This is a genomic window from Psychrobacter sp. LFX-11D, from assembly GCF_904846475.1.
Taxonomy (GTDB): Bacteria; Pseudomonadota; Gammaproteobacteria; order Pseudomonadales; family Moraxellaceae; genus Psychrobacter; species Psychrobacter cryohalolentis.
Map to the genome: position 1 here is coordinate 57,672 of NZ_CAJHAV010000001.1, position 57,671 is coordinate 115,342.

The following is a 57,671-nucleotide window of genomic DNA, read 5'->3' on the forward strand; positions in this document are numbered from 1 at the left end:
GTAACGAATACCGCTCGAGTATCCTAAAAACAGTCCCTATTCATCAATCAAGCATCATCACTTAATATCGTCATAACAGCTCGATATTAGCACTGATAATGCAGGTTGACAATGCTATGTTTGCGTTAAAACCATACTGATACAATTTATTATTTTTGATGATAAAAGGCAACTATCAGTGATTCCGATGGGCGTCTTGTAGACCTGATACCACAAACTCGAGTAACTCATTGTCACCTTCGCGTGCCGCCTTACGCATGAGCTTGGAGGGCGCATGGGTCAAGTTTTGCGTTAAGCGCCGCGTTAGCTCAATCATAATATCTTCAGAGTTAGCACTATCGCCTTGCAGCTCTGCGATAGACGCCTGCAATAGTTTGTTTACCTGCTCATGAGTACGCGCGCGATATTGCTGAATATCCTTGCCTACTTGGCGCACTTGAAAGCGGCGATCCATCTCAACCACCAATTGGCTGACCAACAGCTCAGCATCTACTGCCGCTTGCCGACGTTGTTCGATATTACCGGCTATCACATGTTGTAAGTCATCGACAGAATATAGATAAACGTCGTCTATCCGGCTGACAGTCGAATCAATATCACGCGGCACCGCCAAGTCAATCATCAGCATCGGCTGATAGCGACGGCTTTTCAGTGCTCGCAGCGTCATGGTTTTATCAATCAATATGTCCATGCTACCGCTACAGCTGCTCACAATATCGGCCTCTGCCAATACTTGTGGCAGCTCTTGCAGCGTTCTGACTTCGATCCGGCGATTGGGATTGCGCAGCTCAGCCGCTAACGCTTCTGCGCGTTCAGGATTACGGTTGCAAATAATAACGCGACCGACTCCAAGACCTGCGATATGCGTCGCTACCAAGCGGTTCATCTCGCCAGCGGCTACCACCAGCAAAGTACGACTTGGCAAATCATCAAAGATTTGCGTCACCAGTTTGGCAGCAGCATAGCTAAGTGATACGGCTTGTGCGCCAACTTGGGTCTCATTACGTACTCGTTTTGCCGCTGCAAATACCTGATCAATAATCCAACCTAGCTGATTGCTAAGCGCTTTTTGATCTTGCGCCATATGCACAGCGTGCTTGATTTGCCCAAGTATCTGCGGCTCACCCAATATCATAGAGTCAAGACCTGCAGCCACTCGTAGCCAATGGGTTAAGGCATGCGTATCACGATGAACATACAAATAAGGGTCAATCTCATCCAGTGATAATTGCTTAAAACCTGCAAGCCAAGTTTTAATTTTTAGGATGTGAGCGCTGATGATAGTCGATGAAAGGTTGGCGCTATCGTTAGCCGTCATACTAGACTCTATAACTGAAGTCTCTACAACTGCTGAGGCTGAATTTGGCAGTAACGTGTGTGGTGATAATATGCTTTCTGGGACCAATGCATAAATCTCTGTCCGGTTGCAGGTGGAGACTATCACGCTACCATCGCTAAAGCCTTGTAGCTGTGCAAGTGCGATACTAACCTCGTCACCGACAAGCGCCAAGCGCTCTCGTAAAGCGACTGGTGCAGTTTTGTGATTGACCCCAATGACCACTAATCTCATTATTGACAGACCATAAATATAATATTCACTCGCCAACCAAACACCTTTAGCGGTTTTCAAAAAATTAAAATCCTATTTTTCAAAGACAGCTTTTGACAAGAAATCTTTGAAAAATAGCTTTTAATAGGCAACTTTGAAAGTAAAATAATAAAAAGCGCTTATTATATCATTATTGATAGCTTTATTTAACACTCACCTCTATAAGCCAGCACTTTGTCTGTATCTGGGCGCATGGCTTACAAATCAACTGTAATTACTGGTTTAATATTCTAACATTTGCATATAGGTTTACTTAAAGCTAACAATATTACCCTTAAATTCGGGTGCTACTATAGTTGATCCACTTTTAAAAGAATACAGAACTACTGGGGTTGATTGTTCGCAGCCTCTGTCTGCGCAAGCACAGCATAATCACAGCAAGCAAGAAAAATTAACCCCAGTAGTGATTGATAACATTTGTATTTCTTTTATTTAGGACTGTCAATAGAATAAATTTGCCCTATTGCTGATGCCTAAGTAACACGGCTGCTATTGTGTATCCCTTCATGCTACTCTTATAATGTTTGACATCATTATTCGTCACAGATATCTGTTTTTAAAACGATTATAATAAACCCAGCCTTCTATGCTGCAAATCCTTTTACTAGGCATAGAAACAAGGTCAAAATAGGTGAATACTGCACGCTATGGTCTTTTTTGGGTCTTCATTTAGACGACAATCTACGCATAATGCTCAATCTAGCTTTAGTGCTTTGTTGCATGCTCTCATTGAGCGGCTATGCCAACGTTATAAGCTAGCGTTTTCGTTGGCGGTTTGTTTGTGCCTAGGATTCCCTGCCCATGCTGACCATGCCATTGTCTCACCAAACATAGCTTTGCCCAAAGTCTCTCCCACTAACACTAGTAGTGCCACCGTTACCAGAACCATTAATGCCTCTAGTCAAGTCATTAACAGTCACACACCAGTGACTAAAAGCATGGCTAATAAAAATTCGATAACTGATGCCTCGATAACCGAAAGTAGTCCGTCATCTGACCTCAATAAAATAAGCAATGAACCAAGCTTGTATGCCTTATTAGATGCAGAATTTTCTGCAAATCGTGATGATACCGAGCGTGCGCTGATTATCTATAAGCAGCAATCTTTTAAGCAAGATGCCACAGCCGTATTTGAGCGCGCGCTGAGCTTATCATTACGTAATGACAGGGTCGAAGAATCTTTACAATTTGCCAAAGCATGGCAAGATGAAAACCCAGACCATGTGCCTGCTTGGTTTTATGTCGCTCATTTGGCACTGCGGGCGCACGATTATGATTTGGCGGGCGAAACTCTAAATCGCATCTTGAGCTATGATCCTCGCGCCGACCTTAGCGAAATTCTGATTGGCATTTACCCAAACAGCGATGATGATAAGCGTGAATTACTCGCCGCTCTGCAACCTATCGCCAGTGAACAAAACGCCTCGCTGTCAGTCTTAAAAGCTGGCTTGCTTTATCAGTTTAATGAACCTGAGATTGCCATCGTTCATATCAATCGAGCAGTTGAGCGCCAGCCTGATTATGTGCCTTTTATTACCTTAAAAGCAGATATCTTGCGCAAAATCGAAACGCCAGAAGCAGTCATTGAGTATCTCAGCCAAGCACGCTTGCGCAATGCTGACAGTAAGAATCTATACTTGTATGAGATTCGCTATTTGCTTGATTTGAAACAGAATGAGCAAGCGTGGCAGCTGTTGTTAGGCGCTCATCAGCGCTTTGCCGATGATGCTGAGATTACCTTATTAGCGGCACTGGTTAGCTTAGATATTGAAAAATATACTAGTGCCGATCAATTGCTTAATACGCTTGCCAAAAATCCCGCTTATTTAGATCAATCTTATTATTATCTGGGCATCAGTGCCGAGCGTCAGCAAAACTTTGAGCAAGCCAAATACTATCTCAATGCTGTCATGCAAGAGGACTTGGTATTGGAAGCTCGACGAAAAGTGGTCGCATTAGACTTACTCAATAATAATGTTGATGCCGCTATCGCAACGTTAGAAAAGCTGCGTAAAGACTTTAGCGTCTTCGCTCCTGATAGCTTTGTGCTACAAGCCGATATCTTATGGCAACAGAATGAACCTGCAGAAGCCTTACGACTATTAACTAAGGCTGCTCGTAAATACCCTGATAATGAGATGCTGCTTTTTGCACGCGCCCAGCTCCTTGATGATAAAGAGGACTATATCGTCAAGCGTACCTTACTTAATCATTTGCAAGCGCTTGACCCCAGCAATCCTGCTTATCAGCTGAGTTACGCCCAGTTATTGCTGGCTAATGAGCGTGGTTCTGAGCAAGGATTGGCATTGGCGACGGCGATCATACAAATACGCTACGATGACCCTCGCTATGACAATGAGCTGCATCTGCAAGCCCTCAATGTACTGGCAAGTAATGCACTAGCAAACGAGAATTATCAGCAAGTGATCGACTATCTGCAAACGCCTTACGATGTGCTCCCTACTTTACGCTCAGGGACATTGCTATTACGCGCTTATCAAGGCTTAGGCGACAATGAAAAAGTTGATGCTTTACTTGCCGACTTGCAGCAGCGCTTCTCATTTGGGCAACACAATATCAATGACCGTATACAATTGTATTAATAACAAACGATATAATTAATAAGTAATAGCGTAGTGCTTCTAAGTCCTCGAATACGACATCCTATTATTACAAGTCATGTATAAGAAGCTAACAGCCACGCATAACTGAGTAACAAATACCACTTAAGCTAACCTGCTCTCGAAACAAAAATTTTGCAAATTTGTCCATTTTTGAGGAAACATCATGTCTACCCTGCGATCTTTTTATAAACCTAATAAATTGACCCTATTTGCCGCTATGACAGCAGCAATGGTAATTACCTCTGGCTGTCAGTCTATGAAGACCGCCAACGCGACCAACCAGCCTAGCACAACCATTCAAGGTCAAAACCCTGAGCAACCAAAGAAACTTGAGAGCTTTAATATTACAGGTAAGATTGGTGTTACAACGGCTGCGAGTGATACAACAGGGGCTCAAGGCGGCAGTGCATTTTATGCATGGGGTCAACAGAATGATCGCTTTGCCATTGAACTCATTGGTGCGTTAGGCATTGGTAAAACCAATATCGAATACAATGGTCAATCTGCGACTTTGGTGAGCGAAAAAACCGGTACTTTGAATGCGGCTGACCCTGAAACCCTGCTTAAAAAAGCCACCGGTTGGCAAGCACCTATCTCTCAGATGCCTTACTGGATTTCTGGACGCCCAGCGCCTTCAGACAGCGCACCGCAGCTTGATGCTCAAAACCGTCTAATTAGCTCTGTAAATGGCGAATGGCGTGCCAGCTTCAGCTACAAAGGCAATGATAAATTACCAAATAAAATCAGTGCAGTTCAATCGCAAGGTAATAAAGTTGTTATGACAATTGATCATCAAAAGTAATAGCACCAATTAGATTTGATCGCTATTGCAAACAGCCATTTTTATAAATGGCTGTTTGCGTTTAAAAATTGCACCTGAGAATTGTGACCATCATTTATGACTAAAAACGCGACTTCTGCATCGGTTATTACTCGCCTATCACCAGCAAAGATTAATTTATTTTTGCATATTACTGGTCAGCGCGCTGATGGTTATCATAATTTGCAAACGGTGTTTCGCCTGCTCGATTGGGGCGATTATTTGCATTTTTCAATAGCAGATGAATTAATAATTATTATTGATAGCGTAGCAGACAATAATTCTGTAGATAATAGTAGCCTCTGTGGTCATCTACTCACGCTAAGTGGTGCCGACACCATAACCAGCAGCATAGAGGACAATTTGATCTTTAAGGCGGCTAATGCCTTACTTGTAGCTGCGCTAGACTCAAATTCGCTACCTAAGAATCTACAGAAAGTGTCAGTGAGGTTAGATAAGCACTTACCGATGGGCGCAGGCTTAGGTGGTGGCTCGTCCAATGCCGCAACGACATTATTAGTCTTAAATAAAATATGGCAGATTAATTTTGATCAAGATACGCTTATAAAAATTGGCACAAGCATTGGCGCTGATGTGCCAATATTTATCTTTGGACAAGATGCTATTGCGATGGGCATTGGCGAAGAGCTGACAGCGATTGATTTGCCCGAGCAACAGTATTTAGTATTGACCCCTAATGCTCACGTTAATACTGCCGAGCTTTTTGCGCACCCCAAGCTACAGCGAGATATCGCCCTGCTATCAATTAAGACCATTCAAAACCAGTCCAATGACTATGTGCAACATTTAAACACGCCTTATCAAAATGTCTTTACGCCAGTGGTGACCAGTCTTGCTCCTGCCGTCAATGAAGCATTACGCTATTTGCAAGAGTTAGAGACTCAAGCACTGAGCACAGCAAGAATGACTGGCTCAGGTAGCGCAGTATTTTTGCCTTTGGATGCAGGTGTGATATCTGATAAAGCGCGTTTGGCAAAGTGGATTGAAGAGGCGCCCTGTCCTGCCTATTTAGTTCGTAATTTATGAGTTAGATTTGAGCTATAGTGTGAAAGTAAAGGACTATACATACAGTGTAAAAAGTTTTATGGATCCAATACCCGTTTTATTTTTGACCTATTTTTTAATAAAAGCTATAAAAAGGCGCAAATGACTTGCAAAATCTGAAAATTTAATTATAATAGGTCGCCTCAATAGGGGTATAGCCAAGTTGGTAAGGCATCAGGTTTTGATCCTGACATCCGTTGGTTCGAGTCCAGCTACCCCTGCCATTTTTAAGCTCAAAGCATTAGATGTGTACTTATTATAAGCAGTTTATAGACAGCCGCTTATCTTATCGACATTGACAATGTTACCCCAGTTTCGGTATAGTTCGCAATGAACACCGTTAGGGAAAAGTTATGTTGTAGACGGTTTATCCGTTTATAAAATAACGAACAGGTCGTGACGCTATTCTAAGCGTAATTTTATTAAAAGTTGCTATTAGATATCGACGTACACAGCCTAGACATTACAGGGGTATAGCCAAGTTGGTAAGGCATCAGGTTTTGATCCTGACATCCGTTGGTTCGAGTCCAGCTACCCCTGCCATTTTTTACTGTAATAGTAGTCATCAATACTTTTCAATACTCTTTTCTTAATTTGAGCAGTTTGACACTGCTTAGCGGTCGCTGCTTGAGTCAATCAATAGGACTTCTGTCATGCCTTATTTGGCGATTTTTACGGGTAATGCTCACCCTGAATTAGCAAAAACCGTAGCCGATCATCTTCACATACCTCTTGGTAAAGCTGACATCACGCGTTTTTCTGATGGCGAAATTGCCGTGGAAATCAAAGAACACGTACGCGGTAAAGACGTGTTTATCATGCAGCCTACTTGTGCACCGACCAACGACAATTTGATGGAAATCATGATGATGGCCGACGCCTTGCGTCGTTCTAGTGCTGGCCGTATCACCGCTGTCATGCCTTACTTCGGTTATGCCCGTCAAGACCGTCGTCCGCGTTCAGCTCGTGTACCTATCTCGGCCAAAGTCGTCGCTGACATGCTAAACATCGTTAGTATCGATCGCGTCATGACCGTTGATTTGCACTCAGATCAGATTCAGGGCTTCTTTGATATCCCAGTCGATAACATCTACGGTACCCCTGTATTATTGAACGATCTTAAAAAACAAGATTATGACAACATCATGGTAGTTTCACCTGACGTTGGCGGTGTGGTGCGTGCGCGTGCCATGGCTAAGCAATTGGGCGATACAGATATGGCGATTATTGATAAACGCCGTGCCCGTGCCAATGAGTCACAAGTGATGCACATCATCGGTGATGTTCGTGACCGTGATTGCGTCATCGTTGATGATATGGTCGATACCGCAGGTACGTTATGCAAAGCCGCTGAAGCGCTTAAAGCAAATGGTGCACGCCGCGTAGTGGCTTATATCACGCATCCTGTATTATCTGGTAATGCGCTTAAGAACATCAGTGAATCAGAATTGGATGAGATTGTCGTTACTGATACGATTCCATTGTCTGATGCTGCCAAAGCTTGCAGCAAGATTCGTCAAGTGAGCATCGCGCCAATGTTGGCTGAAAGCTTACGCCGTATTAATAACGAAGAATCTATCAGCGCGATGTTTGACGCTTAAGAGTTATCGTAGATTGAAAAAAGCGCCAAGTTTCATTACTTGGCGCTTTTTTATTTAATGATTTTAATTAACAGTTTTGAGCTGTTGTTTGTATAGGTGTTTTTCATAACGATCTTGCATAAGGGTTTTGCCCAGCTATTTTACGTAGGTCTTTCTTATTATTAGCTAATCACGTATAATGCGCGCCTGTGCTGACCGTTTTTTATGATTTAAAACAGTCGGTATTATTAAAAGTGCTGATCACGTTTAAAATAATGATTTTCTTGATAATTTTTATGATGGGAATCATTAGGTTAAGCACATGGCTAGATTTGATTATCGGCGTTTATCACGCCCGACAAATACTAGCTATCATCACGTATTAGTGGATTGGTCGCAAATCCACTTTTTTATGACCAGACACTTCATCATTTTTTTATAGGATTACATCCATGACTATTAATCATTTTGCATTAAACGCAGTTGATCGTTCTGCTGAGCTTCAAGGTAAAGGTGCGAGCCGCCGCCTACGTAAGCAGAACCTAGTTCCTGCTATCATCTATGGTGGTGGTGAGCAGCCAACAGCTATCTCTATCAAAATCAATGAGCTAGTAAAATCACTAGAATTTGAAGCGTTTTTCTCACACATCTTGACTTTGAATGTAGATGGCGAAGAGCATCAAGTAGTTATTAAAGACTTGCAACGCCATCCTGCTAAAGGTTTCCCAATGCATGCTGATTTCCAGCGTGTTGTGAAAGGTCAGAAAATTAACATGAATGTTCCTGTTCATTTTTCTGGTCGTGAAGAAGCGCCTGGCACTAAGGCTGGTGGTGTTCTATCAACACTAGTAACTGACATCGAAATCGTTTGCATACCATCACAGTTACCTGAATATCTAGAAATAGATGTATCTGGTATGGAAATTGGCGATTTGTTCCGTCTGTCAGACATCACTCTTCCTGAAGGCGTGGTTATTGCTGAGCTTGAATTAGAAGATGGTCATGACCGTACGATCGTGAACATGCAGCCACCAACGGTTGAAGAAGTTGACGAAGCTGCTGAAGTGGATGCTGCTGACGTACCTGCGACTGAGCAAGGTACTGACGAAAGCAAAGACGGCGAGTAATAAACCGGTTTTATATAGCGACTTATTGTTGTCTATATAATGTAAGGTTCGTTCAGTCAAAAAATAGCAGGTGATGAATATCTCCTGCTGTTTTTGTAAGTAAGGTTTGAAAAATCAGACCTGACCACTCATTTATTATAGTCAAGCAGGGTGTTTTTATGGCCATAAAGCTTATAGTCGGTCTTGGTAATCCGGGTCAGGAATATATGTTTACGCGCCATAATGCAGGATTTTGGTTCGTCCTTCATTTGGCTCAGCAGTTTAATATCACTCTCGCCCCCGACAAAAAATTCCATGGAGTGACAGGACGCGGGCAGATTCATGGGCATGACGTGCGTCTATTGATGCCGCTGACTTTTATGAATAAATCAGGTCAGTCGGTCGTGCCCATGGTTAAATTTTATGGCATTGATAATGACGAGCTGTTAATCGCCCATGATGAGCTTGATATTCCTGCTGGTAGCATCAAACTCAAAACTGACGGTGGTCATGGTGGTCATAATGGTCTGCGTGATATAACCCCCCATATTGGTAACGACTTCCATCGTCTGCGTGTGGGTATTGGTCATCCGGGTCACAAGTCTAAAGTCAGTGGTCATGTGCTTTCAAAAGCTGCGCCAGATGAGCAAATTGCTATTGATAGTGCATTATCTGCTGCTTTTGACGCCCTGCCTTTGCTATTAGGCGGTGATGTCGAAAAAGCACGTTCGCAAATTAATGGTTTTAAATTACCTGAATGAATGGTGTTTCAATTATAATAACCTTTTATTTTAGCAAGTTAATCCCCATTAACGTTTTGATTTGACTCATTTATATCCGTTACACTAAGGAAGCAATCTATGCTACTTAATATGCTCAAGTGCAAATTACATCGTGCCCGTGTTACTCATGCCGAACTTCACTATGAAGGCTCATGCGGTATCGACGGTGATTTGTTAGACCTTGCCGGTCTGCGTGAAAACGAATCTATCGACATCTATAACGTCACCAATGGCAAACGCTTTCGCACCTATGCTATTCGCGCTGAAGCGGGCTCTGGTATTATCTCCTTAAACGGTGCAGCGGCTCATATGGCAGACCTAGGCGATATCGTTATCATCTGTGCCTATGCACATTTTGATGAAGTTGAAGCGTCAACGTATCAGCCAAGACTGGTCTATTGCAACGAAGACAACACGGTTAAAGACACCGCAAATATTATTCCAGTACAAGTGGCCTAAGAAAATCATTTAAGAGCTTGTTACATAAACCATGAGTAAATACGTGGTCACACGGTTGCCATTTCTGTCAAAATCCCATTAAAATACTTGTACTTATATCGAAGCTGAATCCAGATTGTGATTCAGCTTTTTTTTATGCCATTTTTATATGACATAAGCTTGCTCAAAATCCAATATCTGTTTTTTATCTCTAACGAAGGAGTTGTCTAAATGTGGTTGGCAGTTATTGCAATATTGATTGGTCTTGCGATTCTTGTTTGGAGTGCCGATGTCTTCATTGATGCTGCAACAGCATTGGCAAAAAAGTTTAATGCGCCCAGCTTCTTAATTGGCGTTATCATATTAGGAGTAGGCACATCTGCCCCTGAGATGGTCGTGTCTGCATTGGCAGCATTGGAAGGCAGCCCTGAACTCGCACTGGGTAATGCGTATGGCTCTAATATCATCAATATTGCTTTGGTCTTGGGTGCAACGGTACTCATTAGCCCTATTATCATTCATAAAGGTGTCATCAAGCGCGATCTGCCAATACTGGTAGTCATCACTGCATTGGCAGCGTGGCAGCTTCGTGACGGGCTATTAAGCCTAACTGATGGTCTGGTTCTATTGGCATCATTGGTTATTGTGTTGGGAATTCAGATCATTCTTAGTTTACGTGAAAGCAAATCAAATGATGAAGAAGCTACCACAGAAAATTTGAGCGGTACAGAGGACAACCATCCTAACTTGATGCGCGGTTTAGGCAGTTTAGTCATTGGCTTATCAATGCTGGTAGCAAGCTCGCAAGCCATCGTCTGGGGCGCCGTTGAGCTGGCAACGTTTTGGGGATTGAGCGAGCTGATTATCGGTCTGACTATTGTTGCTATTGGAACCTCGCTGCCTGAATTGGTCGCAAGCTTATCAGCCGCGCGTAAAGGTGAGCACGACATGGCACTGGGTAATATTATTGGCTCTAATATATTTAACACCTTGGGCGTTGTTGGTCTCGCAGCGCTTATAGCGCCAATCACAGTCAGTCCAATTATCTTATCACGTGATATATTGGCGATGGGTCTGGTCACGCTCTTACTGGTAGCTATGGCGGTTTTTGCCTTTATGAGTAAGCGTCCATTCGGTCGCGCTTCTGGCTCGACTTTGGTCTTATTCTTTGTCGGCTATACTTTATGGTTGATGCAAACAGCCAACATGTAAGGTTTAAAATATGTTGACAGACTATGGCAATGATAATGCGGTTTATTTTCCTCGCTTGCGGTTTCTAATCACTCGCCATAGTCCTTCATTCTCTGTTTTTGGCATTTTTAAGGTAATGGTATTAGATAGCATATCTTGCACTGCGAGACCACGTGAGTTGAATAGGCAAAAAGCATAATTGAAAACAAAGCCCAGAAAGACACTGGTCAATAAAATAGCACGCGAGCCACCGATGGCACTACCAATGAGGCCAAATATAAGTGGCATGATACTGGCTGCTAGAACACGCTTAAAGGATTGCCCCCACGTGAGCAGATGACCGCTGTTATTAACGGTTTTAAGCCGCCAAGTCTGCATACCTAATGTCTGCCCACCGCGACGCCAGAACAACCCATAAAACCCTACCAACGTCAGGATAAAAGAGGGTGTCATAATAACGTTTTGATACCATGTTGGCAGTGATTGAGCTTGTGACGACTCGCTACCCGTCTCCATCGTCAACAAGGTGCCAATCACCGTCAGGACCGTCCCTACCAAAAATAATAATGCTAAAATCAGCATACCATCATAAAGAATCGCTGCCATGCGGGTGCTGGGTTTAGCAATCGCTAGCTCTTCAACCTCAGAGGTATGAGGTGCAGATTTTTTGGCTTTAGCAGCGGATTTAGACGGGCGTTTAGATAAACTCTTTGACATGGTACCAGCTCATAGCAAGCAATGAATAATAGCGCTATTGTACCGTAATTCAGGCACTTATCGTACACTATACTCAGGATAGTCGCTTGGATATGAAGAAATCGCAGACGTAAAAAAACCGCCAAATTGTCATAAGACAGGCGATTGATTTAGTAAATAAGCGATGATGTAAAATGGTGCGCTTGGAGAGATTCGAACTCCCGACCCCTTAGTTCGTAGCCAAGTGCTCTATCCAACTGAGCTACAAGCGCGTACTTTACACATCATTTACTGCTTTGTTAATAACAATTACAGCAAATTAGGTTGGTCATTATATAGATAATTTCGCTTGTGTCAACATCTTTTTTTATTAAAATCAAATTAATTTTTGTTTTAACAAAACAGAAGATAATTAACGCTGTTTTTGCGTGATTACTCTAATAACAACGAATAAATGGCGGTGAAGGAGGGATTCGAACCCTCGATACGCTTACACGTATGGTTCCTTAGCAGGGAACTGGTTTCAGCCACTCACCCACTTCACCTAACGATTTAAGACACTTATCAAAGTATTTTTTATAAAAACACCTCTTTAAACATAGTATTGATGCTAACAATACGTCTTATGCCGTGGGCGAGTATTATAGCAAAGCCAAAACGAATTGCAAGCATTGTCTGTCCTTTTAATCATGCTTTTTGCATAATTATCGATTTATCGGTCTTTATGGCTTTTTTGACAGTAGATGGCTATAGTATTTACCACTTATTATAAAAGATATCAAAGGATGTGTTATGCGACCAGTCGTATTGTGCTTTTCAGGCTTAGACCCCTCAGGTGGTGCTGGATTACAAGCGGATATAGAAGCCATCGGTCAAGCAGGCGCTCATGCTGCTATCGCTTGTACGGCTATTACCATACAAAACTCGCAACAGGTATTTGGCTTTGATGCGTGCGCGGCAAATTTAGTTAAAGATCAAGCCAGCGCTGTACTTAATGACTTGTCTGTCAGTGTCATTAAGTCAGGTATGCTTGGTACGACTGATAATATCACTATGCTCACCCAGTTATTTGCTGACGAGATTATTGTTAAGGGCACTCCTTTTGTATTGGACCCAGTATTGGTTGCCAACAGTGGTGGTAGCTTAGGCGATGAGCAGACGCTAGTCAGCGCCTTTAGACAGCTGCTACCCTATGCCACCTTGATTACCCCTAACACTCATGAGCTGCGCGCCTTGAGTGCTGAACAAGACTTACATATAGGTGCTCAGAAGCTATGTGCACAAGGCACTCATGCAGTACTGGTCAAAACCTCACACGACTTCGATAGCGGTGATATTGAGCAGTATTTATACATAAAAGGCGAGATGGTACATAAAAGTCTCTTACCACGCCTAAAAGGCGAATTTCACGGCTCTGGCTGTTCACTAGCGAGCTTTATCGCTGGGCGCTTAGCGATGGGTGATGCGCTTATCGAGGCGGTAAAAACGGCGGATAGCTGGATTACCAAAACGCTGCGTGCCGCTGATGCACCGCACCCTGAGGATGCTAAAGCGCAATTGATACCCAACCGCTTTATGCGCTTTTAGCACTTAGTATTTATCGTATAATTTTATCTAAATAACGAACATAAAAAAGGCGCTCTATCTTGTATAGAGCGCCTTTTTTATTTGAAATTTTATTATCCCGAAAATCTTTTTAACTTAACTGGCTTAACCTAACATCGGCATAAAGCTTGATGCCAAACCACCGATAAAGATTTCGAGTAGGTAAAAGGCGAAAAAGGCAATCATCGGTGATAGGTCAATCATCCCTAAGTTTGGCGTAATACGACGAAACGGTGCCAAAATAGGTTCTGCTAAATTTACAATAATACCGATAAGCGGATGCTGAGACTGTGTAAAAACCACAATCCAGCTAACGATGATAGAACCTATCACCAAGTAGCGGCACATGCGTAAAAAGTCTAAAACCAAGCTGATAGTACCGGTAAAAAACAATGGGACTGGCGCAATACCCTTATGTGTTAATGCTGCTTTTCCTGCGATATCAATCAGACGAATCAAAAACATCAGGACGATGGCAGCGATACTAATACGACCTTGTGCAACGGTTGGAAAAATACGTCCAAAGACATCGACGATATGGGTCGCTTTATAGGCAGGCGCAATCATAGGATTGCTGGCATCCATCCCTGCAAACTGCAGCATAAAACGAATAAACACCAACATCATGGCGAAGGTGGTGACCAAATCAAAAATTTGCAATAACATGTTGTTCATGAAGCGCTACTCAATGTGACATTATTAACAGGTTTTAGGATGACGAATGTCATTATCAGGCATTTATTATAACCAGTCAGAGGCAGCATTTTATAAAATACTACCTCTATTATAAAGATGATTATTTGCTCATCTCTTCACTCAAGGCTTGGCTGCGATCGTAGCACGCTTGCATGGCTTCACCAATTTGACGACCAATGTCATTGGCTTGCATTGATTCAATGGCGGCTTGGGTTGTGCCGTTTGGTGAGGTCACTTTACGACGTAGCTCGCTTGGCGCATCTTCGCTACCCATTGCCATTTTTGCCGCGCCCAACATGGTTTGCATAGCGAGCGCTGAAGCCTGCTCTTTATCCAAACCTAAAGCCACTGCACCGTCAATCATGGATTCAATGAAGTAAAACATATACGCTGGAGCTGACCCTGATACAGCAGTTACCGCATGCATGTGTTCTTCATTATCGACCCACATGACCAATCCTGATGCTTCCATGACCGCCGTTGCCAATTGCTTCTGTTCAGCAGAAATATTATCAGTACCGTACAGACCCGTTGCGCCCATTTGAATCATCGCAGGTGTATTTGGCATCGCGCGGACGATATTGTCATACCCACCCAACATGTCAGATAAAAGCTCAGTCGACAAACCTGCTGCCACTGAAATCACCAGCTGTTTGTCTAAGATATCCGAAAAGCTACTGACCACCGCTTTCATCACTTGCGGTTTGACCGCCAGTACCACAATGTCAGCATCGATAACGGCAGCTTTTGCATCAGCAGTTGGATCAACCGTATTCAATCCTTTAGCAGCCAATTGCTCGCGCGCCTCGCTACTCGGATCAGCAACGGTAATCAGACTCGGTTTGACACCGCAGCTAACAAGCCCGCTAATCAAAGCCTGCGCCATATTTCCGCCACCGATAAAGCTGATTTTCTTATTATCTAATACTGACATACATGTCTCCTATTCAAAAAACCAAAGGTATTCAAACTAACATAATGATAGGTAAAATGACAGTCAGTTTACCATACTGCTACTGGCGCTGTTCGGGAAATTCAAAGGCTCAGTAATGGAGTTGCTGTTTAAGTAATCATCACTATAGAACGTCGCATATTTATTATTTAACAGGTTTAATGCACAATTAAATGACTGTCGATAAATGCGGCAAGCTGTTTTACATCTACATTAATATTCGCCTGCTCAGCATCCAACACCCAGCTATGAAAAGGTGATAATAATAAAATAGGTTGTTCTATCGGGCAATCGTTCTCTAAAAGCTCGTTTTCACTACTTTCTTTATTTATCAAAGTCACGCTAACGACTACCAAACTCTCACGCATCCATGATGGAATACCTAAGGTTTGATAGAGCTTTTTGCCCGATTGTGGACGCGACGCCAATGCGGTTTGCACACGCTGATTACGATCTAATGGCGCAAAGGTAATCCTAAGCTTATCTTTATCGCTTTCTACTTTATAGCTTTCTAATAGTCGCATTACTTCATTTGGCAGAATCTGTAATTGCCAAGTGAATTTATCATCATTGCGTAGATTAATTGGAACGGGTTGTCTTCCAGTTGTATGAACATCTGCCCCGATAAGATTAGACTCAGTATGAGTCAACAAGCTCTGCGTCTGTTCGGCAAGCGGCAACTCTAACCATTTGAGCCAGTCGCTACTTAGACGATAAAGCTGCTGACGATAACGGCGAATAGTATATGACTGTTCGCGTCCTTGCCAAAACAATTCCGTTTGATGATCATGATCATCACGCTGGCTTAAGCTCAATACGTTATCGACAAGCTGCTTAGCAGGCGGTAATGGCTCATCTTGACCAAGCCAATAATGCAATAGTTGTCGTTGGCGATAAAGTGGTAGTTTTTGCAATTTATCTATATTTAGCGCGCGCTGGGCAGGTGGCAGCTGTAATGATGCTACCTCCGTCCACTGTAAATCTTTTGCCGCTTGTGCATTAACCGTTAATTGCGCATCGCTTAGTAGCTGCGCGCTACGCGCTATGTTATCAATGACGTTAGGATTGTATTTTGCCAATACTGGCATGATGTCACGGCGCAGTCCACTACGGACGTTATCACCGCCATCATTGGTGGGATCATCAATATAAGGCAGCTTTAGGCGCTGAGCATAGGCACTAATACTGGCGCGCTGTATAGTGAGCCAAGGTCGCCATAATATGATGCGATGGGCGTCCTGCGTTTGTACACGCCACGGATGCATACCCGACAGACCATTTACTCCTGCGCCCTGAATCAATCGCATCAACACAGTTTCAGCTTGGTCATCAGCATGATGGGCTAATAGTAATACATCATCTTGATTGAGTTGCGCACGCATCACATCATAACGTGCTTGGCGTGCGGCTTGCTCATCATGTCCATTTACGTGTGCCTGCAAAATAGTGTATGGTATCTTTTGAGCCTTTGCCCAGTTAGCAACATGCGCAGCCCAAATAGCGCTATCCGCTTGCAAGCCATGGCTGACATGCAATAGTTGCGGTAAAAATGGCAGTCGACCTTGCTGATAGAGTTGCACACATAGTGCTGCCAGTGCCAATGAATCACGCCCACCACTACAGGCCAGCCAAATTCGCCGACCCTGTAGCTGCTCGCCATACTCAGCCATACTGGTCAATAATGCCTTTGCCAAATTATCGTTAATCGGCAGTTCAGCTATTGGCTCAATAGGATGTGGTAGGATTGCACTGCTGCTCATCATTGACCTTATCTCATTAGTTAGTATATGAATTAATTGACACAAAAAAACGCGCCATAACATGACACGTTTTTATTTTAACATTAAGCGTAAGCCTCTAGTGCTAAAAGCTGATTGTCAACTATTTAGACACAGGACATACTAGCAAGGCAACATGACTTCTGAGTTAAACGATTTGAATTTCTCATAACGTAGTTCACAACGCGTATGGGTATCTAAATCTTTCAGCTCATCCAATTGCTCAACCAATAGAGCTTTTAATGCCGTCATTACTGGCTGTGGCTGAATATGAGCACCTTCACCTTCGTCGATGACCGCATCAATCAAGCCCATTTGATACAGATTGATAGCATTTAACTTTAAGGCTTCACTGGCATCTTGCGCTTTTTCGGCAGTTTTCCATAGAATAGAAGCGCAGCCTTCAGGAGAGATGACTGAATAAATACTATTTTGTAGCATATTCACTTTATCACCAACGCCAATCGCCAATGCGCCACCTGAGCCGCCTTCACCAATAATGGTGACGATGATAGGCACTTTTAAACTAGAAAACACAGCAATGCTTTCAGCAATGGCTTGTGCTTGTCCCCGCTCTTCCGCACCAATACCCGGATAAGCTCCTTGGGTATCGACAAAGGTCATAACCGGAATATTAAAGCGCTCAGCCATTTTGACCAAACGAATGATTTTTCGATAGCCCTCAGGGTTTGCCATACCAAAGTTATGCTCAATACGCTCACGTGTGCTGCGACCACGATGTTGACCAACAACCATCACCGGCATACCGTTTAGGCGTGCAAGTCCACCAAGGATTGCCTTGTCATCAGCAAAAGCGCGGTCGCCGTGCAACTCATCAAATTCGGTAAACAGCTGATTTACATAGTCCATAAACAATGGACGTTTGGCATGCCGTGCAAGCTGAACGCTATCCCAGACGGTACTCATAGACGCTTCCCTTTCTTAGTTATACTCAATAGAGCTATGTTCAATATGGTTAGATTAATACTGGCATCGTTATCGGTTTTAGGATAATGAAAGTACAGTTGTAAACTCAATAAAAACTATAATAGCACATCTTATATGCCATAACATTACCGACAACACCGCTTTTGTTATGTTATTTCTAACCGCATTAATCAAGTAATCTATTAACAGTTTCAGCTGATAAAAAATTAAACCTCAATGACGCTTAGTTTGACGCCCCATTTGGCAAATTGTTCTATTTCAGTCTGCAAATCAGACAATAAGAAAGCATAGTGTTCGCTACTATCACCAACCATGATTTGCCAATGATTGTCATCATCTACTTTTAATTCTAATGTTGGTAATTCATAATCACTGCGACTGTGATGTGCCAGTACTGCCAAACGTAGCAGCAAGCACAGATAAACGAGCTGATCACCGCCGATAGTACACGTCTGCTCTAACATATCTGCTTTGAGCTTACGGCGATGATTTAACATCAGCTGTGCCATACGTTTTTGGTCGACTTGTGAAAACCCTGGAATATCAGAATGTTCCATCAAATACGCACTGTGTTTGTGATAGCTACTATGAGCAATCGCCAGTCCTATCTCATGTAAAAATGCAGCTCGCCTGAGTAGATCGCCATCTTCCGTACTGAGTCCAAGTTTAGTTTGCACTTGCCCAAAAAGGTGGCGACTGGTTTTGACTACTTGCTTAGCCTGCTTTTTATCGCCTGAATAGCGCTTAATCAGTGCCAATACACTGCGGTCACGTACGTCTTCACTGGCAAATCGTCCAAGCATATCGTACATGACACCTTCGCGTAGCGCGCCATCTGAGTAAGTAATAGCATCTACGCCCAACACCTTCATGACTGCTCGTAATACCGCAACGCCCGCTGGAAATACGGCTTTACGGTGCTCTTTGACGCCTTCTAAATCAATGTCATCAACGTTGCCAATTTTAAGCAATAATCTTTCTAATTTTTTAACACCTTTATAAGTGATGCGCTCTTGCTCGTCTGCCCAGCCTTTTGAAACAAGGACGTTACGTACCGCTTTAATAGTACCACTCGATCCGATGGCGCTGCTCCAGCCTACTTTTTGGTAGCGCCCATTGATCGCCAGCACTTCTTTGCGCGCAGCCGATATGGCGTTGTTAAAGGCCTCTTTGGTAATTTGCCCATCAGCAAAATACTTCTGCGTAAAGGCAACACAGCCCATCTGTAAGCTCTCGGTCAATAATGGATCAAACTCTTGACCAATAATAAACTCTGTTGAGCCGCCACCAATATCGATAACCAGACGCTTGTCACTACTGGCATTGGTATGCGAGACACCTAGATAAATCAAACGCGCTTCTTCTCGTCCCGCGATAATCTCAATAGGCTTGGGTAAGATTTTATTGGCACGGCTGATAAAATCATTGGCATTTTTGGCTTGGCGTAAGGCGTTGGTCGCAACAATACGAATACGCTCAGGAGGCACCGAATCTAGACGCGCCACAAAGCGGCTGAGACAGTCTAAACCGCGCTGCTCCGCTGCTGCACCCAAAATATTATGCTCATCCAGTCCTGCAGCTAACTGAACTTTTTCAGACATAGACACCACTTTTCGCACTTCACCATGATCGAGGCGAGCAATGGCTAAATGAAAACTATTGGAGCCAATATCAATGGCTGCCATCAGTTCATCTTCTGCGAGTGGTGGATTTTTTAGGTTGTCTTTGGGCATAAGTAAGGTCGTTACCGTGTCAGATCAAAAGATAATTAAAAGGGTTTAGGCTTTTAAAATAGAAAGTAAGTTGGATTAAAGTAAGGACTACCATATATAAAAAAGATAATAATCACATAAATGATGGCAAGTTTTGCCATTAAAACATTTATGCCAAACGCTGGCAAGTAAGCGAAGACAACCGCTAAACAGCGGCTAAAAATAAGATAGATACTTTGTGAAGCAAAAAACATCTTCTACCCTTAGCCATTATTTGTTCAATATTGGCTTGCTACCACCACTATTGTCTATATTATAATAGAGAACAAGTACTTACCTATGAGCTTTATGGTATCAAGCTATTTCATTCTACTGAAAAGCCTCATTACGGATAGATGAGACATAACCTATAAGGAAGCCAAATCAATGAATAACACCCCTACGCAAACGTCACAAACTAAAGAAATTACTGCTGAAAAAGACAGCCATAACAATCTGATAAAAATGGATAGCTCAGACAAACCGTCATTTTATAACTTTTATCTTGATGAGCATCAAAATATGGCTTGCCGTAGATTGCATTTTGCAGGCAGTAGCTTTGGATTAATTGGACTGGCAAAATCTGTTAAGAATCGCTCAGCAAAACCCTTAATTAAAGGTATTGCCGCAGGATACGCTTGCGCTTGGGTCGGACATTTTTTCTTTGAAAAGAATAAACCCGCCTCTTTTAAATTTCCTTTGAAAAGCTTTGCTAGTGATTTTCGTATGTATGCGGATGTGCTGCGCGGTAATTTGAGTCTGAGAGACCGTAAGTTTGATAAAGTGCGGTAAATACAACTGCCTTTATTATTTATAAAAAACCAGCACAGTAATCTTGTCACTATGCTGGTTTTTTTAAACGCCTAAAACTGCTGTGTTACGCTTTTGCCATTTCTGCAAATATTTCATCAGCGGCTTTAATAGTCGCCTCAATATCTTCGTTACTATGCTTGATAGACATAAAGCCTGCTTCATAAGCAGACGGTGCCAGATAAATACCACGATCAAGCATACCGTGGAAGAAGGTATTAAATAACTCCATATCACACTCAGTCACTTCATCAAAGTTTTGAGGTACAGTCGTCGCACTGTCTTTGACAAAGAACATACCAAACATACCGCCCAATTTATTGGTGCGCATATTGATGCCATGCTTGTCAGCAGCCGCTTGGAAGCCATCAACCAAATGATCTACTTTCGCTGATAGCTCATCATAGAAGCCGTCAGCAGTTAAATCCTCAAACATGGCGATACCGGCGCGCATCGCCAGCGGATTACCGGATAACGTACCCGCTTGATAGACACCGCCAAGTGGCGCGATGCAAGACATGACTTCTTTTTTGCCACCAAAAGCACCAACTGGCAATCCGGCACCGATGATTTTACCAAAGCAGGTTAAATCAGGGTCGATACCGAAGTGCGCTTGCGCACCGCCAAGTCCAACACGAAAGCCCGTCATGACTTCATCAAAAATCAATACTGCGCCATTGGCAGTACATTCTGCACGCAAGGTATCATGGAATTCTTGGCTTGGAATGACCATATTCATGTTACCAGCGATAGGCTCTAAGATAACGCAGGCAATTTCCTCACTCCATTTCTCAAAACAGTCTTTAATCGCTTGCGGATTGTTATATGGAATCGTAATAGTATGCTTGGCAAAATCTGCTGGTACACCTTTTGAGGTTGGCTCACCAATATCAAGCATGCCTGAGCCTGCTTTTACTAGTAGGCTGTCTGAATGACCATGGTAGCAGCCTTCAAATTTGACGATTTTGTCACGCTGAGTATAACCACGTGCCAAACGAATCGCACTCATCGTCGCTTCCGTGCCTGAGCTGGTCATACGAATCATCTCAACACTCGGGACGATTTCGCAAATTTTATCGGCAACGGTGGTCTCAAATGGCGTTGGCGTACCAAAGCTCAAACCATCATCAGCCGCTTTTTTGACCGCATCAATAACTTTTGGATGGGCATGACCCAAAATCATCGGACCCCAAGAGCCGACATAATCAATATAAGCATTGTCTTCGGTATCGTAGATTTTGCTACCATTGGCACGGTGCATAAATATTGGTGTGCCACCGACACCAGCAAAAGCTCGGACAGGTGAATTTACACCGCCAGGGATATGCTTACGTGCTTGCGCGAATAGTTGTTCGTTTTTAGTGCTCATAGTTATTCTCTACTTAATCGTTTTTTATTTAGTGATTTTATACTTAGGGATTATCTATTCAGTAATTTGTATTATTTTTTTCACAATAAACGTGTTGCTTAAGCTTTTTTAACTACCGATGATTTAAGTTTCATCGGACCATATCCATCAAGCTTACAATCAATATCATGACCATCGGTCGCATCTGGCAATAGACGAATACTTTTTGCTTTTGTTCCTACTTTGATGACGGTTGAAGAGCCTTTGACTTTCAAATCTTTAATCACGGTCACGGCATCGCCGTCTTGCAGCTCATTACCAACGGCATCGCGAATGACCGCGTCTTGATCTTCAGATTGTGCTACATCGGTTTCTGCCACTGTCCATTCATGAGCGCACATCGGGCATACCAGCAGCGCGCCATCTTCATACGTATATTCAGCATCACATTTCGGACAATTTGGTAAGCTCATAATTCCCTCGGCAGCCATCATATATTAGGTTTATTCCAGAGCTCACATTGTACCGTAACTCGCGCTCTTTAACCAATTTGTACGCTTGAAAACCGCTGGCTGTGCCCAATCTAACGCTTGATAGCTATCTTAACGATGACGTTTTTTATGAGGGTGTTTTTTGTGGTACTCTTCTTAGCCTCATCTGATTTTATAATTATTTATCTTGGCATAAAAATCTGAGCTATCATTTTTTGATACTTATTCTTAACATTTAGTGCTTTATAAAAAACCTCTTTTTAGAAGGATAATAACAATGACTCAATCTATCAATGCGGCGACGTTACCACAGTTTTCCCAATTATCTATCCAAGGTGAGGATGCCGAAAAATTTTTGCAAGGACAATTAACTTGTGATGTCACTAAGCTTGGACTTAGCTATCAAGCCGCAGCCATTGGGAATTTAAAAGGTCGCATAGAATTCGGTATTTGGATTAAAAAACAAGCGGAAAAGCATTTTGACATGGTCATCAGTGCAGATTGCGCTGAGGCTTTCCAAGGACATTTAAAAAAATTCGGTGCCTTTTCAAAGTTTGATACTAGTGCCCCGACACCTATTTATCCTTGTGTTATTGATGAAGTGCCGACTTTTAGCCATCAGGACGACCACAATACATCTAAGAATATTCAAGCTTGGATGCAGTCTAGTATCGCAACTGGTAACTATTGGATAGTAGCGGCAACGCAAGGCGAATTCCAACCACAAGAGTTGCGTCTGCATCAGCGCGGCGGCATGGATTACGATAAAGGCTGTTATTTGGGTCAAGAAGTCATCGCCCGTATTTACTTTAAATCAGCGCCGAAAGCGTTTTTGCACTATGTAAAAGGAACAAATTTAAAAGGCTCAGGTACAACTCCTGCCGCTGGTGAAAAACTGGATAAAGTACAAGTCGTCAATGCGATTACTACTAGTGAAGGCTTTGAGGCATTGGTCGTGGCTCGTCCAGAACAGTTGGCTGAAAGTAGTCTGACCATATTGGACTTACCATTGGCGCTACAAGCGGATGTTGCTCGCCCTAAGTAATACCAGATAACAACGCTCTCATTTAATTTCATCAATCGCAGCAGAGTAATCTATGACCCATATTGCGGTACTCGGAGCAGGCGTGGTGGGCGTGACCACCGCATGGTATCTCCGCCAAGCAGGCTATGATGTGACCGTGATTGAGCGTGAGTCAGCGGCAGGTATGCAAACCTCATTTGCCAATGGCGGACAGATATCAGTCTCGCATGCGACCCCTTGGGCAAATCCTACTGCACCGATAAAAGCATTCAAATGGTTGTTTCGCGAGGATGCACCGTTGCTTTATCGATTGCGTGCGGATAAGACGCAAATTAAATGGGCGATGCAGTTTTTGCAAGAGTGCCGCGCAGATCGTACTGATGCAAATTTAGTACAAATGGTACGTTTGGGATTGTACTCACGCGATGCTTTACAACAATTACGCACGGATATTGGGATTAATTACGAGCAGCAAACGCGCGGTATTATGCATTTTTATACCAATCAAGCGGAGTTTGATGCTGCAATAGCGCCTACAGAGCGTATGCAGGCGCTCGGCTGCGAGCGTTATGTGATTGACATCAATAATGCCGTTAGTCTCGAGCCAGCACTCTACCCCATTGCGCATAAGCTCAAAGGCGCGACATATACTAGCCGTGACGAATCAGGCAATGCCCATCTATTTACTCAGCGTTTAGCTAAGCACTGTATAAAGGCTGGCGTTAAGTTTTTATACGATACTGAGATCTTGGCGATTAATATGGATGCTGACTCTGCGCGTCCGCACGTACATAGCATTACCATTCGACCTAATGGCGAAAATGCACAAACCTTTAGTGCAGATAGCCATGTACTGGCGCTTGGTAGCCATAGCGTCACTTTGATGAAACCTCTTAGTATGCATCTGCCTATTTTCCCTGCCAAAGGCTACTCGGCCACTTATCAAATCAACCCCCGCGCCCCACATCTAGCACCCTTTGTCAGTCTCATTGATGATGAGTTTAAGCTGGTCACTTCACGTCTTGGTGATAAATTGCGAGTGGCAGGGACAGCAGAATTTAATGGCTACAACTTAGATTTGAATACCGTACGCTGTGAAGCCATTACTCGCCGCGTGCAGCAGTTATTTCCTAAAGGCATCATTGCCAACTCTGTACAATATTGGACAGGGTTACGACCAATGACGCCCTCAAATGTCCCATTAATAGGGCGCGCGCATATGGGTAAAGTCCGACATGGTAGTCGAAATATTGACGCCACTTTTGATAATTTATGGCTCAATACTGGTCATGGCACGCTTGGCTGGACGCATGCATGTGGTTCGGCTAAAGCAATTAGCTTATTGATACAGGGTGAGATACCTGAGGTTGATTTTGATTTTATCGGTATCTAGATTTAGTCTAAGACAAATTAATAAGGTAAATAAAAAGCGCTTATCATTATAAATAAGCGCTTTCGAGTCCAACTTTAACTATACTACTGATTGCATTTATGCAGCGCTACCCGACTCAGCTTTTGAATGTGACGAAGAGTTCGAACTGTCTGACTCAGCAGCTTCTGCATGTATAGCTTGCAATTGCACAGGGACGCCATTTACAGCCGCATTACCGCTTAACTCATCAATCAACGTATCATCTGTCAGATCATTCACACTGACGCCTGCATGCGCTTGAGCGATTTTTTGCTTAACGCCTTTGCGACCATGTCCAAAACCATGCGGAATACTCACTACATTTGGCATCAACTCATCAGTAACTTCTGCTGCAACAATCACGCTACCGACGCGCGAGGTGACTTTCACGTCTTGACCATCCTCAATACCATATTGCGCAGCAGTATCTGGATGCAGCATGAGCGTACAGCGCGGCTTACCTTTTACCAAGCGATAGCTGTTATGCAGCCACGAATTATTACTGCGGACATGGCGACGACCTATCAATAAGATCTCGCTGTCATCATAATTTTGCATCATTGCTTGCACGCGGGCAAGATCTGCTTGATAAAAATCGACATTCAGATGAATCTGCTTATCTTTATGCTTTAACGCTTGCGGCAGCATGGTTTTAAGCGGTCCTAAATCAAGACCATGAGCATTTTTCTTGAGCTTGTTCAGTGTCATGCCAGCATAAGGTCCACGCCGCAATCCTTGATCGAGTATGAATTTTGGTCCTAATCTCTCTATTAACAACCGTTCGGCTTTGGTTACTAAAGACGCTTTTTTATCCAAGCGCTTTGCCAGCTCTAGATAGATTTGCCAATCATGCTTGGCGTGCTTATTTTTACGAAACAACGCTTTTGAATATTTAGCGACGTTATGTACGGCAAAATTATTAAAGGTAACATCGTAATGGTCGCGCTCTAAAGGTGAGACTGGTGGCAAAATAATATTAGCATGGCGACTGGTTTCATTAACAAAATAATCAATGGCGACCATAAAATCTAACTGTTCAAAGGCTTGATCTAATTTTTCGCCATTGGGTGTACTCAAGACAGGATTACCTGCTACCGTCATAAAGCCTTTTAATTGACCTTTACCTGTAACCAACATCTCATCACTCATGGCAACCACCGGATATTCGCCATTAAAGTCAGGTAGCTTGCTGACGCGACTATGACGCTTACCCAAATACCCCGGACCAGAATTATTCACCACATCGACTGCAGCATTCGGGAACATCAAACCACCCACTTCGTCCAAGCGCCCCGTCACGATATTAATAACCATAGACAAATACTGGCTTAATAAACCGAATTCCTGCACTGATATACCCATCCGACCATAGCAAACCGAGCTTTTTGCTTCACAAAATTCTGTGACCAGTCGCTTGATGTCAACCGCAGCTATGCCCGTAATAGCGGCAACTGACTCTGCACTATAGTCTTTGGCAAAATCTGCCAGTTGCCCGATTTCTGGCGCGAGTGCTGCCGCTCTATTATTGGTGCTAGCTTTATCAGCATAGCCTTGCAAATAAATCTCATTGAGCATCGCTAATAATAGCAACACGTCAGTCGCTGGACGAATAAAGTGATGCTCGCTTGCGATATCAGCGGTTTCAGTACGTCTTGGATCGATGACGACGACTTTGCCACCACGTGCTTTAACGTCTTTTAATTTTTGACGCATATTTGGTGCCGTCATGATACTACCGTTAGACGCTAGCGGATTGCCACCGATGATGAGCATATAATTAGTACGGTTGACATCAGGCACAGGAATACGCAGCATATGCCCGAATAAATGCATGCTAACGATATGGTGCGGTAATTGGTCGACTGAAGTGGCAGAGAAGCGACTGCGCGTTTTGAGGCTGTTTAGCAGATACTTAATCGTTAGCATGCCACCCAGATTGTGTACGTTGGGATTGCCCAAATAAACACCAAAAGCATTTTTGCCATGTTGTTTTTGCACTGCACCAATACCAGCTGCGACTTTATCTAACGCTTCAGTCCAGCTAATTTCTTTCCAGCCTTTAGCCGTTCTTTCAACAGGATGACGCAGGCGGTCAGGATCCTCATGCAAATCTTGCAAGGCAGTCGCTTTTGGGCAAATATACCCTTTAGAAAATGGATCGCTCTTATCCCCTTTAATCGATAAAACCTTTTTTCCATCGTGCTTTATCTCGATACCACACATTGCCTCACACAGAGTACAGGTTCTAAAATGCGTCTGCTCTTTGGATTTGGTTTGTTCAGTCGCCACGGTCGCGCTCCCTGTTTTATATTATCATTCTCAATAAATCGATACTGAATTCCTTTTTAAGACTGTGATTACTGACAGTCTATTCTCTACTATATCTCGCTAATGCTGTAACTCATAGTCAAATGTGTGCACTGTAGTTATGCACCTTAGTTACGTACCTCACTGACAAAACATCCTAATGATTACATAACTAGACTGCTCATAACATAGTCATGATTTTTTTTATAATTGAGCAACAGTATCAACATTGTCCATACAGACAAAGCATTTTGAAATTCATATATTAGTAGCACAAGTTAGCCATTGGCTATTTGTAACGTAGTTAAATGATTTAAAATGCGCTATATAAGAAATAAGCTATTTAACAGCCATGTACTAGCAATAAGAATCATAAATAATAAGTCGGATACTAAAGCGTGATGCAACCTGTTGATTTAACTTTTAAATAACAGCTACTGTAAAAGACGCAATAACTAAAACAAGGAAAATAGCAATGAATGAACATACTCTAAAAGGTGAGTGGAACCAAGTAAAAGGCTCAGCAAAGCAGAAATGGGCTGACCTTACTGATGACGATTTATTACATGTTGAAGGTAGCCGTGATAAGCTCGTTGGTAAAGTACAAGAGCGTTATGGTCATAGTAAAGATGATGCTGAGCGTGAAGTAGATGCATGGCGTACTGAAAATAAATACTAGTAAATAGTGATGCTTGTAAGAAGGATTAAGATAAAATTTTTGTAGGCAGATTATTTAAACGAAAACCGCATTAGAAACTAATGCGGTTTTTTTATGCTCAGTGTATCAGCAGATACTTATCAGGAACAAACCTCAAACCTCAAACCTCAAACCTCAAACCTCAAACCTCAGACACGATAAAACCGCATAGCAATTAATTGTTATGCGGTTTTATTGTTAACTATCCTTGTTACCCACCACGGCTCTAATCGCTGCATCCTTGCAAGATATTGAGCATATTGTGACAGTTGGGCATCCTGCCCTTTTTACTACTAGTGGCATTATCTGCCTGCAACACGGGTTATGTGTCCTTAATCCAATTGCTATTATCATCCTGATGCTAGCCGTTGAAATATTATCCTTAATACGGTCAACTCAATCCTTGAGTCACATTCCCTTATGCCGTGTGTGTATAGTGTCAAATTATTGAGCTACTGTTAAGTCGCGTAAACGTCATTGCGTGTAAGCATATGCTTACGTCAGTTTAAATTCAGAAAGTTAATAGGATTAACTATATGATATTAATAGCTTTTAATATAAATATCTATTTTTAAGCTAGAAAAAATTAATATAGACCACTTAAGTGTTAGCGATATTCGCTGTTCTAAGCAACACCTTAGTCACTCAAAGTATCGAACGCTTACGCAATTATTTGCAAAATTTACAACTTCTTAACACCAACGACACGTATTAATGAGCTTTAAGTCTTACTATGTGTATGTAAGAAAATATTTCAAGAATAACGATAATTAAGAACAAACATCCATAGTTTATAAGCATATTTTGCGTATTATTCATGATTGTTAGCGTTATTCTGCATTATATATTGACAAAATTTTGCAACTGTATATAAGCACTTTTTAAGTCAACTTATATCTTAGGAGATTCCATCATGAAAACGTTAAAACCTTTCTCGTTTAAAACTGTCCTTTCTGCCTCACTTGCATTTTCACTCGTCGGCGTTACTGCTGGCTGCGCTGTCGCCGGTTCAGGTTATGACAATTATCCGATATACAATGACAACAGCGGTTATAACCACGCTGAAAACAACCGTGCCATTCAGCAGCTGCGTCAGGATTTACGCCGTAAAGGTTATAACGTGATGGACGTCAGAACAGAGAGCTACCGCGGTAACCGTGTGCTGACGGTTCTTGCTAAGAAAAATAATCAAGCGTATGAACTAAAATATAGCTCACCAGATCTCAGGCTGATCAGCTCGATCAAAAAACCTTGGTCTAATGTCTGGGATGATAAAAACGACTATAAAGATAATGGCAAATACAAAGATAAACATTATAAAAATGAAGATAGCATCAAAAACGAATCACGTTATCCAGCGATTAAACGCCGTGCTATCAATAAAGTTGAGGGTATGGGTTATCGAGTCAAAGATATAGAGTTTGAACAGAAAAATAAGCGTGGCGTGTTTGAGATTGAAGCCAAACGCGGCTCACAAGAGTATGAGATTACACTTGGCTATCCAAACTTGAATGTAATCAAGATTAAAAAAGATTAATATTAAAGCCATAGCATCCGAATAACATTTATTGGTTCTATTATTTATCAAATTTTGGCATCATTTAGTATTTGATGTCCGCGGTCAAATAAGCCAGCCCTTGGTTTATTTGACCATTTTTTATCGCTTTTTCTTGTTTATCGTATACTATCTATTTATCGTCGTTTCATACGCAATTTTCATATCATCACTGAGATCATCTTATGAACATTAATTCTTTATTAAAAACCACAGCAGCGGGCAGTATGGCAGCAGTGCTATTAACGATAACCACAGGTTGTGTTACGACACCTGGATATAACCCTTATGGCGACCTTTATGAAGATATTTATAAAGACAGTAGCGCCTATAAGAAACATAAGGAAACTATCAATAACGTTGATAAAGATATTTACCGTCCTGCTATCGAGCAAAGAGCAGCAAATAAAGTCCGTAGCATGGGTTACCGTGTTGAAGACGTTAAATACAAAAAAGGCGACAACAAAATAAAAGTAAAAGCATACCGCGGTGGTGAAGATTATAAAATCGAGCTTGGCTATCCCGGCTATAATGTCTTAAAAATAAAAGAAGACTAATAGTCTGTTTTAAGAAGCATTGAAAACTATGATCAAAAATCTAAGACTTCAATCACATCATAAGCAGGTGTTTCATAAGGATGCGCCTGCTTTAATGCGATAATGACATCACCAATATTAACCTTCGCAACCACCATCTCTACCCGCCATTCATCGACTTTCTCTAAACTGTCCTGTGTACCAATATGTGGCGTGCTACCTACGAGTGGCATGAATTGCCCTATCCCCTGCACTTGCCAACAACACTGCTCATAATCGCCAATTTTGCCAGCACCTGCTGCAAATAGCGCTGACTTTACCTGCTCTAATACTGAGTCTGGTACAAAAAAGGTGAGTTTATACATGTCTTAACCTCATTAAATATTAGCCTCATTAAATAGTAACCTTATTAAATTAATCGCCTCATCAAATACTTGAAAATTAAGTTAAAACTATAAAAAATTTTCTACTTTTTTGATAAAGAAGGGTGATCAGTCCATATATAACGCAGCAACCACTCTTTTGCGTCGCCAGCATAATCAATGCCGATACGGGGGCGTAATGATACTAGTGGCTGACAACCGTCATCCTCTACCCAAACTTTTGAAGCAGGCGTGATTGGCTTACCGTATAACGTTCTATCTATCTGTAAGCCCTTGGTCAGCTTGCCAGGACCTGCCAGCTGTTTGATATGATTAAGTTGTTTGTTAACGTCTAATAATTGCTCATTCATTAAGCGAGCGCTATCCTCTATTAAAAATCCAGCACGTATTAAAACAGCTTCTGGCGACTCTGTTGGTCCACTGACCAAATTGAGCATATGATGAATACCATAAGTCAGGTATACATAAAAAACACCGCCTATATGGTACATAATCTCTGTACGCGGCGTACGTGTGCCTGCATGCGCATGACACGCAGCATCCCCTTCGCCAATATAAGCTTCTGTCTCTGAGATACGCATACGCAAGATTTTTTGTTGACCATCGCTGTCTGTCAGCTCTCGACACAACACCTTGCCAATTAAGTCGGCAGCCACCACGCAAGTGGGACGGGCAAACCAAGATGGCTCCACAATACTCGATACAACTTGAGTCGCTAACATCAGTTATAACCTTTTTATAAGGGTTTGTATTTACACTCTATTATCACAGCAGCATAAATTTAACATAAAAAGCCATCAAAGGCTGTCTGATAGCGACCACCATTACTTATTGCAACTGATGTTATACAGACAGTTAACTCAATATAATAGTAATCTTGATCCCAGATATACCACACTAAAAAACATAATTAAATTAAAAGGATACAACAATGAGTAACTCTAATAGCCAAGGCAATAAGCAGCAAAATGGTAGTGATAAAGCAGAAGACAAAAAAAATGATGTGAAAGACAACAACACTGCCAATGACACTAAAGATCAGAATACTGATAAAGGTTCTGACAGTAAGAATTCAAATAATAGCTCAGACAACAAAGACAACAAAGACAACAAAGACAACAAAGACAACAAAGACAACAAAGACAACAAAGACAACAAAGACAACAAAGACAACAAAGACAACAAAGACAACAAAGACAACAAAGACAACAAAGATAACAAAGCATCAGATAAAGACGATAGTAAAGATAGTAAGTCTTCAGATAAAAATGCTAAAAGTAAGGGCGATAAAGACTCTTCTTTAGCTGATACTGCTACTACAAAGGCAAAAGAAGTGGTCGGTACATTAGCAGATAAAGCGGCAGATGCCATGGAGTTTGCTGCTAAGAAAATCAAAGACGCTCGCAAAGACAGCTAATAAATTTAAGTGCAAAAAAAACTGAGCCATGGCTCAGTTTTTTTATGTTTTAACGGTTTTAATTTTTCTACATTTAGCTCAGTGGTACACCGATACGGCTTGCCACTTCTTCATAAGCTTCGATGACATCACCTAATGACTGACGGAAGCGGTCTTTATCGAGCTTCTTCTTAGTGGCTTTATCCCAAATGCGGCAACCATCTGGTGAGAACTCATCACCTAAGACGATACGGTCATGAAATACACCAAACTCTAGTTTGAAATCTACTAGTATCAAATCACCAGCATCAAACAGCGCTGTCAAAACTTCATTTACTTGATGACTCAGCTCTTTCATTTTAACAAGCTGTGCTTCATTTGCCCAGCCAAGAGAAATTGAGATTGACTCATTAACCATCGGATCGCCAAGCGCATCATCTTTATAGAACAGCTCGTAAGTCGGTGGCGTCAAAGCCTGACCTTCTTCCAACCCTAAACGACGTACCAAACTGCCCGCAGCAAAGTTACGTACAACGCATTCAACCGGAATCATATCTAAACGCTTGACCAACACTTCATCATCAGACAATTGCTTTTCAAAATGCGTCTCGATACCAGCGTCAGCAAGCTTTTGCATAATAAACGCGTTAAAGCGATTATTAACCACGCCTTTGCGTGCAAGCTGTTCAATACGCTTACCATCAAGCGCTGAGGTGTCATCACGGAAATGTAAAATCAGCAGGTCGTTGTCTTCTGTTTCATACACAGATTTGGCTTTGCCTTTATAGAGCAGTTCTTGCTTTTGCATTAGGAGGTTTCCTGTTCGTTCAAGCTTATGTGGTAAAAACGCGCAGCGACCGCTGATAACTTATAAAACCAATGAGATACATTGGTATTGATAAAAGCATCAGCGGCATAGATAAGGTTAAAAAAGACTTTATTCAGTACGACTCGCAACAGCGCGTTGCGGTTTTGGTAGCTGGTACTGTTTACCAGACTCGTTCTGTAATGTGAGCGTATTGGCGCCTGCATTAGGGGTTGGGTAAAGCGGTACAAAGGGTGCAGTCTCTTGAGCAGCTGGCAGCTGTAGCGGCGCCAACTTTTTACTTTGCTGATACTCTAGGCTACCATTGTCACGCTTACCAATAAATTCTTTTGTCGCTTGGCAGCCGCTTAATACTAACGTACTACCCAACACGACCGTCATTACAGCAGGGAATATTTTTGCAGTCATTGATGATACTTTCATCATATTATCTCTCTGAGTTAGCATTTACACGCATCATTTTATAATAAGTTTGCACGAACCAAAGCACTATCAATCGTCGCGTGATGTTGCTCGGCTAGCCATACCAGCGGCAGGCGAATGCCTTGATCTATCATACCCATTTTGTGCAAAGCGTACTTGGCTGGAATAGGGCTTGATTCGATAAACAAGTCACGATGTAAATGTTTAACGATATCATGTACTTGATTGGCGGTATCGAAATCACCGCGCAAGGCTGCTGTAAAGGTTTCACTCATCGCTTTTGGTGCGACGTTGGCAGTCACAGAGATATTCCCTTTACCACCAAATTTCATCAGCTCAAGGGCACTACCATCATCACCAGACAAGACAACAAGACGATCGCCAACTGCTTTTATTAATTGTTCACCGCGAGCAACAGAACCTGTCGCGTCTTTGATAGAAACGATATTATCGATATCCGCTAAACGCTCGACTGTTTCTTGCGCGATATCAACGACGGTGCGTCCAGGGACGTTATACAGCATTTGCGGGATATTAACAGCTTCAGCAATGGCTTTGTAATGTTGATATAAGCCTTCTTGTGGCGGCTTGTTATAATAAGGGGCGACCAATAATGCACAATCTGCACCGGCATCTGCGGCATCTTGGGTCAGCTTAATAGCTTCCACCGTATTGTTCGCACCAGTACCTGCAATCACCGGCACACGACCTTTAACATGCTGTACAAAATAGCGAATGACATCACTGTGCTCTTGCATTGACAAGGTTGCAGATTCGCCAGTGGTACCAACAGCGACAAGGCAATGTGTGCCTTGTTCAATCTGCCAATCTATGAGGTCTGCCAGACGTTTATAATCGACCGTGCCGTCACGAAGCATGGGCGTTATCAAAGCTACCATTGAGCCTTGTAGTCGGGTTTTAATATCGTCGTATGCTGTGCTCATAACTGTGCCTTACTCTCGTATCCTAGCTTTGATTAAAGCTATCACATGATAGGTCGTTTGCAAGTACCAATGCATATTTTGAAGTATTCATTGTCAAATAGCTGCATGGATACTATAAATAATATGCATGCTCATAAACATCATTGGTAAGATCTTGCTCGAGGTTAATACTGAATGTTTGTATGTCTTATACCGTCCTTGACGCCATTTTATCTGACATTAATAGGATGATTATCTCGCTATGAAAACGCCTGCTAGTGTAGCATATTTTGGATTGACCGCTATCAATCAATTAATGCCAAAGCAAGCCATTCTGAAAATAATTGCCCAGCTGCTTCAATCTCATTGCGCCATTAATATACAGTAAAATGGATAAAATCTAACTTTTAAACCAAACCGTCAGTTTAGCGTAATTGCCAAGGGTCGATAAAACCTTTTTAAGCCTTTTAACCAATCGTCAACACATCGTTGGCTAGCCGATACAAGCAAACAAACGCTTATGTCCTTTTGTGCCACAAGTAATAGCAATATCTTTAACTACTCTATCCGTAATCCAATAATACCGGGGATACCTTGACGCATAACTTCGATCGTCACCACTCCCTTTTTAGGCAATACCGACACCGCACTCGAAACATCATTAACGGTTTTAATCGGTTTTTGATGTAGGTTGGTAATGATATCGCCTGCTAATATGCCTGAGCGTGCTGCCAATCCAGTTGGTTCAATCGCTGTGACCAAGACACCAGTTTTATTATCAGAAGCCAGCTCTGCTTGTTCCTCTGGGGTCAAATTACGTAAGGCTAAGCCCAGACTTATCTCGTTATTTTGCTGACCACGGCTTTGTGATTGCATGTCATTTGAGGCATCACTCAGCTTGCCAGTGACAAGCGATTGCTTACCATTACGCTGGATTTGCATGCGAAAGCCATCATTGGGACGCGCGCGATTAATCAGGTTCAATAAATCAGAGGCTTCCATAATTTGGACATCATTGTAGCGTAAAATAATATCCCCTGATTTTAGTCCTGCTTTTTGGGCAGGTGAATCAGGCGACACGCGTGTCAGTAACGCCCCTTGCGGACGCGCTAGGTTATAGGCTTCGGCGAGATTGCGATCGATATCTTGCGGATAAATACCTAAATAAGCACGCTCAACCTTCCCATTGGTTTTGAGCTGCTCATAAACATCCATTGCCGCATCAATCGGGATGGAGAACGACAATCCCATATAACCACCGGTGCCACTAAAAATACGTGAGTTAATGCCAATCACTTCACCGCGCTGGTTAAATAAAGGTCCGCCTGAGTTACCAGGATTCAATGCCACATCGGTTTGAATAAATGGCACACTGGTTTCACGCGAAAAGTTACGTGATTTGGCACTGACAATACCTGCTGATGCTGAATAATCGAAACCAAATGGCGAGCCAATGGCCAGTACTGGTTCACCGACTTTTAGGCTACTAGAATCACCAATCGGTAGCGCTGGGAATTTTTTGCCTGTGACCTTTAATACTGCCACATCCGAGCGCTCATCGCTGCCAACTAAGGTCGCATCCAGCTCAGTTCTGTCATTGAGAGTCACTGTAATTTTGTCTGCGCCCGCCACTACATGGTGATTGGTCAGCATATAACCATCATCGGTCACAAAAAAACCCGTGCCATATGCATGCTCAATCGCTGGCGTCGCGGCTTGATCAGGGATACGTAGGCGATCACCAAAGAATTTCCGTAACAGCTCAGCCGTTTGGGCTTTTGCAAGCTCAGCCTCACTCACAGTTTTGGTCACATTGACGCGTGCCACCGCTGGCGTGACTTGCTGTACCAATCCTGAAAAATCCGCTGTGGTGACAGCAGCTTGCGCACTTGGCATAGTGTTGAGATTAATACCAACAACCATGGTAGTAGCGACAGCGATTGCCAAGGTGCTGCGTTGAAGCAAGCGCTGCATGGTAGCTATGGTGATTTTCGATTTAGATATGTCGATTGGCATCTTATCCCTCATCCAAGTGATTTTTATAATTTTTGTGAGTGGCTATGCTATTAACTTATAGCACGGCTTGGCATTTTAATTCATGATTAATAAAGAGTACTTTTATCTTAGTTTATAGAGTATTTTTACTGACTGCAGCTTAGTTTGTCACCTATTGAGCATCTATCTCAATACGGTAAGTTAACTTGAATACGCTAATTACACTATACGCTAAACCACACACTGCAAACTCAGAATCATCTGAATACGATTATGACTTGCGACGTCACTTAAGGACTTCATCGAGCTATCATGCTAGCTATTAAAACCACTGATCAACCATAGCCAGTGAACAACATCGTTGCAGCACTCAGTCGCTAGTTCATCGCCAAAATGACTTATGCTGTCTGTCTTTTTAAGAGTCTTCTAACACTTTGGGTGACAGTGAGCACTCAGTTATATAAAATAAAATCATGTTATGATAACCAGTAAAACACATTTAAAACAAACAAAAGTTAGCGCTGAAACTTATTAATGTTTCATTGTTTAAATTGGCTATTATTTTACCGTATCTTCTCTCTTTTGCGCTTCTGGCTATTAGATCTTATATTCTAAAGCTCCGCGACTTTATCTAGAAGCGTATTCATCTTTGCTATTATTCTGTGTTTGCTACTATATAGTATACATGACTCATGCTGTGACTCTTGCGGTAACTGTCGATAGCGATTTTTGATAATGATATGAATGAATCATGAACTAAAAAACCGTCTATGCTAAATGCTATAGCCTCGAATCGCTCTACAGCATGACTATATTATTATAAAAGGATTAATTTATGGATACCGCCCTATTGTTATCCGGCGTGGTTGGGATTGGCATTGCCGCCCAATGGTTGGCTTGGTATTTAAAGCAACCGTCCATTTTGTTTTTATTACTGATTGGTATTATAGTTGGTCCAGTATTAGGGGTTTTCGATCCTGACTTAGTACTCGGCGAACTGATGTTTCCCTTTATCTCACTAGGCGTAGCGATTATCTTATTTGAAGGATCGCTGACCTTAGAGTTTGAAGAGATTAAACAACACGGCTCTGTAGTACAGATGCTGGTTTCCGTCGGTGTGCTAATCACTATCGCTATCGTGTCGCTGTCGACGTACTTGCTCTTTGATATCGACCCTATTATTGCCTTATTGTTTGGGGCATTGGTCTGCGTGACTGGTCCAACGGTCATTATGCCGTTACTGCGCAGTGTACGACCCAATAAAACCATCTCTAATATCTTAAAATGGGAAGGTATCATTATCGACCCTATCGGCGCGATTGCGGTGGTATTGGTCTATGAATATATTATCTCAGGTGGTGAAGCCAGTAGTATTTTGCTGTTTGCTAAGATTGTGGTATTGGCAGTGGCAATGGGGCTAGCTGGCGCGTGGGCATTAGCATTTTTGATGCGTCGCCATATGATTCCTGAATTTTTACGCAATGTTTTTACCCTTGCTTTTGTACTGGTGTTGTTTTCAATCTCCAACCATCTGGAACATGAATCCGGTTTATTGACGGTGACTGTACTTGGGGTTGCGCTGGCTAATTGGCCAAAATTCCCGCGTGATACGATTTTAGAGTTTAATGAATCGCTTACCATCTTATTGGTGTCGGTCTTATTTATTATTCTTGCAGCGCGTGTTGAGCTGGAAAGCTTATTGAGCGTCGGCTTTGCAGGTCTCGTGCTACTAGCGATTGTAATGTTTGTCGCCCGCCCCTTATCGGTTTGGGTATCATCTATCGGCTCTAACCTAAAGACCAAAGAAAAACTGATGATCAGCTGGATTGGTCCGCGCGGTATCGTTGCTGCTGCCATCTCATCACTCTTTGCCATTCGTTTACAAGAGTATGATATTCAAGGGGTTGAGCTACTAGTGCCTTTGGTATTTTTGGTCATTATTGGTACGGTGATGATTCAGGGTTTGGGCGCAAAAATGGTAGGGAACTTTTTGGGTGTTCGTGAGCCTGAAACCAACGGTATCTTGGTCGTTGGCTCAAACCCTGTCGCCTTGTTAGTCGCTACCTCGCTAAAGGATCAGGGCTTTGATGTCATCGTTGCTCATAATAACTATACCAACATCGCTAGCGCGCGCATGAGTGGCTTGCGTACTTACTTTGGCAATCCTGTCTCTGACCACGCTGACCATCATTTGGATCTCATCGGTATCGGACGTTTATTTGCCATGAGTATGGATAAAGAGCTGAATACTTTATCCGAGATTCACTATCGTCATGAGTTCGGTGAGCGCAAACTGTACCGCTTAAAGTTTAGCGATGAAAAAGTCAAAAGTGAGCGCGATGACAAGCAAGGAAACTTCCATTCGCAGTGGCTATTTGGCAAAGATGTGACCTATACCAAGCTTGCCAGTATGCTGTCCAAGAAAGCCCGTATTAAAATCACCAATATCACCGACAGCTATAGCTTTGAGCAATATAAAGCCGATAATAAGCAATTTGTGCCGCTTTATACGGTCGATAAAGAAGGCAAGCTACATGTAATTACTGACAAATTCGATGGTACGGTGCCGCGTGATCGCAAGCTTGTTTCATTGGTCGTCGATGATGACGTACAGCCAAAACCGGTCGATGTGACGCCGCAACAAGAGCAAGCGCGCGCTGCAGCTGACGCAAGCTTTGAGTCCGACTCTAAAGCGCCTGAAAAACGCCAAGAAATAGAGCTGGCGGACGATGATAGTGATGTAGAAGAAGCGTCTTTGATATATAACGACAAAGACGCTGAACAAAATCTACCTAATGATGTGTCAGCTGATGCTAGCTTAGCGTCTAATCCATCTTCAACCATGCCAACAGCATTAAATCATGAAGGAGCTAACGAAAAAATAGCAACCGCTGAATCTGCCAGTACTAGTCAGGTCAATCCCGAAGTATTGCCTGCGAATCCCAATACGCCAATAATACCGAAAACAGCCAGCAGTAATAAAAACAGTGGTAACGGTAATGGCAGTGCGCCTAAAAATAAAAACGGCTCTCTAGACCCCAACCGTCTACCGGACTCAGGCCAAGATAAGGCGGCCAAGAGTAATACTGCTGAAGTTATATTAAATAAAGATATAGGTAAAAATGATTGAGATACTGGTCATATAGATAAAACCTAAATAAACAACGCTTAAATAGTGTTTATTAAATGCCTATCAATGAACAAAGCCCCAACTAGTTAGTTGGGGCTTTCTATTGGAGCAAGCTTATTTCTTTATGAAAATGTCTATTAAATATCCAACTTCTCTTCGATCGTCAGCCATATTCGTGCGCCGACCTCATTAGCGCTGCCTGAGGCATCAATACGCTGGATACGTTCAGGCTGCTCGCTAGCAAGGACACTAAAACCTTGATGTACTCTGGTAAAAAATTCCGTCGCTTGCTGCTCAAAGCGGTCAGCGGCACTGCGTTTATTAGCACGTGCCATGCCTTCTAATACTGGTAGATCTAGCCACAGTGTAAGCTCGGGTAATTGCACCACAAACTGCTCGATAAGCATGTCAATTTTGGCACGGACAATCGCATCGCCATCTGCACGTCCAAAGCCTTGATAAGCAACCGTCGAGTCGGTAAAGCGGTCACATATTACCCATGTACCACGTTGCAGCGCTGGCAAAATGACTTGCTGCATATGATCACAGCGCGCAGCAAACATGAGTAGCAACTCTGTATCATCATTGATAGCGGTATTCGGGTCTAACAATATCTCGCGCAAGCGTTCAGCAAACGGACTACCACCCGGCTCGCGGGTGCGCAGATAATCAATGCCGCGCGCTTGCAGACGTGCACATAGTTGCTCAATCGCCGTGGTTTTACCAACGCCTTCAGTGCCCTCAAAACTAATAAAACGCCCTTGAGTGGGCGTAGTGGTGGTTTGAGAAAACGGCGCTTGTATGGATGCTGACATGATATGACCTTATGTCATTATTGAGCGTTATCATTACTTTTATTTTATAACGATAATGCTCAATAAATGATGGTTTTTTAAAGCAATATAAATAGCAACATAAAATAGTGTTACTGCGGCGGCGTTTGAGCTTTCTTCTCACGCATGACACCGAGATACTCTTTAACTGCTTGATTGTGCTCAGCTAGGCTATTGGTAAATTTATGCCCACCGTTGCCTGTCGCCACAAAATATAGCGCTGCGCTATCGGCAGGATGTAAGGTTGCTTCGATAGAAGCCGCTGACGGCAGTGCAATGGGTGTCGGCGGCAAACCATCGATTTGATAGGTGTTATAGCCTGTTTTTTCATCGATGTCTTTACGGCGAATATTGCCTTCATAGCGGCTGCCCATACCATAGATAATGGTGGGATCCGTCTGCATACGCATGCTTTTGTTCAAGCGATTATTAAAGACGGCTGAGACCAAAGGACGCTCTGCTGCCACACTGGTTTCTTTTTCGATAATAGATGCCATTACCAGTGCCTCATAAGGGGTCTGATAAGGGAGATTTGGCGCACGGTTTTCCCATGCCTTGGTCAGCGCTTGCTGTTGGCGTTTGTACAAGTCGGTCAATACCTTCTTGTCGGTAGTGCCTTCCCCATAATAATAAGTATCAGGGGCAAACCAGCCCTCAAGATTGTGATTGACGATAGGATCATTACTATTGGCAACTGCATCCGGCAATATGCCAACCAAATCTAACGCTTCTGCGATGCTAGCATTCGTACTGTCAGCGGTTAGCACTTCTTTTTTGATGCCTTTGTTATCACGTAGCGCCTGATACAAATCTTTTGAGGTTTTGCCCTCGATAATTTGTACTTTAACCATCGCCGCTTTTACCCCTTGCCCAAGCACGTGTAGCGCTTCAGCAATGGTAGGGTTTTCCGGTAATTGGTAAATACCTGCGTGCAATGGACCATCGACTTGCGTTTTCATATAAAGCTTGGCAATCGTGGCAGAAAATAGCGGAATTTCCTGTTGCCACTGCGGTAGCAACCCGTAATAGGTCTGACCCTTTTCAATCGTCACCATTTGCTGCGGCTGTTCAATCCGACCAAATAAGGTCTGATAAACCATGACTAAGAAAAATGCCGCAATTAACCCGAGTACCAACAACACTTGATAACCACGCTGCATAAAGAATGAAGGATTGTCGGCTTTATAATGACGTGGTTTATTATTACCACTTATGAGCGAGACATCTGTAGGCGGAACTTCCTCTACACCTGTCTCATCGACTGGTTTTGAATTCAAAGGTGCCCCGTCGACACGTTCATCAACAGTGCCTTTTTGGTCATTCGATAGCGTATCATTAGGACGTTCAGGAGGCGTTTCAGGTGTGGGCGTGCTCATGGCAACTCGCGAGGCAGAAGTTTGCTAGAATTTAGCATTGAAACGCCTATTTTTCAATGGCATTTGCTTAGCTTATCCATTAACTTAGTATTGATACGTATTTATATGGCTGAATATTCCTGCGCTTTTATTGATATTTCTAGTTTATCTACTACAACGAAAAATTGCTATGAACCTAAATTTTAATCAAAATCTCGCTGCAGACTATAAATCTCCCAGTCAAATCATTAGGATATTAAGTGAAGATTGGGTCGCCAACCAAAGTTATTGTCCTAATTGTAATGCCGAACCATTGGCTGCATTTACGAACGGCAAACCTGTCGCTGACTTTTATTGTGCAAACTGTAAAGAAGAATACGAACTAAAAAGTAAGAAGGCAAAATTAAGTAACATTATTAATGATGGCGCTTATGACACCATGATTGAACGTATCAATAGCGATAATAATCCCAGCTTTTTCTTTTTGACCTATTCTCAAGCATTGAGCGTCAACAACTTCTTAATCATTCCCAAGCATTTTTTTAAACCCGATATGATCATAAAACGTAACCCATTATCAGTCACTGCCAAACGCGCCGGCTGGGTTGGCTGTAATATTGACTTGCGTAAAGTGCCCGAATCAGGAAAAGTATTTTTAGTCAAAAATCAGCAAGTTATACCACGCGATAATGTCACTGAACAATTTCAAAAAACCTTGTTTCTACGCACGCAATCTATCGCTTCGCGTGGCTGGACGCTAGATGTTTGGCAATGTATTGATAGACTAGAAGATAGCTTTTCTCTCAATCAAGTTTATGCGTTTGCCGACTTATTAAAACTCAAACATCCTGAAAACAACCACATTAAAGATAAAATCCGTCAGCAATTACAAGTATTACGCGATAGAGGCATTATTGAGTTTTTGGGTCGTGGTCATTATCGAAAATTATACTAAGTTTGATTATCATCCCAAAGTGGCAAATAGGCGCTTGCCACCAATCGTTCATAGAACTTGTGCGGAGGATAGTCCATTTCCAACTCATCATTTACTTTAAAAAAAGTGTCCATATTGTCTTTAATACATTTAGAGGATTTGTTTTTTACCTGTTTATTCCAGCCTATTAATAGTCCTAATGGCGTACGAGAAGCCTTGGTAAAAGCTTGCCTTTTTACGGTAAGCGCACACATCACAGGTTCATCATGAGGTAGCTTGTCTACGCCTTGCTCTATGACTTCTTGGCGTATATGTGCATACTTAAATACCCCACCAAATGCTGTATATTTTTTATCTTTCTTAGAGTAAACAATATTGAATGCTATCTTTGAATAACCAGCTAAGTGAACGACTTCATCAGGATATTTTTTTGCTTTACGACATATTTCACTAAATAGCATTAATCGGCGGATTTGTAGTGGGATACGTTTTTCTTCATAGGCAGTGCGCATTTGTTATCTCCTGTTCAATAATATTTAATAAGGTACGATCAATTTCTACGTATTTTAAATTATATTAAGCGTTTCTCATTGAAGCGTTCAGGTCTCGGTTGCCCTTTATTATCACGATATACGTCTGCAATTAACTCCTCTCTATCGTCCCATAAAGGTAAACGTGCCGTTGCAACGAGACGGTCATGAAACTTATGCGGTGGATAGTCTGAGTCAATTTCATCATTAATCCGAAAAAACACTTCTTCACGATAATCGACGTAAGCGTGCATTCTATTTTTAACATAGTTATTCCAATACCAAACCAGCTGGATAGCTGTGCGCGCGGGCTGAGTAAACTGCTTTAAATTGACTGTTAGTGCACGCGTGACTGGTTCGTCGTTAGGAAAAACTCTAATACGTTGCTCGATAACTTCTTCTCTTGTTTCTGCATACTCAAACACACCGCCAAACGCAATAAACTTTTTAAAGTCTTTCAAATACATAACACCGAGCGATAATTCAGTGAATCTTGATAAGTGAATAATTTCATCAGGTTGTTTTTTTGCTAATTTGCAAATCTCATCAAAAATTAATAGTCGACGGATTTGTAAAGGTATTCGTTCATCTTCGTAGACGTAGTCCATGGATTTCTCTCCTTATCAAATCACTATCATTGATCGATTTTCCTTATCGCACAAGTCTACGTAACAAAAGACGATCACTTCTTTTTAAGCGCCTTTGCTAACCTATAGTCAGTGAAAAGTAATATCGACACATTATGTACTGCGGGTATCAATTTTTCTTGCTTGCTGTGCCTACGCAGACAGAGGCTACAAAAAATTTATACCCGCAGCACCGTAGCCTTTTTAGAGTATTTTGACTATAGCGGATATAAATACTAAAGAAATTTTGATAAGCGTATATCGGGAATAGTAATGATGAAAATAGATAAGAAATTAAAGAGAGTCTTTCAGATAGAGGTTGTTGAAACGCTAAGTAACATCGTGGAAGTTAATGCAGAGAACGAGCAAGAAGCACTGTTAAAAGCGCAAGATATGTATCGAAACGAGGAAGTTGTTTTGTATCCTGACGACTTTATTGATACTAAATTTAATATTTTTGAATAGGATGAAACAGATTAAAAACCCACCACCTCACCCGACAATAACGTCAAACTGCTCATTGGCATGATGCCGCGCAGCGCATTGCAAAAGAAAAGCTGCTGAAGCTGTGGCAAATCCTTATCTTGTAATGACCGCACAACAACTGGATATTTCGTCGTAGATAACTCATCAATGATTACTTGCCGCATCACGCCAGCGACGCCCGATTGTGCCATTGATGACGTATACCATTGACCTTGGGTTAAATAATTTGCTTTGCCTTTAACAGCCTTGTTTTTATCAGCACTATCTTTATCATCATTAGCCGTATTTATCATCTCTGAAGATGGCGACTCTACCAGTCGGTAATCAGATAATTGATAAAACATATTGCTCATCGTGCCCTCAACCCAGCACCCAGTCATATCACGTAACAAGCCCTCACCAATATCTTGCGAGCCATTAGAGTTTAATGAACGAGCTTTGATAGCCTGCAACTCCGCACTCGCTAACACATTATCAAGACGATTTAGACTTTTTAGTCCAGCAAGAGACGGCGGCAGACAAGCGATTTGCGAAGATAAACAAACAGCAGTGCTCATAGGCTGCATCGGAACAAAAATACCATCAGCTAACGGCAATGGCTCAGTAGTGCTAATCTTCATCGCTAAGGATTTTAGCCAAATCTCACATGCGCTACCGCACTCACTTGGCACATAGCCATAACCACGGATATCTTGCGCGGCGCGTGTGATAATAAGCTTTAGCATACCTTGTTGTAGCTGCGTAGCATACGTTTTTAGTATCGTTAGTATCGCATGACTATCTAAATCAAGCTGCAAGGCAGTCGCATGAGAGATGAGACGCTGATGATGATACTCCGCCCACAGTATCTGCCCATTGATAACGCCCATGGTGGTAAAAAAACCATCGGCGTATGCCAATCCGCGATTGTCTAATGAGGCGGTACTGGCTGTGGTCTGCTTGTCTAATGCAGATAAACAGACCCAGCTATTTGATGGCTGCATGGCTTACTGATTTTTTTGGCTAGCAGACTTATTGATGACCAGCATACAGCTATAGAACTCACATTTTGCCAGCTCTACTTTTTGCCCACCGATGACTTTATTTTTGATAATTTGACCGTTTAGCATATCAGCCACCAGCTTACCGCCCTCATCACCCATTAATTGACGGGCAAGTTGATAGGATTTTTTGGCATGACCTTGACTCAGCTCTTTTTCTTTATCCGAGTCGGTAGGATTGGCAAAATACCAGCCAAGCTCGAGATATTTTTCAGAATCGATAAGATCTAAATAAGGTGCTTCGGTATTCATAAAGCGGTATTTGGACGCAGGATTACTGGCATAATCCAAGCTATTTTCATCGGTGCTGACCACTTTACCAAGTGTTGATTTGATATCGTCTAGTTGATCGACACGAAGCGGCTCGACTTTCTTAGGACCCCATGACGCGACATCATATTTGACTGGGGTGCCCTCTTGAGCAGTAGCACCATCTAAATCAGCATTTGGCGCAGGGTCTTTTGGTTTTGGTGTATCGGAGACGGTCTGCTTATCAGCACTTACCTCCTCTGTTGATACTTTGCTGCTTTTATTGTTATCACAGGCGCTTAACGACACGCCAACTGCCATTATCGTACTGACCATAAGGGTCTGTAGGGTGTTATTCCACATGGGCAACTTACTCACACTTTAAGATAGTTCTGAAAATGGTATTAACAAGCAGCTAGGTATGCCGCTGATAATGAATAGTGTCTGTTATTGAAATCTTGCTATCACTGAATTCTATACATACGCTTTTTCTATTTAAATATTCTATAAATCACATTAAAAAGCACAGGGAAAAATAATATGGTTACTTTTTCATGCTCTCTAGTTTACCCAACTGCTTAGCGCTTGACCACCCTTTACCTTACGGATAACACTCGCAGAGAGTACAGATTTGTTAAAGAGCTAACCTCATAAAAACTTACCTATTTATATCCATAGCTTCAGGTTTGTCAAACGGCGCGTTATCCCTTATGATAAGTACGCTTTGATACCCTTACTCTATCACCCTTACTTATGCACTGTACCGCCAGTGGAGCCTTTATGACCCAGCACTTTATTGTTATTGGTAATCCGATTGCCCACAGCAAATCTCCTGAAATCCATACGTTATTTGGCGCGCAAGCAGGACTTGATATCTGTTATCAGCGACAATATTGTCCAGATGATGCGGCAAGTTTTACGGCAGTGGTAGAAGCGTTTTTTCACGGTGGCGGCGTGGGCGCTAATGTAACTGTGCCTTTTAAACAGATCGCATATGAATGCTGTGCAGCACGAGGCGGCTTATCTGAACATGCCAAAGTGGCTGGCGCGGTCAATACTTTATTGTTAGATAAAGCACTATTGGCAAAAGGTGTATCACCCGTAGAGGCGTTATTTGGTGACAATACTGATGGTCAAGGATTGGTCAATCATATGCAGCGTTTAGGCTGGCCATTGAATGGTGCACGCGTGGCAATCATTGGCGCAGGCGGTGCAGCGCGCGGCGTGGTATTGCCACTGATAGAGGCTGGTATTGAAACGCTGACCATCGCCAATCGTACAGTGAGTAAGGCAGAAATTTTAGTCGATGAACTTAGCACCGCAAGCGAAAAGATAAATCAACATAGTATTCAGACCTATGCGACGGCTGACTTAAGTGGCGACTTTGATATCATTGTCAATGCCACATCCATCGGACTATCAGGTGAAGCCTTGCCATTAGCCGATACGCTAAACTGCCAATATGCTTACGATATGATGTATGGACGTGAGCTGCCATTTTTACAACATTTTTCTATCCGTGGTGCTCAGACATCAGATGGTTACGGCATGCTGATCGGGCAAGCGGCGTTAAGTTTTGAGCGTTGGACAGGATGCGCTATTGATGTTGCGCAAGCGACTACCGCATTGGAAAACGTATCAACATAATAAACGGTGCACGAGTGCAGCTACCATCTATCTAAATGACAAAAACGATCTACGTTTTTATACTAGGGCGTGTCCTCAATTCAATTGATCATATCTAAACGGGCTAAAAATGGCTAAATTTTGCCAAACATCGTTAAATAGCTGGTTAATATCCCGATATTATCTGCGCTATTTTCCTTGTTTGACTGCAATTTATCTCATTTTTATCACCATTTTTGAAATGAGGACACGCCCTAGCCAAATCGTGTCAGCAGCCATTTTTCTATACGGCGCAGCGGTACACGCAAATTCGTTGAATGCATGACAACCCCGCCACCAAGACCAACCATACAGCCAAGTAGTGTATCCAACAAGCGTGTGTGCGTGACCTCTTGATAAACCGCTGACGTAAGCGGCAACCCACTGCCATATTCTGCAATGAATATCGTCAGTGGTGTGATAAATACAACGGCTAGTCCATAATGACGATCTACCAAGGATTCAATACAAAGCATCATAACCAATATTGAAATAGCGATACCCCATATCGACAGCCCCCAAGATAGCATCCAACTCGCCAGACCCGCGCCTACCAATGTCCCTAGTAAACGATGTAGTTGCTTAATCCACATCGTCCGTAAGTGGATACCCTGAATGATCAGAAAACAGCTAACCGCTGCCCAGTACGGATTAGACATATTTAGCATTAAGGGAATCAAGAGCGCTAAACTGACAAAACCCGCGACAATAATGCTTTCACTAATAGTATCAGGCTCATAGCTATAAGTTGGTGTCGGCGTATCAGGATGCGTCGCTAATAAAAATAGTGAATACAGCAGCCCCATGATTAAGGCAAAGCCACTGCCCAGCATCACAAGCCCAGTGGCTGACATGATTTTCTCTAATGGCAGTGGTATAAATAATGCTAGCGCCCCAGCCATCATTACAAACAAGCCAGCTGGCGGCGGCTGGCGATAATAACGTCCAAACATAACCACACCAAAGGCTATCAGCATAAACACTGGCAGCCTAAGAATAGGCACTTGCTGTGCTACTAAGCCGAATGCAAAGCATAACGACATGGCAAAGCCCCATGCCATCAAAGTCACTAAACGATAAGGCAGCTTACCTATTAAAGGTAAATTCAAAATGACCATTGCCCCCAAAGACGCTTTGATACCTGATGGCAAAGCGTCAAAGTAAGCGCCCACAAATACTGGGAAACTAATGGTAATGGCAGCGATAATAGGCATATGCCACGGTCTCTTGCTTTGATTGACTGTCAGCAAATGAGCAAGCTCACCATCTATCAAAAACTTCAGGCGAGTCAATAATATTGTCAGCCAAGACACCCGCTTTGCCTTGGACTTCGATGCGCTCATACAATACCTTCCTTATATAGTTAATCCACTTTTAAAAGGGCACAGAACTACTGGGCTTATCCATCGTTCTGCTCATACGGTTATTTTTATAATAGATAATTGCTTAGCAGGAAATGACAGTAAAAAATCAATTGATAAAATAATAACTTAATGTTTCGATTATACTAATAAACCATGAATATTAGTTATTGGTTGTATATTTGTCGCTATAGAAGATTTATACTGCATCAATGCGTAACGACTGTTTTTTATCAAGGATAACTTAACAGTTTTCAACACAGTCAAGCTAGCCTTAACAGATCTACCCATTGACTCAAGATATTCTCTATTTTTATGCCAAATAATTAAAATCGTTTCCGTAAACCCTGGCTTAAAAACCAAGTCCACCGTCTATGATAGCGAACAACTAAAGAGAGCGACTATGTTAACTTACAAAGCACCTTTACGTGATATCAAGTTTTTAATTAATGATGTATTTGACTACCAAACACATTATAAAGATTTGGATAATGGCGAAAATGCAGATCCTGAAACCGTTGATATGATTCTTCAAGGAATGGCAGATTTTGCCGAAAATGTTTTAGCACCTTTATACCAGCCAGCGGATGCTGAAGGCTGTCATTTTGAGAATGGTGTGGTCACAACGCCTAAAGGCTTTAAAGAAGCATATCAGCAGTTTGTCGATGGTGGCTGGCAAGGTATTTCGTACCCTGAAGAGTACGGTGGTATGAACTTACCGACTTCATTGAACCTTATCAAAGCTGAGATGATCGGTACAGCTAACTGGCCATGGGCAATGTATCCTGGTCTATCAACCGGCTGTATCAATACCATTATGCAGTACGGTACGGATGAGCAAAAAGAGACGTATCTACATAAATTGGTCGAAGGCTCTTGGGCAGGCACCATGTGTCTGACTGAGCCACAGTGCGGTACAGACTTGGGTCAAGTAAAATCAAAAGCTATTCCGCAAGAGGACGGCAGCTATAAGCTTAGCGGTACTAAGATTTTCATCTCAAGTGGTGAGCATGACTTAACTGAAAACATTATCCATATCGTTTTAGCACGCCTACCGGATGCGCCAGAAGGCACGCGCGGTATTTCATTGTTTATCGTACCGAAATTTTTGCCAAATACTGAAGGCGAAATTGGCGAGCGTAATGGCGTGACTTGTGGTTCTATTGAACATAAAATGGGCATCAGCTCATCAGCCACTTGTGTCCTAAACTTTGATGATGCGGTTGGTTACTTGATTGGTGAGCCGAACAAAGGTCTAAAAGCCATGTTCACCTTTATGAACACTGCCCGTATCGGTACTGGTATCCAAGGTCTGGCGCACACTGAATTGTCATTCCAAAACGCCCTACCATATGCCAAAGATCGTCGCTCAATGCGCACTTTATCAGGTATAAAAGATCCTGAAAAAGTTGCTGATGCAATCATTCATCATGCTGACGTACGTCGTATGTTACTTACCCAAAAAGCCTTTGCTGAAGGCGGTCGCTCGATGATTTATCATTCAGCACGCTATGCAGATAAAATGGTTCAAGGCATCATCAATGGCGATGATGAAGAGTTTGAAAAATGGGATGATAAACTTGGCTTCTATACGCCAATCCTAAAAGGCTTCTTAACTGAGCTTGGTATTGAAGCAGCCAAACACGGTCAGCAAGTATATGGCGGTCACGGCTATATCAAAGAATGGGGCATGGAGCTGATCGCTCGTGATGCTCGTATCGCAACCATGTACGAAGGTACGACCGGTATCCAAGCATTGGATCTATTAGGTCGTAAAGTTATCTTGCAGTCTAAAGGTAAAATCATCCGCGACTATACCTCAAGCATCATGAAGTGGTGTGGCGAGTATGCCTTAGATAAAGACATGCGTAAGTTTGTTTGGGCATTGACCAAGCTGTGTGCTGAGTGGAATACCCTGACTGTACGCTTGATGCTGATGGCACGTAAAGACCGTGAAATCATCTCAGCAGCATCTGATGATTTCTTAATGTACTCAGGTTATGTGATGATGGGCTACCACTGGGCACGTATGGCAGCGGTTGCTTATGACAAGCTTGAAAATGGCGGTACAGAATCACCAGAGTTCTACAAAGCCAAAATCCAAACGGCAGAATTCTATTTTGATAAGCTGTTACCACGTACTTCAGGTCACGCCGAAGGCATGGTTGCACCAAGCAGCAGCATGACAGCAATGGACATTGATAACTTTGCTTTCTTAGACTAGGATTGATTAAAAGCTAGCCTAAGACTGTTATAAATAAAAAAGCGCTTAGTTGAATAACTAGGCGCTTTTTTTATACTGTATTAGCAAGTAACTAATAAATTCAGTTACGCATTTAACATTTTCTTATGATACACCGCGCTAATCTCTTCAACCTCTACGCATACTTGTAACGATGCGCGTCCTGATTGCTCAGCGCTCAGAGTTTGCTCTATAGTAGTCATCAATTGCTCAGCAAGCTGATTACGGATACTTATATCACGACCGCTCATGATTTTTAGATGTGCATAAATAAAGCCATTAACTTGCTCATCATCTTCAACGCCCACTAAAAACGTTTCGACAGGAATGATGCGTGCTTTAATATCTGTTGCTTTACCAAAGTGTCCACTGTCCCACAAGATTTTATTCAACGCTTTGAGGAATGATTCTTCGTGAGCAATACTGACATTGGGTGTCACTTGAATGGTTAAATGCGGCATGATTATATCCTTATACAATACGGGTAAAAAACGAAAAGTGAATAGCTTCGCAAAGCTAATGTATCTGACAATCAGCCGTTTTCAATCATCGGTAATAGAGGCAAAGCGAGCCGTAAGTGTCGTCGCTAATTGTGCTGGCGGCAGTTCAATCTCTAGACCACGGCGACCACCACTGATGTAGATAGTCGAATGTGTTTGCGCTGACTCATCTATAACAGTTGGCAATCGTTTTTTTTGTCCCAATGGACTGACACCGCCTAATACGTAGCCGGTACTACGCTCGACCTGTTTGGGATCTGCCATTTGGACTTTTTTGCAGGCCAGCATTTTATTAACAGATAGCGCCTTAGCCATTTTTTTAAAGTTTAAGGTTTTATCCACTGGCAAGATAGCAACAGCGAGCACATCTGTATCGGTCAATACGACCAAGGTTTTAAAAACCTGTGTCACGTCAACATTCAGCTTTTCGGCCGCTTCTAACCCGAAAGAGGCAGCGTTACTGTCATGAGTATATTCATATAATCGATAATCAAGACCACGTTGTTTGGCGAGATTGATAGCTGGCGTCATAATATTCTCACTGAATTAAGTGACGTTAATGAGTAAGCAGAAATACAAGATAGTATATCTTGTTCAAAACTATTTTTACCCTAAATACTTTACTTTTCAAATCATTGAATAGCTTATGCGGCGCGTATCTTATTGCACAGTAACCGGAGCTTATTAATATTGGTAGTATCTACAGACACTATATATCGCTTTGATGGCTTTTATGGCATTATAAGGGCAATATATTTGACTAATTTTGATACCGATTATGATACCGAAGTTCTTAAAAAAACGGATTTTTAAAGCACCAGTGGTCAGCGGCAATACGCCAGCCACTGAACCGTCAGACACGCCAAAAATTGATGGCAGCCCTATTGTACCCACGCCTTATACTAATGCACCCATTAATCAATTGTACCGTAAAATCTCGGGACAGATGCTAGATGTGGCGGTAAAACCAAAGCTTTTAGGTGAGTTACCTGAGTTTGATCAGGATGATCAGACGTTAAGATTTTATGTGTTGCAAGATTATTCGCGCTCCAACAGTATTTTGATTGACTTACAAACGCAAGAACATAAATTACCGCCAGCATTGGTTGGGGTAAATGACAGTGCTCATAATATCAAAGAAAATGCTGCCATTATATTTTTACATCACCCCCATGCTAAAGAAAACCAACTATCACCGCGCCTATCACGTCTGGTCTCTGCTGTTTTGCAGTATCCAGAATTAAAAGTACGCTTGGTCCCAGTATCTATCCTCTGGGGACGCGCGCCTGAAAAAGAGGATTCTTTATTTAAACTGCTGACGGCTGATAACTGGCAAGATCCTAGCATTACCAAGCAGTTATTTAATATCGGTGTGATGGGACGCGATACTTTTATACAGTTCCATCCTCCGCAAGATTTGCGTACCCTTATTAATGATAGCCTTAAAGACGATGATGATGAGCCTACTGACTTAAATTCCGCTATCTTTGAATCTGCTACTCTTGATACGAATGCCAGTGATGCTACAGATAGCGCCACTGAAAATACAATCAGTGTAGCGCCAAATTATACTGTGGTAGCTGCGGCTGATGGCAATCGTGAGCTTGTACGTTCATTGCAGCAGCAGCTTAATATTTATTTAGACAAACAACGCGCCAGTATGCTCGGTCCTGACTTATCAGACAGACGTAACTTAGTAGATAAGCTGGTTTACTCGCCTGCCATCAAACATGCAATAGAGGCAGAAGCGGCGGCAACAGGTACTAGCCCTCGAGAAGCGCGACTACTCGCAAAGAGCTACGCTAATGAGATGGTTAATGATTACTCACATGCCATCATCCGCGGTTTTTATAAATTTTTAACGTGGTTATGGACGCAACTGTATGATGGTGTAGAAGTCCATCACTTCGAGCGCGTACGTGAACTTGCAGCAGATTATGAGCTGGTCTATGTACCTTGCCATCGTAGCCATGTTGACTACCTACTACTGTCTTATGTCATTTATAAACGCGGCTTGAGTATTCCTTATGTCGCGGCGGGTGATAACTTAGATGTGCCAGTTTTAGGTCCAATATTACGCGGTGCAGTGGCTTTTTATATACGTCGTAGTTTCCGTGGTAATGCGCTTTATACTGCAGTTTTACGCGAGTACATGCACACGCTTATTACTCGTAATACGCCGATTGAATACTTTATCGAAGGCGGGCGCTCACGCTCAGGACGTTTGCTACCACCGAAAATGGGTATGCTGGCAATGACAGTGCACAGCCAATTGCGTCAGAGTAACAAGCCAGTGGTCTTTATTCCGACTTATATCGGTTATGAGCGCATCATGGAAGGTGGCACCTATATCGGTGAGCTAAAAGGCAAGCCAAAAGAGTCTGAATCATTACTTGGACTCCTCAAAGTCGGTCGCAAGATTGAACGTATTTTTGGCAATGTGCACTTAAGTTTTGGTACACCGCTACATCTAACCGATTTTATGGCCAAATTTGATGTACCAGAAAACAGCTTACCTGCTGATCGCACCGATACGCCGCTCGATGATAAAGCCAGCGCCATGGTTGATAATATCGGTGTCAAAGTCATGCAGCATATCAATAAAGCAGCAGTGGTTACTCCGGTATCCTTGCTGTCACTGGTGTTACTATCTGCACCAAAATCAGCGCTCGATGAAGATATTTGCCGCGAGCAAATTGCCCTTTATCAAGGTTTGGCTCAACAGCTGCCGTATTCAAGTGATACGGTCGTTACCGACATGTCGCCGCAGCAAATTATTAATTATGGTATTAAGTTAAAACTTATTGAACGTATCCCTCATATCTTGGGCGATATTATCCAGATTGCAGGTAAACAAGCAGCACTGCTGAGTTATTTCCGTAATAATATCTTGCATGTCTTTATTCTCCTGTCTTTCTTAGCGGCTTTAATTGCCCGTAATGGTCGTATCGAACGTAGTCGTCTAGACAATATCGCCATGCAGCTCTATCCATTTCTGCAAAGCGAGCTATTCTTATATTATCCTGCACATGGTTTGGCGGATACCCTGAACAAAAAAGTTGACAGTCTGATTGCTCATGGTTTGATTGTAGAATTGGGCGATGGCATGCTCAGCGTCCCTGAAGCTAATAGCAGATGCTACCAGCAGCTGCAAGTGCTTGCTACACCTGTTGAGCAAAGTCTTGAACGCTACTTTATGACCTTGGCTCTACTCGCTCAACAAGGCTCAGGCAACTTAACCGAAAACGAAGTAGTTGATTTATGTCATCTGCTTGGTCAACGTTTATCAGTGCTATATGCCGATGATATTCCCGACTTCTTTGATCGCGCATTATTCACCAGTTTCCTCGGTGCATTGACTCGTTTAGATTATCTGCAAAAAGATGCAGAAACTGGCATCTTAACCTTTGATCAACGTATCAATGATATTGCTCATCATGCAAAATATGTGCTGAGACCCGAAATGATGCAAATCTTGCATCAAGTTGCCAGTCTCAATGAAGAAGAGATTGCTCATGCTATTACTGAGATCAGCAATAAAAAGCAACGTAAATTTGGGCGTAAGCGTTAACTTTTAAATCACTTAATAACACAAAAAAATGATGATGCATAAAAAAGACCTCTAATAATTAGAGGTCTTTTTTTATTACTTTACATTTGAAATTTCTAAGCAACTATCTTAAGTTGAAATCTTTTTATACTTCATACGCTTAGGATTGGCATCATCACCCATCGTCTTTTTACGATACGTTTCAAACTCAGAATAGTTACCATCGAACCAAACTGGACCTTCATCTTCAAACGCCAAGATATGAGTCGCGATACGGTCAAGGAACCATCGATCATGCGACACGACCATGACAGTACCTGGGAAGACCTGAATCGCATCTTCTAGCGCACGTAATGTTTCAATGTCCAAATCGTTTGATGGTTCATCAAGGAGCAATACGTTTGCGCCTTGCTTCAAGGTCTTAGCTAACTGCAAGCGGTTACGCTCACCACCAGACAATTGACCGACGTGCTTTTGCTGGTCTGAACCTTTAAAGTTAAAGCGACCAATATAAGCGCGGCTTGGCGTCGTATAGTCGCCAACGGTAATAATATCAAGCCCGTCAGAGATTTCTTCCCAAACTGTTTTGCTATCATCTAAATTGTCGCGTACCTGACCAACATAAGCAACTTTGACACTTTCGCCCAAATCGACTGAGCCTGTATCTGGCGTATCGCGTTCGGTAATCATGTTAAATAGGGTGGTTTTACCCGCACCATTTGGACCAATAATACCAACAATGGCACCAGCTGGGACGTTAAAGCTAAGGTTTTCATAGAGTAAACGGTCACCAAATGACTTGGAGATATCGTTGACTTCGATAACTTTATTACCCAAACGAGGACCTGGTGGAATATAAATCTCAGAGGTCTCATTACGCTTCTGGAATTCTTGTGAGTTCAATTCTTCAAAACGCTGCACACGAGATTTAGACTTAGCTTGCTGGCCTTTTTGGTTTTTACGAATCCAATCCAGCTCTTTTTTCAACGCTTTAGCAAACGATTCTTCTTGCTTATTCTGCTGCTCTAGACGAGTGTTCTTTTGCTCTAGCCACTCAGTATAGTTGCCTTCATACGGATAGCCATGACCGCGGTCAAGCTCCAAAATCCACTGAGCGACATTATCCAAGAAATAACGGTCATGGGTAATGGCAACGATTGTACCACTATAGTTCTGCAGGAACTGCTCTAACCATGCCACGGACTCAGCGTCCAAATGGTTGGTTGGTTCATCTAGTAACAGCATATCCGGACGTGATAAGAGCAAACGACATAGTGCCACACGGCGTTTTTCACCACCAGACAGCCTACTGACATCCGCATCCCAAGGTGGCAGACGAAGTGCATCAGCCGCTTTTTCAAGCTGGGTATTTAAGTTATGCGCATCCCATGCTTGGATGATGTCTTCCATCTTACCTTGCTCTTCAGCAAGCTTGTCAAAGTCAGCATCAGGTTCAGCATATTCCGCATAAATGGCATCAAGACGAGCAAGCGCATCTAATGCCTCACGCATACCGTCTTCGACGTTACCACGGACATCTTTGCTGTCATCGAGCTGCGGTTCCTGCGGCAAATAACCAATTTTGGTACCCGTTTGCGCACGAGCTTCACCACTAAATTCAGTATCCACGCCCGCCATGATGCGTAGCAAGGTTGATTTACCTGAACCATTGATACCCAAAACACCAATTTTGGCGCCAGGGAAAAAAGATAGATTGATGTTCTTTAAGATTTCACGCTTAGGTGGAACAAGTTTTGACACGTTGTTCATCGTGTAAATATATTGAGCCATTAACACTCCGATAGACTGCATAAAAGAGGCAAACAAACAGACTTAGCAATACTACCAAGTAAGCTGCACCTCAAAATCAGGGGTATTCATTGACTGTCATTATCGCATTGTGATGAAGCCCCTGCAAGCTAACTGGCTGTTTTACCGCTTGTTTCATACCTTTTGACACAAAGCTGAGCGCATTTTATATAAAAGCTTCTATTAAAATTATCATTCAGCTTACTGGTGTATCTTTCTGATTCATGGCAGTTTTATAAAAACCACAAAAAACAGCATTAAACATTTCGCAAAATTAATCAATAGACGATATTATATTAGCTAATCTTAATAAAATAGCTTTGTAAAAACGGCTTGATAGAAAAGGTACTCCATGACGACTGGCTATCGCCCTGAACTGATCCAACGTGTGTTTATTGATTTCATCAGTACGCGGCTGCACCCCTTTTGGTCATTAACTGTGCCTAAATTGCGTCTTATAGCACGCCGTACACTCAGTGATGACTTGATAGCGCTACAATTTGAGCCTAACCGCGCCTTTAAGCAGCAAGCTTTTAGTTCAGGTAATAGCTCACACGATGGCTGGCATGGCGGTCAGCATATTAATTTAAGTATACTGATTGATGGTATTTATTATCAACGCCACTATTCATTGGTTGGTCTAGCGCAGCAGCCATTATGGTGGCATGAGGACAGCGATAAAAATTCTAATCGAAATCAAAATAACCTTAATAACAGCCTTGATAAAAACGGCTTTGATGGAGATCGCCTTGATGAAAAGTCGCAACCGCAAACTATTGTCTCTACGATAACTATTGCTGTTAAGCCGCAAGGTCTAGTATCAGATTATCTAAGTAAACGTGCAGCACTGGGTACTATATTTAATAGCGGTTTACCCAGTGGCGAATTTACTCTAGCTCATACAGTGTTAGCACAGCAAGCAAGTCAAATAAGCGAACCCTTATCCCTTACCCCTATACCACTGCCACTATTGTTTATCGCTAGCGGCAGTGGTATTACGCCAATGCTAGGTTTGATTACGCAGGCGCTGCAAAATGGGCATCCAGTAACGTTACTACATTACAATCGTACAATCTTCTATAAATCCCCATTGCAAGATCAATGGCAGCAGTTAGCTACTAAATATCCAACGTTCATTTATCATCTTGTTAATACGGAAGACCCCAATACTTATCTTGCCGGCTCGCGACATTTGAGCGTGGAAACTTTAATAGCATTAAAATTACCGCTGATAGATACACAGATATTTGCCTGTGGCTCGCCGGCGTTGTTAGCGGGTTTGTACCGCGCTTGCGATGAGACTAATTTGCCAGATAACAAGCAGCTGCGTGACAACATTACGATAGAGAGTTTTAGTGCGATAGAAAGCTTAGATTATATGTTTTCTACTATAGATAAAGCAGACGAAGAAGTGATTACTAGCGACGTAAAAACCATTTATTTACGTGGACGGCAACGACAATATAACAGTAGTACGACATTATTATTAGGTGCTGAGAGCGCTGGTATTCGAATGAGCCACGGCTGCAGACAAGGTATCTGTCAGCTGTGTCGCTGTAATAAGATCAGCGGAAGGGTCAAAAACATTCAAACTG

At 42.4% G+C, this 57,671-nt stretch carries 49 protein-coding genes and 4 tRNA genes (1 of these 53 only partly in view); 25 read left to right on the forward strand and 28 right to left on the reverse strand.

Features of this window, described 5'->3' with window-relative positions; all coding sequences use genetic code 11:
* Positions 1-175 precede the first annotated feature (175 nt).
* Positions 176-1,570 (reverse strand): glutamyl-tRNA reductase, encoded by a 1,395-nt coding sequence (hemA, locus tag JMX75_RS00255; RefSeq protein WP_201530666.1) that lies wholly within the window; start codon positions 1,568-1,570, stop codon positions 176-178.
* A 686-nt stretch (positions 1,571-2,256) separates the two neighbouring features.
* Here hemA and JMX75_RS00260 point away from each other — a divergent pair.
* The 10 genes from JMX75_RS00260 (at position 2,257) to JMX75_RS00305 (ending at position 11,236) form a co-directional block, all read left to right on the forward strand.
* The gene (locus JMX75_RS00260; RefSeq protein WP_201530517.1) at positions 2,257-4,212 is read left to right on the forward strand and encodes a tetratricopeptide repeat protein; all 1,956 of its coding nucleotides are present in this window, start codon (positions 2,257-2,259) and stop codon (positions 4,210-4,212) included.
* 184 nt (positions 4,213-4,396) lie between these two features.
* A complete protein-coding gene (gene lolB, locus JMX75_RS00265) occupies positions 4,397-5,035 on the forward strand; it encodes a lipoprotein insertase outer membrane protein LolB (protein ID WP_201530518.1) in 639 nt (212 codons plus the stop codon).
* A 96-nt stretch (positions 5,036-5,131) separates the two neighbouring features.
* A complete protein-coding gene (gene ispE, locus JMX75_RS00270) occupies positions 5,132-6,100 on the forward strand; it encodes a 4-(cytidine 5'-diphospho)-2-C-methyl-D-erythritol kinase (RefSeq protein ID WP_201530519.1) in 969 nt (322 codons plus the stop codon).
* Between the two features lie 166 nt (positions 6,101-6,266).
* Positions 6,267-6,342, forward strand: a tRNA-Gln gene (locus JMX75_RS00275).
* 243 nt (positions 6,343-6,585) lie between these two features.
* Positions 6,586-6,661: transfer RNA gene (locus JMX75_RS00280), tRNA-Gln, on the forward strand.
* 110 nt (positions 6,662-6,771) lie between these two features.
* On the forward strand, positions 6,772-7,719 hold the full coding sequence (locus tag JMX75_RS00285; protein ID WP_201530520.1) for a ribose-phosphate pyrophosphokinase: 948 nt from the start codon (positions 6,772-6,774) through the stop codon (positions 7,717-7,719).
* 431 nt (positions 7,720-8,150) lie between these two features.
* Positions 8,151-8,825 (forward strand): 50S ribosomal protein L25/general stress protein Ctc, encoded by a 675-nt coding sequence (locus JMX75_RS00290; protein WP_011512557.1) that lies wholly within the window; start codon positions 8,151-8,153, stop codon positions 8,823-8,825.
* A 158-nt stretch (positions 8,826-8,983) separates the two neighbouring features.
* A complete protein-coding gene (gene pth / locus JMX75_RS00295) occupies positions 8,984-9,565 on the forward strand; it encodes an aminoacyl-tRNA hydrolase (protein WP_011512556.1) in 582 nt (193 codons plus the stop codon).
* A gap of 99 nt (positions 9,566-9,664) precedes the next feature.
* Entirely contained in the window at positions 9,665-10,045 is a 381-nt protein-coding gene (panD, locus tag JMX75_RS00300; RefSeq protein ID WP_011279481.1) for an aspartate 1-decarboxylase, read from the forward strand.
* A gap of 210 nt (positions 10,046-10,255) precedes the next feature.
* Positions 10,256-11,236: a calcium/sodium antiporter gene (locus JMX75_RS00305; protein ID WP_201530521.1), complete on the forward strand. Its 981-nt coding sequence runs from the start codon at positions 10,256-10,258 to the stop codon at positions 11,234-11,236.
* Between the two features lie 42 nt (positions 11,237-11,278).
* Here JMX75_RS00305 and JMX75_RS00310 read toward each other — a convergent pair whose 3' ends face one another.
* From JMX75_RS00310 to JMX75_RS00320, 3 genes are all read right to left on the reverse strand, one after another.
* Positions 11,279-11,932 carry an RDD family protein gene (locus JMX75_RS00310; RefSeq protein WP_201530522.1) on the reverse strand — a complete coding sequence of 218 codons (654 nt, stop codon included), beginning with the start codon at positions 11,930-11,932 and terminating at the stop codon, positions 11,279-11,281.
* Positions 11,933-12,106: 174 nt separating this feature from the next.
* Positions 12,107-12,183: transfer RNA gene (locus JMX75_RS00315), tRNA-Arg, on the reverse strand.
* A gap of 183 nt (positions 12,184-12,366) precedes the next feature.
* A tRNA-Ser gene (locus JMX75_RS00320) sits at positions 12,367-12,456 on the reverse strand.
* 247 nt (positions 12,457-12,703) lie between these two features.
* Between JMX75_RS00320 and JMX75_RS00325 the strand changes: the two genes are divergently transcribed.
* Positions 12,704-13,498 (forward strand): hydroxymethylpyrimidine/phosphomethylpyrimidine kinase, encoded by a 795-nt coding sequence (locus JMX75_RS00325; RefSeq protein WP_201530523.1) that lies wholly within the window; start codon positions 12,704-12,706, stop codon positions 13,496-13,498.
* Positions 13,499-13,621: 123 nt separating this feature from the next.
* Here the strand turns inward: JMX75_RS00325 and JMX75_RS00330 are convergent, their stop codons facing one another.
* The 5 genes from JMX75_RS00330 to ppx all read right to left on the reverse strand — a co-directional run bounded on the left by JMX75_RS00330 (position 13,622) and on the right by ppx (position 19,623).
* A complete protein-coding gene (locus tag JMX75_RS00330; RefSeq protein WP_011512552.1) occupies positions 13,622-14,191 on the reverse strand; it encodes a YggT family protein in 570 nt (189 codons plus the stop codon).
* Between the two features lie 121 nt (positions 14,192-14,312).
* On the reverse strand, positions 14,313-15,146 hold the full coding sequence (proC, locus tag JMX75_RS00335; protein WP_201530524.1) for a pyrroline-5-carboxylate reductase: 834 nt from the start codon (positions 15,144-15,146) through the stop codon (positions 14,313-14,315).
* A gap of 176 nt (positions 15,147-15,322) precedes the next feature.
* Complete coding sequence (gene tilS, locus JMX75_RS00340; protein WP_201530525.1) at positions 15,323-16,924, reverse strand: tRNA lysidine(34) synthetase TilS; 1,602 nt, start codon at positions 16,922-16,924, stop codon at positions 15,323-15,325.
* A 141-nt stretch (positions 16,925-17,065) separates the two neighbouring features.
* The gene (locus JMX75_RS00345; RefSeq protein WP_011512548.1) at positions 17,066-17,869 is read right to left on the reverse strand and encodes an acetyl-CoA carboxylase carboxyltransferase subunit alpha; all 804 of its coding nucleotides are present in this window, start codon (positions 17,867-17,869) and stop codon (positions 17,066-17,068) included.
* A 227-nt stretch (positions 17,870-18,096) separates the two neighbouring features.
* A complete protein-coding gene (gene ppx, locus JMX75_RS00350) occupies positions 18,097-19,623 on the reverse strand; it encodes an exopolyphosphatase (RefSeq protein WP_133103900.1) in 1,527 nt (508 codons plus the stop codon).
* A gap of 405 nt (positions 19,624-20,028) precedes the next feature.
* On the opposite strand from ppx, the gene JMX75_RS00355 reads away from it, so the two are divergent.
* The gene (locus JMX75_RS00355; RefSeq protein ID WP_201530526.1) at positions 20,029-20,433 is read left to right on the forward strand and encodes a DUF962 domain-containing protein; all 405 of its coding nucleotides are present in this window, start codon (positions 20,029-20,031) and stop codon (positions 20,431-20,433) included.
* An 85-nt stretch (positions 20,434-20,518) separates the two neighbouring features.
* On the opposite strand, the gene hemL is transcribed toward JMX75_RS00355, so the two are convergent.
* Together hemL and JMX75_RS00365 are read right to left on the reverse strand one after the other, a co-directional pair.
* Positions 20,519-21,820 (reverse strand): glutamate-1-semialdehyde 2,1-aminomutase, encoded by a 1,302-nt coding sequence (hemL, locus tag JMX75_RS00360; protein ID WP_201530527.1) that lies wholly within the window; start codon positions 21,818-21,820, stop codon positions 20,519-20,521.
* Positions 21,821-21,918: 98 nt separating this feature from the next.
* The gene (locus JMX75_RS00365) at positions 21,919-22,272 is read right to left on the reverse strand and encodes a zinc ribbon domain-containing protein YjdM (protein WP_011512544.1); all 354 of its coding nucleotides are present in this window, start codon (positions 22,270-22,272) and stop codon (positions 21,919-21,921) included.
* 295 nt (positions 22,273-22,567) lie between these two features.
* On the opposite strand from JMX75_RS00365, the gene JMX75_RS00370 reads away from it, so the two are divergent.
* Together JMX75_RS00370 and JMX75_RS00375 are read left to right on the forward strand one after the other, a co-directional pair.
* Positions 22,568-23,335 carry a YgfZ/GcvT domain-containing protein gene (locus JMX75_RS00370; RefSeq protein ID WP_201530528.1) on the forward strand — a complete coding sequence of 256 codons (768 nt, stop codon included), beginning with the start codon at positions 22,568-22,570 and terminating at the stop codon, positions 23,333-23,335.
* A 52-nt stretch (positions 23,336-23,387) separates the two neighbouring features.
* Positions 23,388-24,707, forward strand: a complete 1,320-nt coding sequence (locus JMX75_RS00375) for a D-amino acid dehydrogenase (protein WP_201530529.1) — start codon at positions 23,388-23,390, stop codon at positions 24,705-24,707.
* Between the two features lie 96 nt (positions 24,708-24,803).
* On the opposite strand, the gene JMX75_RS00380 is transcribed toward JMX75_RS00375, so the two are convergent.
* Positions 24,804-27,014: a molybdopterin oxidoreductase family protein gene (locus tag JMX75_RS00380; RefSeq protein ID WP_201530530.1), complete on the reverse strand. Its 2,211-nt coding sequence runs from the start codon at positions 27,012-27,014 to the stop codon at positions 24,804-24,806.
* 493 nt (positions 27,015-27,507) lie between these two features.
* Here JMX75_RS00380 and JMX75_RS00385 point away from each other — a divergent pair, with 493 nt between their 5' ends.
* The 3 genes from JMX75_RS00385 to JMX75_RS00395 all read left to right on the forward strand — a co-directional run bounded on the left by JMX75_RS00385 (position 27,508) and on the right by JMX75_RS00395 (position 29,841).
* Entirely contained in the window at positions 27,508-27,711 is a 204-nt protein-coding gene (locus JMX75_RS00385; RefSeq protein WP_011512540.1) for a CsbD family protein, read from the forward strand.
* Positions 27,712-28,642: 931 nt separating this feature from the next.
* Positions 28,643-29,266: a hypothetical protein gene (locus JMX75_RS00390; RefSeq protein ID WP_201530531.1), complete on the forward strand. Its 624-nt coding sequence runs from the start codon at positions 28,643-28,645 to the stop codon at positions 29,264-29,266.
* A 203-nt stretch (positions 29,267-29,469) separates the two neighbouring features.
* Complete coding sequence (locus JMX75_RS00395; protein ID WP_201530532.1) at positions 29,470-29,841, forward strand: hypothetical protein; 372 nt, start codon at positions 29,470-29,472, stop codon at positions 29,839-29,841.
* A gap of 32 nt (positions 29,842-29,873) precedes the next feature.
* Here JMX75_RS00395 and JMX75_RS00400 read toward each other — a convergent pair whose 3' ends face one another.
* Both JMX75_RS00400 and JMX75_RS00405 read right to left on the reverse strand, forming a co-directional pair.
* Entirely contained in the window at positions 29,874-30,185 is a 312-nt protein-coding gene (locus JMX75_RS00400; RefSeq protein ID WP_201530533.1) for an NGG1p interacting factor NIF3, read from the reverse strand.
* 101 nt (positions 30,186-30,286) lie between these two features.
* Positions 30,287-30,925 (reverse strand): DNA-3-methyladenine glycosylase, encoded by a 639-nt coding sequence (locus JMX75_RS00405; RefSeq protein WP_201530534.1) that lies wholly within the window; start codon positions 30,923-30,925, stop codon positions 30,287-30,289.
* Positions 30,926-31,134: 209 nt separating this feature from the next.
* Here JMX75_RS00405 and JMX75_RS00410 point away from each other — a divergent pair, with 209 nt between their 5' ends.
* On the forward strand, positions 31,135-31,620 hold the full coding sequence (locus JMX75_RS00410) for a hypothetical protein (protein ID WP_201530535.1): 486 nt from the start codon (positions 31,135-31,137) through the stop codon (positions 31,618-31,620).
* A 73-nt stretch (positions 31,621-31,693) separates the two neighbouring features.
* On the opposite strand, the gene purC is transcribed toward JMX75_RS00410, so the two are convergent.
* The 4 genes from purC to JMX75_RS00430 form a co-directional block, all read right to left on the reverse strand.
* Positions 31,694-32,407, reverse strand: coding sequence for a phosphoribosylaminoimidazolesuccinocarboxamide synthase (gene purC, locus JMX75_RS00415; RefSeq protein ID WP_133103911.1), 714 nt, complete (start codon positions 32,405-32,407; stop codon positions 31,694-31,696).
* A gap of 129 nt (positions 32,408-32,536) precedes the next feature.
* Positions 32,537-32,872 (reverse strand): hypothetical protein, encoded by a 336-nt coding sequence (locus tag JMX75_RS00420; protein WP_020442535.1) that lies wholly within the window; start codon positions 32,870-32,872, stop codon positions 32,537-32,539.
* A 14-nt stretch (positions 32,873-32,886) separates the two neighbouring features.
* Complete coding sequence (gene dapA, locus JMX75_RS00425) at positions 32,887-33,792, reverse strand: 4-hydroxy-tetrahydrodipicolinate synthase (protein WP_133103913.1); 906 nt, start codon at positions 33,790-33,792, stop codon at positions 32,887-32,889.
* Positions 33,793-34,329: 537 nt separating this feature from the next.
* Positions 34,330-35,787 carry a Do family serine endopeptidase gene (locus JMX75_RS00430; protein ID WP_133103914.1) on the reverse strand — a complete coding sequence of 486 codons (1,458 nt, stop codon included), beginning with the start codon at positions 35,785-35,787 and terminating at the stop codon, positions 34,330-34,332.
* Positions 35,788-36,601: 814 nt separating this feature from the next.
* Between JMX75_RS00430 and JMX75_RS00435 the strand changes: the two genes are divergently transcribed.
* On the forward strand, positions 36,602-38,896 hold the full coding sequence (locus JMX75_RS00435; RefSeq protein ID WP_201530536.1) for a cation:proton antiporter: 2,295 nt from the start codon (positions 36,602-36,604) through the stop codon (positions 38,894-38,896).
* 137 nt (positions 38,897-39,033) lie between these two features.
* On the opposite strand, the gene tmk is transcribed toward JMX75_RS00435, so the two are convergent.
* Together tmk and mltG are read right to left on the reverse strand one after the other, a co-directional pair.
* On the reverse strand, positions 39,034-39,711 hold the full coding sequence (tmk, locus tag JMX75_RS00440) for a dTMP kinase (protein WP_201530537.1): 678 nt from the start codon (positions 39,709-39,711) through the stop codon (positions 39,034-39,036).
* 110 nt (positions 39,712-39,821) lie between these two features.
* Complete coding sequence (mltG, locus tag JMX75_RS00445) at positions 39,822-41,105, reverse strand: endolytic transglycosylase MltG (protein WP_133103917.1); 1,284 nt, start codon at positions 41,103-41,105, stop codon at positions 39,822-39,824.
* Between the two features lie 169 nt (positions 41,106-41,274).
* Here mltG and JMX75_RS00450 point away from each other — a divergent pair, with 169 nt between their 5' ends.
* Positions 41,275-42,039, forward strand: a complete 765-nt coding sequence (locus JMX75_RS00450; protein WP_201530538.1) for a DpnI domain-containing protein — start codon at positions 41,275-41,277, stop codon at positions 42,037-42,039.
* On the opposite strand, the gene JMX75_RS00455 is transcribed toward JMX75_RS00450, so the two are convergent.
* Complete coding sequence (locus JMX75_RS00455) at positions 42,036-42,530, reverse strand: hypothetical protein (protein WP_149408995.1); 495 nt, start codon at positions 42,528-42,530, stop codon at positions 42,036-42,038. The genes JMX75_RS00450 and JMX75_RS00455 overlap by 4 nt on opposite strands.
* A gap of 59 nt (positions 42,531-42,589) precedes the next feature.
* On the reverse strand, positions 42,590-43,156 hold the full coding sequence (locus tag JMX75_RS00460; RefSeq protein ID WP_149408996.1) for a hypothetical protein: 567 nt from the start codon (positions 43,154-43,156) through the stop codon (positions 42,590-42,592).
* A 291-nt stretch (positions 43,157-43,447) separates the two neighbouring features.
* On the opposite strand from JMX75_RS00460, the gene JMX75_RS00465 reads away from it, so the two are divergent.
* On the forward strand, positions 43,448-43,639 hold the full coding sequence (locus JMX75_RS00465; RefSeq protein WP_227673125.1) for a DpnD/PcfM family protein: 192 nt from the start codon (positions 43,448-43,450) through the stop codon (positions 43,637-43,639).
* Between the two features lie 11 nt (positions 43,640-43,650).
* Here the strand turns inward: JMX75_RS00465 and JMX75_RS00470 are convergent, their stop codons facing one another.
* Both JMX75_RS00470 and JMX75_RS00475 read right to left on the reverse strand, forming a co-directional pair.
* Positions 43,651-44,643, reverse strand: coding sequence for an aminotransferase class IV (locus JMX75_RS00470; RefSeq protein ID WP_201530539.1), 993 nt, complete (start codon positions 44,641-44,643; stop codon positions 43,651-43,653).
* A gap of 3 nt (positions 44,644-44,646) precedes the next feature.
* On the reverse strand, positions 44,647-45,312 hold the full coding sequence (locus tag JMX75_RS00475; RefSeq protein ID WP_201530540.1) for a hypothetical protein: 666 nt from the start codon (positions 45,310-45,312) through the stop codon (positions 44,647-44,649).
* A 417-nt stretch (positions 45,313-45,729) separates the two neighbouring features.
* Between JMX75_RS00475 and aroE the strand changes: the two genes are divergently transcribed.
* Positions 45,730-46,596 carry a shikimate dehydrogenase gene (aroE, locus tag JMX75_RS00480; protein WP_201530541.1) on the forward strand — a complete coding sequence of 289 codons (867 nt, stop codon included), beginning with the start codon at positions 45,730-45,732 and terminating at the stop codon, positions 46,594-46,596.
* 233 nt (positions 46,597-46,829) lie between these two features.
* Here the strand turns inward: aroE and JMX75_RS00485 are convergent, their stop codons facing one another.
* Entirely contained in the window at positions 46,830-47,957 is a 1,128-nt protein-coding gene (locus tag JMX75_RS00485; RefSeq protein ID WP_201530542.1) for an FUSC family protein, read from the reverse strand.
* 421 nt (positions 47,958-48,378) lie between these two features.
* On the opposite strand from JMX75_RS00485, the gene JMX75_RS00490 reads away from it, so the two are divergent.
* The gene (locus JMX75_RS00490) at positions 48,379-50,199 is read left to right on the forward strand and encodes an acyl-CoA dehydrogenase C-terminal domain-containing protein (protein WP_201530543.1); all 1,821 of its coding nucleotides are present in this window, start codon (positions 48,379-48,381) and stop codon (positions 50,197-50,199) included.
* 104 nt (positions 50,200-50,303) lie between these two features.
* On the opposite strand, the gene JMX75_RS00495 is transcribed toward JMX75_RS00490, so the two are convergent.
* Together JMX75_RS00495 and ybaK are read right to left on the reverse strand one after the other, a co-directional pair.
* A complete protein-coding gene (locus JMX75_RS00495; protein WP_020442523.1) occupies positions 50,304-50,678 on the reverse strand; it encodes a 5-carboxymethyl-2-hydroxymuconate Delta-isomerase in 375 nt (124 codons plus the stop codon).
* An 81-nt stretch (positions 50,679-50,759) separates the two neighbouring features.
* Positions 50,760-51,248, reverse strand: a complete 489-nt coding sequence (gene ybaK / locus JMX75_RS00500) for a Cys-tRNA(Pro) deacylase (RefSeq protein ID WP_133103923.1) — start codon at positions 51,246-51,248, stop codon at positions 50,760-50,762.
* A 247-nt stretch (positions 51,249-51,495) separates the two neighbouring features.
* Here ybaK and plsB point away from each other — a divergent pair, with 247 nt between their 5' ends.
* Positions 51,496-54,288: a glycerol-3-phosphate 1-O-acyltransferase PlsB gene (gene plsB / locus JMX75_RS00505; protein ID WP_201530544.1), complete on the forward strand. Its 2,793-nt coding sequence runs from the start codon at positions 51,496-51,498 to the stop codon at positions 54,286-54,288.
* Positions 54,289-54,396: 108 nt separating this feature from the next.
* Here plsB and ettA read toward each other — a convergent pair whose 3' ends face one another.
* Positions 54,397-56,058, reverse strand: coding sequence for an energy-dependent translational throttle protein EttA (gene ettA, locus JMX75_RS00510; RefSeq protein WP_133103925.1), 1,662 nt, complete (start codon positions 56,056-56,058; stop codon positions 54,397-54,399).
* A 370-nt stretch (positions 56,059-56,428) separates the two neighbouring features.
* Between ettA and JMX75_RS00515 the strand changes: the two genes are divergently transcribed.
* Positions 56,429-57,671: the 5' portion of a flavin reductase family protein gene (locus JMX75_RS00515; protein ID WP_133103926.1), read on the forward strand. Its footprint extends 80 nt past the window's final position; only the first 1,243 of its 1,323 coding nucleotides appear in the window; it begins with the start codon at positions 56,429-56,431; its stop codon lies off the right edge, out of view.

Bases quoted from the DNA above. Each gene is read 5' to 3' on its own strand.
- hemA (WP_201530666.1), bottom strand. From the start codon at position 1,570: ATGAGATTAGTGGTCATTGGGGTCAATCACAAAACTGCACCAGTCGCT.
- JMX75_RS00260 (WP_201530517.1), top strand. From the start codon at position 2,257: ATGGTCTTTTTTGGGTCTTCATTTAGACGACAATCTACGCATAATGCT.
- lolB (WP_201530518.1), top strand. From the start codon at position 4,397: ATGTCTACCCTGCGATCTTTTTATAAACCTAATAAATTGACCCTATTT.
- ispE (WP_201530519.1), top strand. From the start codon at position 5,132: ATGACTAAAAACGCGACTTCTGCATCGGTTATTACTCGCCTATCACCA.
- JMX75_RS00285 (WP_201530520.1), top strand. From the start codon at position 6,772: ATGCCTTATTTGGCGATTTTTACGGGTAATGCTCACCCTGAATTAGCA.
- JMX75_RS00290 (WP_011512557.1), top strand. From the start codon at position 8,151: ATGACTATTAATCATTTTGCATTAAACGCAGTTGATCGTTCTGCTGAG.
- pth (WP_011512556.1), top strand. From the start codon at position 8,984: ATGGCCATAAAGCTTATAGTCGGTCTTGGTAATCCGGGTCAGGAATAT.
- panD (WP_011279481.1), top strand. From the start codon at position 9,665: ATGCTACTTAATATGCTCAAGTGCAAATTACATCGTGCCCGTGTTACT.
- JMX75_RS00305 (WP_201530521.1), top strand. From the start codon at position 10,256: ATGTGGTTGGCAGTTATTGCAATATTGATTGGTCTTGCGATTCTTGTT.
- JMX75_RS00310 (WP_201530522.1), bottom strand. From the start codon at position 11,932: ATGTCAAAGAGTTTATCTAAACGCCCGTCTAAATCCGCTGCTAAAGCC.
- JMX75_RS00325 (WP_201530523.1), top strand. From the start codon at position 12,704: ATGCGACCAGTCGTATTGTGCTTTTCAGGCTTAGACCCCTCAGGTGGT.
- JMX75_RS00330 (WP_011512552.1), bottom strand. From the start codon at position 14,191: ATGAACAACATGTTATTGCAAATTTTTGATTTGGTCACCACCTTCGCC.
- proC (WP_201530524.1), bottom strand. From the start codon at position 15,146: ATGTCAGTATTAGATAATAAGAAAATCAGCTTTATCGGTGGCGGAAAT.
- tilS (WP_201530525.1), bottom strand. From the start codon at position 16,924: ATGAGCAGCAGTGCAATCCTACCACATCCTATTGAGCCAATAGCTGAA.
- JMX75_RS00345 (WP_011512548.1), bottom strand. From the start codon at position 17,869: ATGAGTACCGTCTGGGATAGCGTTCAGCTTGCACGGCATGCCAAACGT.
- ppx (WP_133103900.1), bottom strand. From the start codon at position 19,623: ATGCCCAAAGACAACCTAAAAAATCCACCACTCGCAGAAGATGAACTG.
- JMX75_RS00355 (WP_201530526.1), top strand. From the start codon at position 20,029: ATGAATAACACCCCTACGCAAACGTCACAAACTAAAGAAATTACTGCT.
- hemL (WP_201530527.1), bottom strand. From the start codon at position 21,820: ATGAGCACTAAAAACGAACAACTATTCGCGCAAGCACGTAAGCATATC.
- JMX75_RS00365 (WP_011512544.1), bottom strand. From the start codon at position 22,272: ATGAGCTTACCAAATTGTCCGAAATGTGATGCTGAATATACGTATGAA.
- JMX75_RS00370 (WP_201530528.1), top strand. From the start codon at position 22,568: ATGACTCAATCTATCAATGCGGCGACGTTACCACAGTTTTCCCAATTA.
- JMX75_RS00375 (WP_201530529.1), top strand. From the start codon at position 23,388: ATGACCCATATTGCGGTACTCGGAGCAGGCGTGGTGGGCGTGACCACC.
- JMX75_RS00385 (WP_011512540.1), top strand. From the start codon at position 27,508: ATGAATGAACATACTCTAAAAGGTGAGTGGAACCAAGTAAAAGGCTCA.
- JMX75_RS00390 (WP_201530531.1), top strand. From the start codon at position 28,643: ATGAAAACGTTAAAACCTTTCTCGTTTAAAACTGTCCTTTCTGCCTCA.
- JMX75_RS00395 (WP_201530532.1), top strand. From the start codon at position 29,470: ATGAACATTAATTCTTTATTAAAAACCACAGCAGCGGGCAGTATGGCA.
- JMX75_RS00400 (WP_201530533.1), bottom strand. From the start codon at position 30,185: ATGTATAAACTCACCTTTTTTGTACCAGACTCAGTATTAGAGCAGGTA.
- JMX75_RS00405 (WP_201530534.1), bottom strand. From the start codon at position 30,925: ATGTTAGCGACTCAAGTTGTATCGAGTATTGTGGAGCCATCTTGGTTT.
- JMX75_RS00410 (WP_201530535.1), top strand. From the start codon at position 31,135: ATGAGTAACTCTAATAGCCAAGGCAATAAGCAGCAAAATGGTAGTGAT.
- purC (WP_133103911.1), bottom strand. From the start codon at position 32,407: ATGCAAAAGCAAGAACTGCTCTATAAAGGCAAAGCCAAATCTGTGTAT.
- JMX75_RS00420 (WP_020442535.1), bottom strand. From the start codon at position 32,872: ATGCTAACTCAGAGAGATAATATGATGAAAGTATCATCAATGACTGCA.
- dapA (WP_133103913.1), bottom strand. From the start codon at position 33,792: ATGAGCACAGCATACGACGATATTAAAACCCGACTACAAGGCTCAATG.
- JMX75_RS00430 (WP_133103914.1), bottom strand. From the start codon at position 35,787: ATGCCAATCGACATATCTAAATCGAAAATCACCATAGCTACCATGCAG.
- JMX75_RS00435 (WP_201530536.1), top strand. From the start codon at position 36,602: ATGGATACCGCCCTATTGTTATCCGGCGTGGTTGGGATTGGCATTGCC.
- tmk (WP_201530537.1), bottom strand. From the start codon at position 39,711: ATGTCAGCATCCATACAAGCGCCGTTTTCTCAAACCACCACTACGCCC.
- mltG (WP_133103917.1), bottom strand. From the start codon at position 41,105: ATGAGCACGCCCACACCTGAAACGCCTCCTGAACGTCCTAATGATACG.
- JMX75_RS00450 (WP_201530538.1), top strand. From the start codon at position 41,275: ATGAACCTAAATTTTAATCAAAATCTCGCTGCAGACTATAAATCTCCC.
- JMX75_RS00455 (WP_149408995.1), bottom strand. From the start codon at position 42,530: ATGCGCACTGCCTATGAAGAAAAACGTATCCCACTACAAATCCGCCGA.
- JMX75_RS00460 (WP_149408996.1), bottom strand. From the start codon at position 43,156: ATGGACTACGTCTACGAAGATGAACGAATACCTTTACAAATCCGTCGA.
- JMX75_RS00465 (WP_227673125.1), top strand. From the start codon at position 43,448: ATGATGAAAATAGATAAGAAATTAAAGAGAGTCTTTCAGATAGAGGTT.
- JMX75_RS00470 (WP_201530539.1), bottom strand. From the start codon at position 44,643: ATGCAGCCATCAAATAGCTGGGTCTGTTTATCTGCATTAGACAAGCAG.
- JMX75_RS00475 (WP_201530540.1), bottom strand. From the start codon at position 45,312: ATGTGGAATAACACCCTACAGACCCTTATGGTCAGTACGATAATGGCA.
- aroE (WP_201530541.1), top strand. From the start codon at position 45,730: ATGACCCAGCACTTTATTGTTATTGGTAATCCGATTGCCCACAGCAAA.
- JMX75_RS00485 (WP_201530542.1), bottom strand. From the start codon at position 47,957: ATGAGCGCATCGAAGTCCAAGGCAAAGCGGGTGTCTTGGCTGACAATA.
- JMX75_RS00490 (WP_201530543.1), top strand. From the start codon at position 48,379: ATGTTAACTTACAAAGCACCTTTACGTGATATCAAGTTTTTAATTAAT.
- JMX75_RS00495 (WP_020442523.1), bottom strand. From the start codon at position 50,678: ATGCCGCATTTAACCATTCAAGTGACACCCAATGTCAGTATTGCTCAC.
- ybaK (WP_133103923.1), bottom strand. From the start codon at position 51,248: ATGACGCCAGCTATCAATCTCGCCAAACAACGTGGTCTTGATTATCGA.
- plsB (WP_201530544.1), top strand. From the start codon at position 51,496: ATGATACCGAAGTTCTTAAAAAAACGGATTTTTAAAGCACCAGTGGTC.
- ettA (WP_133103925.1), bottom strand. From the start codon at position 56,058: ATGGCTCAATATATTTACACGATGAACAACGTGTCAAAACTTGTTCCA.